Source organism: Methylobacterium frigidaeris (assembly GCF_022179185.1).
In the GTDB taxonomy this organism is placed as follows: Bacteria; Pseudomonadota; Alphaproteobacteria; order Rhizobiales; family Beijerinckiaceae; genus Methylobacterium; species Methylobacterium frigidaeris.
Genome location: NZ_BPQJ01000042.1, coordinates 1 through 57,547, shown reverse-complemented (window position 1 = coordinate 57,547; position 57,547 = coordinate 1). Strand labels below are relative to the sequence as shown.

Here is a 57,547-nt window from a genome sequence, read left to right as displayed (position 1 = left end):
AACGCCGACACTGCACTAACTTTGAACTTGGACCACCTCGTGGGGGCCGATCACAATCACTCCGCTGGCAGGAGGAGCACGGCGATTTCGTGATGGCCCTCGACTTCCCGACCGGGGGGATCGCCACGGGCAAAATGGCCGCGCACATTCATCGGCTCATCCATGTGGACGGCGAAAACCTCGAGGCCATGAGCCGAGCCAACGGATTGAGCGTGGCATTCAACGGATGCCTTCGGCAGACTTACATCAACACGGAGACCATGCTGATCCACCGGCAGCCCGAGCGAGGTTTTCTCGTGGTGCTGCAGGGCACGAGTGAGCCCGAGAGCCGCGAGTGGTATCGTGTCCACCGGCCGCTCATTGATGCCGCCGAGGGCATCGCGTTCGCTGGTACCAGCAATATCAGCTACCGACTGATGCTGCGCCGCCTCGTCGATATGCGCGACGACGGCACGCTCGCGCGCATCAAGCACATTCATGTTCTTGGAAGGGGTACGCTTGCAAGCGCATGTGTGCTGACGACGATCCAGCGATGCATTCGAGCAAGCATCAATCCAGATCTTCAAATCACTTTTGATACGGCTACGCCATTTCAAGAGGCGAACGAGCGCTACAGCCTGCTCGCCTATTATGTGGCTGATAACAAATCACTTTCGATTGAGTATAATCGCCCATCCGACGCTGAACTCAGCGAGTTCCGGCATCATAGCGAGCTGACGTTCGCCATCAACGATTGGTGTCACGCCCGCGCGCAGGCTGAAGCACACAGGATGATCAAAGACGCGCAGGGCTCATATCCCGCCATGCACGGCCGGGCTACGCCTAATGCCGGTATCAGCATCATTGGCCAGCACCTCGCGGTGAATGATGTTGCGGTGGTGCGGCGCGATCGCAAGGACCCAGATCCCCGCAACTTCATCGTCAAGCCAGATAGTAAGACTTCACTGCTCATGTGCGCGCACAATGTGGATGCCGCGACGCGGGCGCTTGAACAAGTGACTGCCAACTGGCTCAGCGACGACGGCGAGACACGGAATAATTTTCCCGTTGATCTCCTGGTGATCCGCAGCCTTATCGAAATCATTTTTGCACCCAACCGCGTGCTTGGCCTCATGGATGAGCTAGACGAACAGCCGCCGATGGAGGTGGACTATCCAACGGCGGAGTTCCCGTCGCCGATAGCAAGTGTCTCGCCCTACAAGGCACACGAGTTCATCGAACAAAATCGACAGCGCTTGGACGCGCTCGTTTTGTAGAGCACTCAAATCGGAACGACACGGCCCCAGCGGTGCCAGATCCGCTGCGAATGTAAGCCTGCCTTAAGCCGCCCGTGATCGGTCGAAAGCCTAATAGCCGCGGAATTATCGATATGATTAGACGAAGAGAGCTTGCTGGATTTTTTCGAGGCGATTACAAGCCTCGATGGAATGCTCATCTCGATCTTACGATCGCGCTCATCGTGATGTATATTGCATCCGGCGTAGCGGTAAATGCATTCGCGAAATATCTGCCTGTATACCCTTTAAAACTACCGTTCAGCGGCAATCCGCCGGTGTCGTTTCCGCTCATCCCCGGCACGCTGCTGGTGGGCCTGATATTTGTAATGCGTGACTATACGCAAAGGCTCATCGGCGATTGGGTCGCAGCATTCATGCTCATCGCGACGATCATCGTATATTTTTGCGTAGATCGAGACCTGGCCTACTATAGCGCATTGGCGTTCCTCGTGAGCGAGGGGATCGACCAGGTAGCCTTCCATGCCCTCAAAAAAGAGGATCTCAAAGATCGCATCCTTTGGTCTTCAGCCGTTGCAACGCTCTTCGACGGTGCCCTCATATTGCACGGCCTAAATGAACTTACCTGGCCCAATTATATCTCACATTACGCTGGAAAAATGCTGGCCACATTCGTGATCTGGCTGGTTCTCTGGCATCTGCACAACAAGCGTAGCTCTCTAGCCCCGGCTGAATGAACATGACCGCTGCTGCAACAATCGCATCCGCTACCCCGCTTCGAATGATCTGGGTGACGTTCCAGCGCGCCGGCTTCCATCGTTGGCCCGATGCATCTGGGGACCGCGCGTACCTTTCCGCCACCCACCGCCATCTATTCAAATTTCGCGTGTGGATACAGGTATGGCACGGTGATCGTGAAGTAGAATTCCATACGTTTCTCGAATGGCTGGAGGGGCTATATCAAAGCAGCATACTCCAGCTGGATGGAAAGAGCTGCGAGACAATTAGTGACGAGCTGTACGAAAACATTGCCACTAACTACCCCGGCCGTGATGTTTGGATCGAGGTAAGCGAGGACGGAGAGTGCGGTAGCTACTCGCAGTACTCGGCCAGCGAGCAACGCAAGTGACCATTTGGATTTTGCCCATCGAGGGCCATGAGCAGCGTTACACGGGGCAGTGGCTGCACCATCTCCCCGTGCAGCTGGCGCAGGCAGCCGCGGCACGCGGCGTGCCGGCGAGCGTGATCCAGATCGAGGGTGAAATGCCCCCGCCGGTGCCCCTGGCGGGGGCCTTCCTCGATTTCGCCGGCACCAACATCTTCAAGAGCACGCAGATCGCCGAAGTAGCTCGGCGTTTCCAGCGGGGGGAGGTGATGCCGGGCGACACGTTCCTGATCACCGACGCATGGCATCCCGGCGTGCATCAGATCCGGTACATGAGCGCGCTGCTCCACATACCTGTGCGCCTGATCGGACTGCTCCACGCCGGTCATTATGACCCCAACGACTTCCTCGGCCGGATCGCGCTCCAGGATGCGGGATGGGCGAAGGCCATGGAGCGAGCGCTGTTCGAGGCCTACGATTTCAGCGTGTTCGCGACGCAGGCCCACGCCGAGCTGTTTCGGGCGGGGGTGGGCGTAGCGGCGGATGATCAGCGAGTGGCCGTGTGTGGGTGGCCCATGGAGTACCTCACGGCGGAGCTACAGCCGCACCTCGGGCAGCCCAAAGAGAACATCGTGCTGTTCCCCCACCGGCTGGCACCGGAGAAGCAGCCAAAGATCTTCAAGGATCTGGCGGGGTCGTTCCCCGAGTGGCGGTTCGTGGCGTGCCAAGAGACGGCTCTCACCAAGCGGGAGTACCACGACCTACTCGCCCGGAGCCGGGTGGTGTTCTCGTGCAGCCTCCAGGAAACCCTGGGCATCGGCTGCTATGAGGGGGTGCTGGCGGGGGCAGTGCCTGTGGTGCCGGATCGTCTCAGCTATCGCGAGATGTACACCGAGGAGTTCCGGTACCCCGCGGAGTGGACTGCCAGCGGGGAGGCATACCTTCGGCATAAGCCGGCATTGGTGGCGCACCTCTCGGCGGTGCTGGATCGCGTGGTCAGCGGTGGGTACAGCCTGACGGCATGCGAGCAGCAGCTTTCGAGCTTCTTCTCCGGAGCGGACCTGTACGATCGAGTGCTCGCCTCGTGAACTCGTGACGGATGCCGGCATACGCCTTCGACGGCATGGTCGGCGACCATGCCGTCGATCCATTCGGAAGGCAGGCATGATAGGGTGGAGTGGCGAGAAGGCCGCGCTGGATCGAAGGAGCGAACTCCGGGCCTTATGAAATCCCATGGTGACAGCAGCCTCGTCTTCGGTGAGACGCCGAACGGTGCCATCGTCCACATCACTGAGGTCGCCTCTGGGCTGGCCTGCGGATGTCGGTGTCCCGGCTGTGGCGCCCCTCTGGTTGCTCGCCGGGGCGAACACCTCGATCACCATTTCGGCCATTACGGTTCGGCAGACGGCAGTGGCTGCGCGACCGGGCCCGAGACAGCCCTTCATAAATTCGCCAAGGAATGTCTCGCTCGACGTTTGGAGCTGGTCCTGCCCGGCTGGCAGGAGACGGAAGGCGCAGGTGGCAAGGGCTACCCCGGTCGAGCCCTCCGTCTCGATGAAGTGGTCTTGGAGCACCGGCTGAGCGGCATCGTTCCCGACGTGATCGCTCGCCGAGGTGGCCGCGACCTGCTGGTGGAGTTTCGCGTCACACACCCCTGCGATGCGACCAAAATCGCGAAGTTCGTCAAGCTGAACGTGGCGGCTGTTGAGATCGACCTGTCGTGGGCCCCGCGAGATGTGAGCCGTAGTGGGCTGGAGGAAGCAATCCTCACGGAGGCACCGCGGCGCTGGCTACACAACCCCAAGCTGCTGCTATCCAACGCGCTCCGGCCAGCGAGGGTGGATCTGCCCAGGCCGTCTGCCGCGGTAAATGCCGTGTCGATGGCTCGAACTTACCGCACGGCCCACACCGAGGCGCGAGCAAGCCGATCGATCACGATGACGGCCAGTCGCCTCGCCACCGATTTCCCGCAGGCGGTCGGCATGGCCGTTCCGGGCATTGGCTGCTTCACGGTCTCACCCTCCGATTGGCAGGCAGCGATCCTGGAACAAATGATCGACCGAGCGCTCGCGGGGGGACGACCTGTGATCACCCCGGCAGATGCTCTCCGGCAGCTGAAACAGCGAGGTTGGCTTCGGTCGCGCTTTGCACGGCTCACAACGGCTGACGCCCAGGCTTTGAAGCAGGTCGATCCCTCCTTCGCTCTACCCGCAGAGGCCATCAAGGCCTGGGTGAGGGCTGCGGCACATGCCGGCATCCTCATCCCCGCGGGAGGTGCCGAGCGATGGACCCTTTGGCCTAACGTCATGTCGAGGGTCCGCGAGGAACGCCGCAACCGCTCCGCTATGGGTACTTGATGGCGCGCGTAGCCCGCGCCGGAGAGCTGCTGCCGCTGGCAGCATCACCGCCGTTGATGTTCTACGACTGGGATGGATAACCACTCGCGCAGCTTCGTGTACCGGCGCTTTGCAGCGCCCCCGCGCACGGCCATGCCGATCGCCTTGCGCTGTCCGATCAGCACCACCAGGCGCTTGCCGCGCGTCACGCCCGTGTAGAGCAGGTTGCGCGCCAGCATGGTCCAGTGCTGCGTGGCGATCGGGATCACCACCGCCGGGTACTCCGACCCCTGGCTCTTGTGGATCGTCGTTGCGTAGGCGGGCACCAGCGTGTCGAGTTCCCCATAGGGATACACCACCTCCCGCCCGTCGAATTCCACCACGAGCGCCCCCTCATCATCGTCGATGCGCAGCACGGCGCCGAGGTCGCCGTTGAACACCTCGCGGTCGTAGTCGTTCTGCGTCTCCATCACCCGATCGCCAGGGGCGAATTTCCAACCGAACCGCTCCACCATGGCAGGCGGATTGGGGTTCAGGACTGCCTGGAGTTCGTGGTTGAGGTTGCGGGCGCCGAGCACGCCCCGGTTCATCGGCGTGAGCACCTGGACATCCCGAACGGGATCGAAGCCGAACCGCTTGGGTATGCGCCGTGTCACCACCTCGATGAGCTTGGCCACTCCCTCCTCAGGCTCGGCGATCTCGATGAGGTAGAAATCCGTCTGCTCGCCGGCCCCGGCCGGTTGGGGCATCTTCCCGGCGTTGATCCGATGGGCATTCACCACGATCCGGCTTTCGGCGGCCTGCCGAAACACCTCTGTGAGACGTGCCACCAGAATACGCCCGGACGCGATTACATCGGCCAGTACCTGCCCTGGCCCCACCGATGGCAGCTGATCAACATCGCCCACCAGCAGTAACCCTGACCGCTCTGGAACGGCCTTGAGCAGCGCGTTCATCAGCGGCACATCCACCATCGACGTTTCATCGATCACCAGGAGGTCGCAATCCAGAGGGTTCTCCTCGTTGCGCGAGAAGCCGCCGCGCTTGGGGTCGATCTCCAGCAGCCGGTGGATGGTCTTAGCCTCCAGCTGGGTCTGCTCCGTCATCCGCTTAGCTGCGCGGCCAGTGGGGGCGGCGAGGAGCACGCGAACTCCCTTGGCGATGAGAATGCGCAGCACGGTGTCCAGCGTGCTCGTCTTGCCCACACCTGGTCCGCCGGTGATCACCGAGAGCTTGGACGCCAGCATCACGCGCACTGCCTCGACCTGGGAGGGAGAGAGCACCTTGCCGGTCTTCTGCTCCACCCATGGCCGCGCCTTCTCCATGTCGATCTGGGGCCAGGGCGCCGAGCCCGCGGCCCTCGCGATCAAGCGCTCGGCGATGCCGCGCTCCGCCGCGTGCAGGCCCTTCAGGAACACGCAGGGTTCGTCGCCGATCGTGTCGGCGATCACCTCTTCCCCGCGTCGCAATTCTTCGGCGATGGCCGCGCGGATCAGCTGGGGTTCGACCTCCAACAGCTTCTGCGCCAGCACCGTGAGGCGTTCAGCCGGTAAAGCGCAGTGCCCCTCATCCATGGCTGTCTGAAGAGCGAACGAGACACCCGCTCGCAGCCGGGGAGGGGCATCCCGCTGCATGCCAAGCCTCATGGCGATCGCGTCGGCGGTGCGGAAGCCGATGCCGCGTATGTCACGGGCGAGCCGGTAAGGGTCCTCGGTCATCACCTGAATGGCTTGATGGCCATAGGTTTTGAAGATGCGCACGGCCCTGGCCGTACCGACACCGTGGGCGTGCAGGAAGATCATAATTTCCCGCACGGCCTTCTGCTCGGCCCAACCCGCGACGATCTTCGCGGCCCTCCAAGGGCCGATGCCGGTGACCTCCTTGAGCCGATCAGGCTCAGCCTCGATGATCTCGAAGGTGTTCTCGCCGAAGACGGCCACGATGCGCTTGGCCATGGCAGGGCCAATCCCTCGCATGTGGCCGGAAGCGAGGTACTTCTCGATGCCAGCGGCTCCCGTGGGAGGTGTGGCCTTCAGCGTTTCAGCCTTGAACTGCAAGCCGTGAGTGCGATCGGAGATCCAGACGCCGGTGGCGGTGATCCACTCCCCAGCGCCGATGGCAGGGGCGTGGCCAATCACCGGTACGAGGTCGCGCTTGCCCCGGGCCTGCACCTTCAGCACGCAGAAGCCGGTCTCGGGCGAGTGGAAGGTGACACGCTCGACCGTGCCCGCGAGAGCCTCGACAGGGTTGGCTCTGTCGACCTGCCTCGGTGGGCCCATTACGCTCACGCTTCCTCTCAGGGTCTCGACCCATTGCCGCTGCCATAGCTTGGCAGGGCGATTGCAGCCGATCCAGGGCAGCGCTGGTGCCATGAACGTGAATATAGTTCTTGGTTCGTTCTTTCGCCAGAACTGCGAGGCAATCCGGCCGATAGCGGGTCGTCCGATCAAATGCCGGTGCTCCGCTCACCGCTCAATTGGGCAGGAAGCCTACGCGGTGGCTGTTCGGATGCACCCATCACGCCACTACCACCGAATTGCGACCGCACGGATCTGTCAGAAGACAAAGGCAGGGGGTAACACTAAATACTTCGTTCAGGGTCGCTTTGCCGCCCGAGGCACATTCTTGGGAACCTGCCAATCGAAATTATCTGCGCCGTGGAATGCCATAACAAACATTTCCAGCGCGTGATTGATTTCTTTCACTCGCCGCTCTGTCTGGGCATCTCGCTCGAACATAACATAAGCGGCCAACAAAATGCCGACATCCCAAACCGCACACATGCAAATTCGAAGTGGCTCGGCGGTCACCCAGTCGATTACCTCCTGCGTTTTGTCGCCCTGCACCGCATAAACGTACCGGCCATGACTGCGCATGCCTAGCTTCTGCATGGCATCTGCCTCGCCCAATAGCTTGATTGTCGTGTGCATGTCGAAGCCTCCCATCTGAGCAGATAGCAACTAGGTTGGTAAGGAAACGATATCAGTGAGGCTTGCCACTCAGGTGACGACTGGGGGCTGCGGCTGACGGTGTGGCCCGGAGCAAAAATGCAAGCCGGGCCATTCAATTGTTTGTCCCTATTTATGGCTAAGGTCGTGCTTAGAAGCTAAATTATGAACATGAAGCCACAACATTTGGCAGACGAGAGTGGCTACCAAGCATTGCGGCCATTGCTGCCGCTTTATCTTCCCTCACCTTCGCCCAGCGCTTGCTGGCCGCCTCACTCATATTCTTTTTTGCCTCTGCGCTTTTGGGGGTGCCAGACAGGGATGCGCTGATGGCTTCCTTGGTATCTCGCGAATGCTTTTTGCCAATACGAGCATCTCTGATCTTATCCTTGCTTTCCTTACTATGGGTGTCGCCACTGCGCATGTGGCACACCCGCTTGCTCATCTTCCTCGTCTTAATTTCCATGGTGTGGATGGTGCAGATACCTCCCATAAACGCATCCTTATCAATCCACGACAAAACATATCCCAGATCGCTGCGAATGAAATTCACTGGATCTATGAATATTCTCGAGCGAAGATCGTAATAGAACCGAGGCTTTCGTTTCCACATGGTAAGATACTCTTCCCAAGTAATTTCGAACCGACGGCCTTTCTTCTCCTGATAGGCCTTGCTCTTCCCGTGTAGGCGCTGCAAAAATTTCTCCAGCTCCTGATCTCTTTTGGATTTGAATTGGGTCATTTGCTTCTCCTTATCATGTGATATAATGTTTTAAACGACCGGAACCCTAGATCACAATATTTTCATTTCCGCTGGGGATCTAATGCGTTGATCACGGTAGGCTGTATCGAGCGTTGCAATAATAGGTTGGTCGTATATATATTTAGAGGAGGTAACATTTGCACTAGATGGAAGTAATAGATTGGATCCATCTTCTACGAAGTAGAAGATAGACACAACCCACTACCACCCAAACTAGCACAAATATCACCGTCCTTACCTGCGAGTTCTCGCGTCGTGTTTGCTCGCGCTGCTCGCAACCCACTCGCGGGAACTTCGCCGGTTAGGCGCTGTCGCACCTCGTCTTGTCAGACGAGGGCTGCTCGTGGCGCCACTACGCTGCCGCTACGTGGAGAGCGCCACTCGCGGACTTCCAGTCTACCCATCTGGTTTTGGGTCGTAATGGCTTTGGGAGAGGGCGCCGCGGGCGAGCGGGCACCGCGATCACACCAAAGAGCCCGAATTAGCGAAAAATAAGAGCGATAAATCAACTACTTAAGAATTGGACCCTGACTGGACTGTGTCGTTGTGCGGCCTGGTGCATTTTGCGATCAATCACGGATGGAGCGGCGTCCTAGATCATCACGATCTAATCTCCGGTTGAACAGCGGGACAACGGCAGTAGTGTTCTGGACATGAGAACTGGTCGTGCTCTAGCGAAGGACACACACATGTCGGTGCTAAAGACCCTCAAGCTCAGCGCTGCTGCTCCCGCCGTGTCGGCCAACGATCCCCTCGCGCGGGCGCGGGAGAAGCTGCTGGGCCAGCTCGCCGAGCAGAAGGAGATGGTGACGGCGACCCTTGAAGGCCGGGCGTACCAGCCCCCCAAGACCCTCGGCATGCGCAAGGATGCCCAGGGCCAGCGCGTGCGCATGGAGGTCAACCGCCGTGTGCGGCGCGGCTGGTTCCAGGATGAGGCCGGCACCACGCACTTCATCCTCCGGGTCGGTGGCAAGCCCATGCCGCTGCAGCCGGGCAAGGCCGCCATCGGCATCGGCACCCTCGACAAGCTGCCGGCGATCATCGACGCCCTGATCAACGCGGTGAGGGCGGGGGAGCTGGACGCCCAGATCAAGGAAGCGGCGGTGGCTCGGGGTCTCATGATGGCGGAGCGCCGCAAGAAGGCCGTGTGAGCTACATTGATAGCGGCGTGACGAGCAGCATCGGCAGCCCCGATGCTGCTCGTCGTTTGACGGCGAGACTCGTTCGCATCCCAAGCAGCTGGCGCGGGGAGGGGGATTGTTCACTCCCAGTCCAGGGGCTCGACGGCTCACCTTAGCCAGGGCGTTCCACAGCGCGTCCAGGGCAGCGTTCAAGGCTGCTGCGCTGCCCGGGCACACCCCCGGCGCACTCGCCGGTCCTGAGACGTCCTATACGAAGGACGACACCACCTACAGTGAGGGGGCGCGTCATGCCGCGCGTGTGGATCACGAGCGTGGGCATCGGGATCATCACCGCGTAAGCTGCCGGTCTTAACCCGCTCTCGCCACACCTCCACGAGTGCATTGTCCTCGACGGCATTGCCTACGCCGACGTCGTGCCCATGCCGGTGTTGGACTCGGTCGTGAGCCAGGTTCCTGCTGATAGTTGCGGACGCAATCCTAAGTGCGAGAGCGCTCAGTGTGAAACGCCCGAAGGGTTGTTCATTTGGACCTCAAATCGCAGAGCGCGATCGAACAATGCAGTCTTGCGATACTGCCGAGCTCGACGCCAATCCGGCACATCGTCTTCGCCCTCTAGCCGCGTTTCCATGAGGCCGAACCACGTGAGCGGCCGCAGCACCCGGCTCTCGAAGGCGAAGCCCGCGAAATCAAGCGGACCTTCATCAAGCGTGTCGTCCCACACCGTGCACGTACGTATCAGGTCTTCAGCCTTGAACCACTCATGCCCCGCAACCGACAGGCACCACAGCACGATGCCAATGTGGTTCTGTGGCCAGGCCTCGAGCGGCACCCTGTCGAAATACGCCAAGTTGATCTCCCAGAACGTGGTAGCGAATAGCTGCCGGAACAACGCGGCAGCCTGATTCTCTCGGACCAACATCGTACCGGCCTTGCTCGCCAGCAGCCGCCTCTCGCGTTTGCGGAGTAGCTTGAGGTCTTGAGCTATCCGACGGGTGATCTCGACTGGCATCACATCAGCCTCGTTGAGCGCCTTATTCATTACCAACACGTTGGCCTTGTCGTAGCCCGGCCACGTCATCTCGTCGAAAAACGCGCGCACATCGATGCGGCTCAACGCACCTGTTGCGGTCAGCGTGAGGCCGTCGAGTGCCTGGGCACGTTGGATCATCAGGCGTGTGAGGGCCAACAGAGGGGCATCGGCTACGCTGACGTCGTGGAGGTCGGCTGCGATTTTGATCGCCTCGGGCATACTGCCGTCGCGGCTGAGCAGTGCCTCAAGGCTTGGCCGGGTCAGCAGGGTCCAGATGGGAAGCTCAGCCAGCGTCGTCATAGCCGGCATCATGCCACCTTTTGAGGGAGGGCGGCCAGCGAAGGGGCACGCGAGGAGCGTCGTACAGCGCGTTCACGTGCCTTCCTGTAGTGTGATGCTGCTGCGTCGGCCTGCCGGTCCTGAGGCATTCTGAGCCCAGCACGACAGCTTCAGCTCTCGTGGGACAGCTCTGCCAGCAGCGTGCCTCGTGGGCCCAGCCGGATGTGGTCCCAGTCGGACCCTCGATCCGCCACCATCAAAGGACCTGATGGAGCGGGAAGCAGTTAGCTGGTTGCGAGGGAACGTCCGGTATGGAGGTGGGAAGCAGAAGCCGACCGCCCTGGACAAGGTGTCACCGAACTCGGCCGTAGGTTAGCTTGCCGAGGTCAGCGGCAGGCTCATTCCATCCTGAGATGGGAAGGTCTGAATGGGAGCGACCACAATGTGGTTACGACCGGCGGTCTTGGCGCGATAGAGCGCCTGATCGGCCTCGACATACAGCGCATGAAACGACTGGTTCGGTCTGCGTGTCGCAACCCCGGCCGAGATCGTAATCCATACGATCGTCGAGCCAACATGGACCGGCGTCCGGGCTATCGTTTCCCGGAAGATGTCGAGCTGGCGAAGCAGGCCGTCCTCATCGCAGTCATTGGAGATCAACGCGAACTCTTCGCCTCCAAGACGACCGATCCGACCGATCGCACCGAGCTCGCGCTGCATGATGCCGGCAACGGCACGAATGACGTGATCGCCCACGAGATGACCGTGCCGGTCGTTGCCGATCTGAAGTGATCGATATCGACGATCAGCACCCCAAGGCGTCAGGCCGAGCACCAGAACGGCTGGGACGCGCCTGGCCGAATAGGTCTTCGTACCACTCACATCGGTTCAAAAGTCAAGACATCTGAGAGAACGACCGCTCTGGCTGGGGCCGGATCGTACTTCTCGAATGTCTCCACCGAAATCGCGGCCCGGTTCCTTCCCGACCCTGTTTCTGGGAAAATCCGCCCTAAATTTCTCATATGGCCCGCCGCGTAAGCTACCAAATCTTCGACATGCCGGACGGACGATTTGCCGTGACGGTGACCATTGGAGCGGACAAGACGATGGTCCGCACCGGCTTTGCGACCCAGGCCGAGGCCGGGGCCTGGGTGGAGGATCTGCGGGACATCATGGCGGCCCTCGGCGCACCCGTGAGCCTCGCCTTCCCTGAGTACCCTGGCTCCCTTCCACTGAACGATGTGCTGGCCTTCATTCGCTAGGCCCCCACCGAAGCCGCCTGATTGCCGCCGGCCCTCGCGCATGTTGTCCTGATGTGTGAGGATACCCGGCGTTTTGTTGACAACGACCCAGAAGCGAGTGCACACCGCCTTAACCACTAACCGGCCGCGTTCCTCCTGATTGCGCGCGATCTGGAACCCACAGACTTTCAGCACTGGCAATCTAAATGAAACGTGCTGATTGTAAGTCTGAATAATTCATGGCACAGAGTCGGTCAGCAGCAACGATCGCATGAGCTGGATGGTGGCCTGTGCAGACACCGCCTCATGCTCCTGATCGTTGAGCAGATCCGCTGCCGTGAACAGCTTCTCGATCGTGCGGTCAGGCGTAATGCTGACCATTGACCACTCGCCGAACACGCGGCTATCAGCGCGGACAAACTCCTGAAGATCGACCCGCCGATGGCGCAGGTCGCAGCAGATCCGCTCAAACGTCGCTTCGACTGCGGCGAGTGGCCCCTCCAGCGCCTGGATGAACATGCCCCGCGTCTGCAGCAGCGCGCCTGTCAGACCATCGGCCGCGTTCCGCGCGGCAGATCGGGCAACGATGTCCGCGACCTGCTGCCGGACCTCTGTCTCGCTCCCGACGAGAGCCATTTCGCTGGTGTAGAGAAGCCGGTGGAGCGGCATGGGTCGGAACCCCTATGCGGTCAGTGCAAGCGGAGACGACCCGGCAAACAGCGCCGTGATCGCCTCCAGCGGAACCGGACGGCTGATCAGATAGCCTTGGAGTTGGTCGCAGCCCTCATTGGTGATGAACTCTGATTGCGCCTGCGTCTCCACACCTTCGGCCGTGGTTTTCAGGCCAAGGCTCGTGCCCAGCATCGCGATCGCGCGCACGATCGCGGCGCTGTCCTTGTCCTCCGGCGTCTGGCGCACGAAGGATTGGTCGATCTTGATCTTGTCGAAGGGGAACCGGCGCAGGTAGCTCAGGGACGAGTAGCCGGTGCCGAAGTCGTCCATCGAAATACGAATGCCGAGCGTCCGCAACTCGCGCAGGATCGTCAGCGTGCGCTGCTCGTCCTGCAGCAGCGATCCCTCGGTGATCTCCACCTCCAACCGTGAGCCGGGCAGCCCGGTCTCGGCCAGGATGCCCCGGATGGTCGTGGCCAAGCGCGCATCACGGAACTGCACCGGCGACAGGTTGACCGCCACTGTTAGGTTCGCAGGCCAGGTGAGCGCGTCGGTGCAGGCGGTGCGTAGCACCCATTCCCCAAGCGGTCCGATCAGGCCGGTCTCCTCGGCCAGGGGGATGAAGTCGACCGGCGAGACAAGCCCGCGCTCGGGATGGTGCCAACGGATCAGCGCCTCGGCGCCGTCATAGGCGCCCGTGCGTGCATCGACCTGCGGCTGGTAGTAGAGCGTGAACTCCTGCCGGGCGATTGCACGCCGCAGATCAACTTCCAGCGAGCGCCGCGCCTGGATGCGCGCGTTCATGCCATCCTCGAACACGCGGTAACGACCCCGCCCGTCCTCCTTCGCGCCGTACAGCGCAAGGTCGGCGCTGCCCATCAACTGCTCCGGCGTCGTGCCGTCACCAGGGGCAAGGGCGATGCCGACGCTGGCTCCGATGTTGAGCACGTGCCCATCGATCAAGAACGGACGTCCGAGCAGGTCGATCACGCGCTCGGCCAAGGCCTGGATCTCTCCCAGTTCAGTGCCACCGCCCTTGAGGATGGCGAACTCGTCGCCGCCCAGCCGCACAACGAGATCGTCGTCGTGCGTGGCCCGCTCCAAGCGGTGCGCCACGCGGCAGAGCAGGGCGTCGCCCATGCCGTGCCCAAACGTGTCGTTGACAGCTTTGAAGCGGTCGAGGTCGAGTACCAGGAGCGCGAAAGCGTCCTGGTCGTGGCGCGAGGCGAAGCGCTCGGCCAGCACCTCGTTGAAGCGACGCCGATTGGCCAATCCGGTCAGAGTGTCATGGTGGGCGAGGCGATGCATCTCGGCTTCGGAGCGCAGTCGCTCGCGCTGATCGCGCACGGCCACGACGGTATGTGGCTTTGCCTTGATCACGATCGACTGTGCAATCACCCGTACTGGAACGCGCTCGCCGGCCGCGCCGAGCAGGATGGCATCCAGTTCACGGGAAATGGGGATGTCGGCGACGGTAAGGTCGGGCAGCAACCGCTGCAATGACGCGCCGATCAGCTCCTCCCGTGGCAGGCACAGGACGCGTTCCAGGCTGTGATTGATGCCTGTGATCGTGTCTCCCGCGCAGATCAGCAGGCCCTCGACGGCGATATCGGCCAAGTCGCGCAAGCGCTGGCTCTCGGCCTCGTGGCGCAACTTGTTCAGACGCCACAGACGCAGGGCAATGAGCGACACGCCGAGGATCAGCAGCGCGGCGTTGGCGGTCAGTAGCGAGAGGATCGTCGTGTTCATGCTGCCGCCGGGAATGGCGACGCTGGGATCGAAGCTGATGGTGAGCGCGTCCATGCCGATGAAGTGGGTGCCGCAGACCGCGGCCAGCAGCAGCACCGGAGCGAGGCGTCGGATCGTGCGCCGCCGATGGAAGCCAACGACCATCGAGAGGCTGCCCAGCACGGTGCCGACGGCAACCGAGGTAGCAACGGTCCAGGCATCCCAGTGCAGGGTCCCTTGCACAAGGTAGGCACTCATGCCGGTGTAGTGCATGGCCGAGATGGCAAGTCCGATGACGCCGCCCCCGAGGATGCGGCCAAGCAAGGTCGGCTGCGCTACGAGCAGCCCGGCACCAGAGCCGACGAGGAGGACGGCGATCAGCAAGGATGCGCCAGTGAGGCCGATGGAGAAGCCGATCTCCAGGATCGGCTCGAAGGCGAGCATGGCGATGAAGTGCGTGGCCCAGATCGCCACGCTCGTCGTCACCACGCCTGCGGTTCCCCAGGCGAGCCGTTCCTGCAACGCCTGATCGCGAAACACCTGTCGCCCGATAGCGAACGTTGAGTGGGTGCCGAGGGCACAGATGACAGCGGCAACCGCAACGAACCGCAGATCGTGCTGTTCTGTGATGCAGGCGTAGAGCTGATGCATAGCGGATCCGGGCAGCGATCGAATGATGGCGGTCGCGAACGTCTCGCCCACGCTCGGCACCCTGCGGAGGAGGTACACAGCGTCGTTTTACGCTCCTGGAGTATGCAAGCCTAAGATGTAGAAACCGTTAAATTGATGTGCATCTCATTTAATCGTCAGCATTCCGACCGATGTCGCTCCTGGCAACGACGAGAACTGCTTAAGCCCTTGATGCCCTACCTGAGGTCGCGCGCCCGCCCTGCGGCCCTACGGATCAAGGATCATGCAACCGCTCGGGCAGCTTCCCGCACTTGGCGCGTCGCCACATCCACGCGTCCGCTGGCCTGAGCAATGGCCTCGACGCTGCGGGCGATACCGGCCGCTCCCCGTGAAGCGGTCTGCATGCTCCCCGACATCTCGCGCGTGACAGCTGACTGTTCCTCGACCGCAGCCGCGATGGCGGCCGACGCCTCGTCGAGGGAGCGGATGGTGGTGCCGATCGTGCCGATCGCCTCGACCGCTTGCTGGGTTGCGTCCTGCGTCGCGGCGATTTGGGCGCGGATCTGGTCGGTCGCCTTGGCCGTCTGGGCAGCGAGCGCTTTCACCTCGGAGGCCACCACCGCGAAGCCGCGCCCGGACTCCCCAGCGCGCGCCGCTTCGATGGTCGCGTTCAGGGCAAGCAGGTTGGTCTGTCCGGCAATGCCCTGAATGAGGCCGACCACCTCGCCGATCTGCGCGGCCTGCCCGCTCAACCCTGCCACGATGCCGCCGGTGCTGCGAACCTGCTCGACAGCTGTACCGGCAAGACGCGCTGAATGGCTGACCTGCTGGCTGATCTCCGAGACCGAGACGGATAGCTCCTCGGCGCCGGCAGCCACGGCCTGGATGTCTGCGGCGATGCGCGCGACAGATCCGGTCGCCTGGGTCGTCTGGCGTGTCACGTCCGCCACCGCAGTGCCAATGGCGTCAAGGTCGGTGCTGATCGCCTGCTGCGCGTGGGCTCGGCGCTGCCGCTCCAGCACCTGAGCCGTGATGTCGGTAGCAAACTTGACCACCTTCACGACCCGGTTCTCCTGGTCGGTGATGGGGTTGTAGGTGGCCTGGATGAAGATGTCCCGGCCGCCCTTGGCAATGCGGCGGAACTCGGCCGATTGGAACTCGCCTCGCAGTAGCGCGGCCCAGAAGCCGCGGTAGTCCGGGCTCTCCCGCTCGGCCTGGTCCACGAACATGCGGTGATGCTGACCTCGGATCTCGTCGAGGGTGTATCCGACTACCGTGAGGAAGTTGGCATTGGCGTCGAGGATGATCCCGTCGGGGGTGAAGGCGATGACGGCCTGCGAGCGGTTGAGCGCCGCCAACTGCCCGTCGAGTTCGATTGATCGCTGAGTCTGGGCAGTTACGTCGGTCGCGAACTTGACGACTTTGACCACTTGGCCCGCGCGATTACGAAGCGGATTGTAGCTGGCCTCGATCCAGACTTCGCGGCCACCCTTGGCGAGACGTTTGAAAGAGTGCACCTGCGCCTCGCCGCGTCCAAGCGCCTCCCAGAAGTAGCGGTAGGCGGCGCTTTCGCGCACGGCCGGCTCGACGAACATGCGGTGATGTCGACCCCGGATCTCGTCGATCCGGTAGCCCATTGTCTTGAGGAAGTTGGCGTTGGCGTCGAGAATGGTGCCGTCGGGTTTGAACTCGATGATTGCCTGAACACTGTCGAGAGCAGCCAGCTTGGCGCGCAGGTCGCGATCGTAGATCTTGGTGAGCATAGACGATCCTCCGGCAGCACCTTGGCTGCTCTTCTGTCGCCGGACCGGCGCGAAATCAGATGGTGCCAGCGATAGGATATTATGTCGTAAGAAGTGTTCGATGGCTCTACAAATATACTTAATTTATCGTTAAAGCATCAGAAACATCTGTGCCTGGTACCTATTTAAACAGGCCGATCATGGTAAATTGACCTCAATACCTGTTAGAGTTTATTTAGACAATTTCAGGTTGTAGTTTTGCTTCATCAGCTTCCGATTTCCTCCCAGCTGCCGCTCACCACGGACTCTGATCTTGAATAATTCAAGTTCGAGAGCAGCAGTGTCGGCGCAACCTGGGCCATCTATGTTGATGCACGACCTGGTGCGATCCTGGGGCGACGCCGGCTACACCGTGACGGAGGCGGGCCGGTGACCGTCTCTCCGGCTCCGGAGCCCGTCCTGCGCGCTTTGGCCCATATCGCGCACTGCCGCCTGCTGGAGCTCCGGTTCCACTGGCACCACCGCCGGCACCTGCATCACGCCCGGGCCGCCGCTCGGCTCCTCGACGGGATAATGCGGACGCTCGAGCGCTGCGCGGACGTGCGCGCGCGGTACGGAGGCCGTCCTGGGCCACCCGCACCGCGCTCCAGCAGCCGCTTTTCCCTTGTGCCGCTGCCGTCACACCAGGTCGCCGGATCCTCGATCGACGCCGCGTCGGCTGTCCAGAGCCGTGATGGTGCCGCTCCCTGTCCCGGGGGAGCCGAGGGCCGACAGATCGCCGCGAGAGGAGGCCCGCACCCGCCCTGAGCATCCAATCTGGATTCCCACCCATCCCGGTCGCCCTCCGCCTCGCTCCTGTCTCTCAGGCCGCCGCCTCCAGGCCAGTCAGGAAGCCGAGGAACGCTGCGCTGGGCAACGGCCGGCTCACGTGGTAGCCCTGCACCTGCCCGCACTGCTCGGCCGCCACGAAGGCATACTGCTCCGCGGTCTCGATGCCCTCCACCGTGGTCGCCATGCCTAAGCCCGCCCCCATGGTGATGATGGCGCGGATGATCGCCGCGCTCTCCACATCGTCAGGGAGCAGGCGGACGAAGGAGCGGTCGATCTTGATCTTGGAGAAGGGAAAGCGGCGCAGGTAGCTGAGCGAGGAGTAGCCGGTCCCGAAGTCGTCCATAGACAGGCCGACGCCGATCGCCCGGAGCTTGGTCAGCATCGCGAGCGTGCGCTCCTCGTCGTCGAGCAGGACGCCCTCGGTAATCTCGAGCTCCAGGCGGTCGGCCTCCAGGCTGGTCGCCTTCAGGATGCCGGCGACGGTCTCTGGCAGCCGGTCGTCGCGGAACTGCACCGGCGACAGATTGACGGCGACCTTGATCGCTCGCGGCCACGCCATGGCCTGCGTGCAGGCGGTACGCAGCACCCAGGCGCCGAGCGGCACGATGAGGCCGGTCTCCTCGGCCAGGGGGATAAAATCCGCCGGGGCGATCAGTCCCTGCTCGGGATGACGCCAGCGGATCAGCGCTTCCGCCGCCGTCACCTCCCCGGTCTGAACGTCGACGAGGGGCTGGAAGTGCAGCTCGAACTCGCCAACGTCCAGGGCGCGGCGCAGGTCGGCCTCCATCCGGCTGCGGGCCAGCATCCGCTCGGCCAGAGCCGGCTCGAACATCCGGAATGTTCCCTTACCCTCGGCTTTGGCCTTGTAGAGGGCGAGGTCGGCGTTGCGCAGCAATTCTGCGGGCCGGCTGCCATCAGTGCTCCCGCCGGCCGGGGCGATCGCGACACCGACGCTGACGCCGACGTGGATGAGCTGTCCGTCGAGCAGGAAGGGCCGGTCGATCGCCTCTACGATGCGCGCGGCGATCTTTTGTGGGCCTGCGGCATCTGTCACCCCGAGCAGGAGAACCGCGAATTCGTCGCCGCCTAAGCGCGCAACGACGTCCTCCTCGCTGATGGCGGATCGCAGGCGGGCGGCGACCTTGCGCAGCAGCTCGTCCCCCATCGCGTGGCCGAGCGTGTCGTTGACGAACTTGAACCGGTCGAGGTCGAGCATCAGCACGGCGAGACCGACGTTCTGCTCCCGCAAGGCGGCTGCATGGTGCGCCAGCAGGTCCCCGAACCGCGCCCGGTTCGCCAAGCCGGTCACCACGTCGGTGAAGGCGAGGGCGCGCAGCCGGGCTTCCGAGCGCAGGCGCTCCCGCTGGTCGCGGAAAGCGACGACGGTCTGACGCTTGTGGCCGATCGCGATATCTTTGCGCAGGACCCGGACGGGCACGCTCTGCCCGCTCCTGTCGATCAGCTCGGCGTCGCGCTCCTCCTGCTCCGGCAAGTCGGCGAGCACGAGGCCCGGCAGCAGACGCGTGAGGCTGAGGCCGATCAGCTCGGCCTGGGCCATGCCCGACAGGAGCTCAAGGCTCCGGTTGGCCGTGGTGATCCCGGCCTCATCGCAGACCGCGAGCCCTTCGAGCGCCACGCTGGCCAACTCGCGCAGGCGCTCGCGGTCCCGGCGCAGTTGCGCCCGCGCGTTCAGTGTCATGCGCAGACCGACGAAAGCGAGTATCAGCAGACCGAACGAAACGGTCGCGATGATGGGGGCGATCGTCGATGGGGCGACCGCGTTTTCCGGCAGCGGGACCTGTGGGTCGTAGACCAGGACCATTGCCGTCATCCCGCAAAGGTGCAGGACAACGATCGAGCCGAGGAGCAGCGGGATAGAGCCGCGGCGAAGTGCATGGCTGCGCTCGCCGGCGGCAACCATCCCGAGGCCGGACAGGGCGAGGCTCGCCAGGATTGAGCCGACCACGAGGCCCATGTCCCACGAGACATGCCCGGTCACGCGGTAGGAGGCCTGCCCGACGTAGTGCAGGGCCGTGATGCCGAGCCCCAGGATCGCTCCGGCCGCGAAGCGGCGCGCCCGGCGGCGCTGGCCGATGGCGAGCCAGACGCCGGCGCCGATGCCGCCGATCACGAGGAGGAGGGAGAGGGCGGTCAGGACGGGCTCGAAGCCGGCCGCCATGCCGGGCTCGAAGGCGAGCAGCGCAATCATGTGAGTCGCCCAGGCCGTGCAGCCGGAAGCGACGATGCTGGCGAGGGCCCATTGGCGCCGCGTCAGACCTTCGGATCGGGCGGCGTGCGAGGCGATTGCTGATGAGGCACAGATGCCGATTGCGCACACGACGACGGCGAGAAACAAGATTTTCTCGTCATGGTTCTGGATAACGCAGGTTAATATTGACTGCATCGCGACCTCTCCAGACTGAATGAACGGCATAGAGGTTAAATTATAGATAATACAGTAACAGGTCCTGAATTTATGCTAAATAAATATTACATTTCACATAAATCGATCCACTAATCGTTCGGAACTCGCTTACCAATTGGCTATCGAAAGTATCGTCAAAAAATTAGTGCAGGTTGTAATTAATGCGCTAAATGCTCGCGGTGTTTCTACAGCTTGAGGACGCCAAGGTGGCCAGTAAAAGTCAGGCGTGTCCTTGCCCGGGCAAACTGAGAGGTAGCGGGCCGGGGCGTTCCCTCCGATTGGAAGCCCGACCCACCGGCCTCGCTGAAGAGCGGCCGCAACAGCAAGGCGATCGAGTTTATCAGCGAAGCCTGGCGACGGTACAGACATTCGCTGGGTTATGCTGTGCCCAGGGGCGCCTATCGGAATAGGGTGAGAAACACATCTTCAAGCGCGAAGAAGATCCCGACGAGTGCGGTGGCGATGCCCGCCAGGATCAGGCATAGAGCCTGAAGTGACAGAGTGCGCATAATCCTCTGTCGTCGCCACGGATTATTTGAGTCCATGTCATCCCGCCGTAGCAGCTACAGCCTTTTTGCCTTGCCCGAATGGTCCGTCGGGCGCTGGCTGACGCAGATCAGTCACCTCTCGCCCACTCGACAGAGTTCTGAGCGACTTTGCGGAGCTACCTAGGATCACAACACACTGCAACCTCTCGGCTCTTCAAGCTGCCCTGACACGGTCGAGGAAGCGCGCCACCTCGGCCGAGAGGCGTTCCGCATGACATGACAGCTCCGAGGCTGAGGCCAGCACCTGGCTAGCCGCCGCGCCCGTCTCCTCCGCAGAACCTGCCACCCCGGCGATGTTGCCGGTCACCTCGCCGGTGCCGGTCGCCGCCTGGGACACGTTGCGCACGATCTCCTGGGTCGCCGCACCCTGCTCCTCCACCGCCGCGGCGATTGAGGTCGTAACACCCGACATCTCCTCGATCCGCGCCGTGATCTGGCCGATCGCGCCCGCCGCTTGGCCGGTCGACGACTGAATCGCCGCGATCTGGCTGGTGATCTCCTCAGTCGCCTTCGCGGTCTGGCCGGCGAGTTCCTTGACCTCGGCGGCCACCACCGCGAAGCCACGCCCCGCCGCACCGGCGCGGGCCGCCTCGATCGTGGCATTGAGGGCCAAGAGATTGGTTTGAGCGGCAATCGAGGAGATCAGCCCGACCACGTCGCCGATGCGGGCGGTCGCCTCGGTCAGCGCCCGCACCTGGCAGGCGGTCTGACCGGCCTCGTTGACAGCGGCCTGGGCCAGCCGCGCCGAGCCGTCGACCTGACGGCCGATCTCCTGGACCGAGGCGCCGAGCTCCTCCGCCGCGGCCGCCACGGTGCCAACGTTCAAGGACGCCTCTTCGGCCGCGGCCGCCACGGCAGTCGACTGCGCGGCGGTCTGGGTCGCGGTGGCGGTCATGGTCTGGGCAGTGGCCTGGAGCTCGGTGGCCGAGGCCGAGACCTGGCCAACGATGCCGCCGACGGCCGCCTCGAAAGTGTCGGCCATCTGGCGCATGCCGGCGCGGCGCTGCTCCTCGGCCGAAGCGCGGGCCAGCACGGTCTCCTCCTCCAGCGCCTTCGCGCGAATCAGACCGTCCTTGAACACCTGGACGGCGGCGGCCATCGCGCCAAGTTCATGACCGCGCTGCTGACTGGGCACAACGCCTGTCAGATCGCCGGCAGCCAGCTGTTTCATGGCGGCCGTCATACGGGAGAGCGGCCGTGAGATACCGAGAAAGCTGAACAGCATTGCGCCGAGAGCGCCAAGAAGCGAGACCGCCCCCATGAGGTAGGCGAGATGTGTGGCGCTCCGTTCGCTTGCAACGCTCGCGTCAGCCTCGGCTTGCGCGCCCTGACGATTGGCAGACACCCCCTTGGCGAGCGTGTCGCGCACCTCGTTGAGGAGGCGCAGCATCTCGGGGCCGGTGAACAGGGCGTAGGCTTGCGCTCGCTGTTCCGCCCGCATGAGGGTGGCGACCTGCACGCTCTGCACCTCGTAGCGCGCCCACAGGGCAGCGAACTGCTGGTAGGTGGTGCGCGCCTCGGGCGTCCGGATCAGGGGCTCGTAGAGTGCGCGCGCTTGCGCGAGTTGTTCTGCTACCTGCCTGACGCGGGCTTCGTTCTCGGCGAGCGCGCGCGGATCGGGTGACGCAGTCATGAGGCGATACTGCTTGATGCGATACTCGCCGACCTGCGCGTTGATTTGATGGGCAGCATCGACCGAGGGCAGCCATTGCGCGGCCACGTCCGTGATGCTGTGTTCGACCGTTCTGAGTGCCAGGATTCCGGAGGCTCCCTGCGCGATTGCGAGCAGTCCCAGAAAGCCAAATAGTCCGATCAGCGAGGTACGCAGCGAAAGGCGCAGGGAAGACATACAAAACCTCAAGCAAGTCAGAGCGCGTTATTTCCAGTCGCATTCCTGGCCGACACAACGAGGCAATCAGGTTGCATGACGCTCCTGGTCGCACAGGCGCAAGTTGTGATCATGAGAAATGTGACGAACCTGCCCCATCGACACGCGCTGCGCTGGGTCCTCGGTACTCACAGGGTGTATATAATGCTCTATTATTTCGTTAACGCCAGATGATAAACTTTCTGAGGACCTTGGATGGCCTGTCTTCCTTTTCATTCCAAGCGACTAGCAGACAGCGCCAGCCCCTTATGTATGGCCATAAGGAATCTTTGAAGTTGATCAGGTTGTAAGCGCAAGCATGAGCCAATCGTGACGTACGTTCACCAGCCTACTCACCGATGAAGACGCGACTACCCTCGAGCACCTGGCCCGCTCCGACGTAGATGCCAACACGCTTCGAGCTTTCGCCAACGATAAGGACTACGCGGTCTCGCCCCCGCAGGAGCGCGCGTGCAGTCACCACCGTGGCAATCGAGAAGTTGCACATCACCTGCTTGCACGAGCACCGCTTGTCGATGTGCGCGACCGAGCGCTGCTGCGCATCACTTTTGCTTCCATTGGGCGGCGTCGGGCTAGACTTCAGAATGCACCCACACTGTCGGTGATGCCACGATGCTGATCGAGCTGTGCCGTTACGCGGTCGCGACCGTGCCGCTTGGCCTGGTAGAGCGCCGCATCCGCCGCCCGCGCCTCGACCGCAGCCGCGCGTCGGGTTTGGTTCCGACCGCTGGCCTTGGCCTCGTAAAGAGCAGTGTCCGCCCGCCGGAAGAGGTCCGGCGCCGCGCCGGCACCACGGCGCCACGTCCGAACCGGCTGTTGCAAGCGTCCATTGCCGCCATCAGCGCGCCGGACTTCTCTCGGTCATGGGCATCGAACAGCGGGAGGAGCGTGCCAAGCGCGCTGCAACACCTGACGACAAAAGGCACACCGGTCGTCCAGCGATGCATCACAACCAAATCGTCAGCTTCCTGGGCGAAGATCTGACCATCCGAGAGGGCCTGTGGTCCGCCGGCCTGTGGCCCGCCGGTCATGGTATCCTCTTCACCTCTGCAGGGGCTGCACGCCGTCACATGCTGAAATCTACCCTCCTTGCGACAGCTGCCGTTCTGTGCCTCGGGATCACACACCCCTCGCCGGCAATTGCCTTGCCGGATCAGCAGCTTGCCGCAAATGCCGCTACCTGGCCTGTTACGCCCAAACTGAAGGAAGACGGTACAAAATGGCGGATCGGGTACTATGAAGGCGGACAGTACGCCGATTATGTCGTCATCCTAAAATCGATCGTAAACGGATTGGCCGCCTTAGGCTGGCTCAAAGGCGTGGACATTCCTGCTGGGCTCGATCCGTTCCAGACCTGGCAGTGGCTCGCGACGCGCGTCGACAGCCGCTTCATCGAGTTCGTCGCCGATGCACGCTATGCGCCGGGCAACTTCGATGCCTCAAAGCGTACCAAGACACGCGCGGAACTCATCGGTCGCCTGAAAGAGCGACGCGATCTCGATCTCGTTCTCGCACTCGGAACCTGGGCCGGGCAGGATCTCGCCACGAGCGAAGTCACCGTTCCGGTCATCGTGGCCTCGACGAGCGATCCCGTCGGCTCGAAGATCGTGGCGAGCGCCGAAGACTCTGGGTTCGACCACCTGAACGCCAAGGTGGAGCCGACCCGCTACCACGATCAAGTCGAGCTGTTCTGGAACACCTTCGGCTTCAAGCGCCTCGGTGTCGTCTACGAAGACAGCACCGAAGGGCGGTCGTTCGCGGCGCTGCCAGCGGTCGAGGCCGCGGCACGAGAGCTCGGGTTCGAGGTCGTGGGCTGCAAGGCGCCCTTCAGCAATACGGCGCAGGCGGTCGTCGATCAGGCGGCCATCGCCTGCTACCGAGATCTCGCCGTCAAGGCCGACGCCGTCTACGTGACGGTGCATCGCGGCGTGAACGCAGCGACGCTGCCGGCCATCTCCCAGGCCTTGATAACTGGACGGATCCCGTCGTTCTCGATGCTCGGCGAGACTGAGGTCCGGGCCGGGGTCCTGATGAGCGTGGCTCAGTCGAACTACCTCTACGTCGGCCGCTTCCACGCCGAGACCATAGCCCGGATCTTCAACGGTGCCCGGCCGCGCAGCCTTCCCCAGATCTGGCAGGCTCCAGCCCAGATCGCCCTGAACTACACGACCGCGAAGGCGATCGGCTATGTTCCCCCATTCGATATCCTGGTCGCCAGCGACGAGATCGTTCGCTCACCGGCGACCACGCCCTGAGGGTCAGAACCCAACGGCGCGCGGCAGATCGAGAACGGGCTGCCGCAGATCCGGCACAGGGGGCAGCGTGGTGACGAGACGGTCCTGCATGATCTCGCGCACGCGCTGCCGCGGCGAGCCGGGCAGGGCGGCGTAGGATCGCAGCGCCCGGTCGGCCCCGGTGTCTCCGGTGCGAAGCACGTGGATCGGGTAGTGCAGCATCCATCGCTCGTCGTCGTGCAATCCCCGCTCGGCCTCCTCGAGGACGACCTCAGCGATCCGGGCGAGAGGCGTGTTCCGGGGGCCCACGTCGGTTGCCAGGCCGTGGCGCATGGCCGACAACCGGGCGGCCTGCACATCCGGAAAGGCGAGCACGCGGGCGATGCGGGCGAAGGCGTCTCGATTGGCGATCAGACCTTTCTGGATCGCCGAAGCCGCCATCGTGACCGAAGCCGAAACGAGCGGATCGCTCAGCCCGCAGAGTTCCGCATCGGGGAAATTGGCGCCGCAAGCCCGCCCCTCGATGTACAGCGCGCTGCAATGAGTTTCGAATAGCGACTCGACGGTGCGCTCCCGGAGCGCCTCGAGAAAGGCGCCGACCGGTGGCGGATGGCCGAAGTGGAACCGGATCCGTCCATCGAGGAAGTGGGAGAACTGGAGATCCTCGAGGTGCGAGAGGCTCGGCTGCACCTCGGCTCCGTTCGAGCCGTCGAGAGTGTGGGTCCGGGTCCGCCCGGCCCGCAGGAAGGCGAGCAGCGGCGGATCGCCGGCAACGCGCAGGAGCCGACCGGCGGCCTTGTAGCTCGCGCCCGGTTCGGGGATCGCCTGCATGGCGGTGCCGGCGCCGAACGTCCACTCGAAGTAGTCGGCCATGTCCTCGAACTGTCGGCTCGGCGTCACGTGCTGGCGACGATCGGCCAGAAAGGCAGCCGGGGCGAACATCCGCTCCCAAATGCTGAGACGGGTCTCCTTCCAGCCGGTCGGCGATCCGTTCTCGAACGGCGAGTTGGCGAACAGGGCGATCATCGCCGGCGCGGCCAGGAGGGTTACGTTGAGGGCCGCGACGGCGGCGTCGGCCGGCACGCCCGTCGTCGGGCCGTTCTGGGCCTTCGCGTCGATTCCCGCGGCGTGATCCCAACCCCGGATCCCGGTCCAGTAATCGTAGATCGCCTTAGGCGCCCTCATGCGGCGGTAGAAGTCCGGCGTGATCGCGACGTCGGGATGCTGCGACATCGCCAGGAAGCCGAGGCCGTCCTCACGGAGGGTGTCCCGGATTTCCTGCAATTCGCCGTGGACGTGGCGCGCGAGGCTGTTGAGCGCAGTCTCGCCGCACGCCCGGTCGCGGCACGGGCCGATCGCCGTCTCGACGTTGTTGAAGCCGTTGTCGAGCGAGGTGACGATCAGCGGATCACGCACGCCGATCGTGAGCCCGCCGCACTGGATGGGTACGGCCACGCCGCCCTGGGCGAGGCGCCGCTGATAGAGGCGGGGGAACAGCCCCCTTGCATCCGCGCTGACGCCCGTAGCGCGCGCGATGATGGGAAGCTCGAGCTCCAGGCCGACCGTCGGGATCCTGAGGTTCGCCATCACGCATGGGCTTTCGAGGTGAGAGGGGTCCGCTCGGACGCGAGCAGGCCAAACAGCAGGGTGCAGCCGACGTAGTAGAGCCCGGTGACGAGGAGACCACTGGAGACGCCGACGCTGGCGAAGAGAGCGCCGACGAGAAGTGGACCGGCCATCTGACCGAGCTTGTCGGCTGCCCGCTGCACGCCCATGGCGCGTCCCGTGCCGACCCGCTGCACGCTCGGAAGGTGGAGGGCGAAGCTCGACTGCGCCGGACCGCCGAGGCTGCTCGCCAGGCCGAGGAGGAACACCGAGACGATCAGGGTGGTGACGCCGGCATCGAAATAGCAGAAGGCGAGCCCGGCCCCGCCGATCAGCCCCCCGGCCACGATGAAGGGCTTCTTCTGCCGGAAGCGATCGACGAGGCGCCCGAGCCACGGCGCGACGTAGATGACCGACAAGCCGTAGATCATCATGATCCGGCCGATGTCGGCCTGCCCGACGCCGCGGTCGGCGAGGTAGACCGGCACCGTGTAGTAGAGCAGGCCGACCTGAGCGACGGAGAACGGCACGACGCTGAGCAGGAGCAGGGCCACGAAGCTGCGGTCCCTCGCTAGGACGCCGAAACCGCCAGGTCCGGCCTCGATCGCCGAGTTGGCTACTGGGGCAGCGACGGCCGCCGGCACATTGGCGGCCGGCACACCGAAGTACCGGCGCATGGCGAGGATTGCGAACGGGATCGGGACCAGTCCCGCCACGGCCGCAACCAGGAAGACCCCTGCTTGGCCGAGCTGCCCGGCTAGCATGGCACCGGTGGCGCTGCCGCAGATATGCCCGGCGAAGATGCCGGCGACGAGGTTGGCGACTGCCTGCGTGCGCATCCGCGCGGCGGACCATGCGAAAACGTAACCCTGGATGCCCATCCAGGCGAGCCCGTAACCGAGCCCGACCACCGCGCGGGCGGCCACGTAGGCCAGGGGATCCGACGCCAACCCCGACAGAGCGGAGCCCAGGGCGCAGACCACGACGCCGATCAAGAACGGGAATTGCCAACCCCGCCGGTCCGTGAGCCAGCCCGCCAGCAGCGCCGTCACCAGGGCAGCCAGCATCTCCGCCGAGATCGGCAGGGCGAGCAGGATCTGCCGCGGAATCGCGGTCATGTCCGAGGCGAGGCTAGCCATCCGCAGCGGCACGATGGAGAGCGGCAAGGCCCAGGCGAAGAGCAGGATGAAGGCCGCTGGACGGGCCAGGAGATGGTGCCCGTCGGCCGCGCTGTCGGGGCGGGCGCCGGCCTGGACCCGGCTACCCGAGCCCTTCTGCGCATGGGACTGAGCATGGGACTGGGCGTGGATCAACACCCCATACAGGACCAGTAGCTCGACGATGAACAGGAGCGAGGTCAGGATGATGGTAGCCGAGTCGAGCAGGCGTTGACGGACGCCCGCAGCGATGGCCGCATCCGACAATTCGGCGGTGATTCGGCCGATGACTGGCCCCTCCGGACCGGACCGCACGTCGTGCTCAATCAGCAGAGGCCCCCCGCCCCCTCCGACGGCTTGCGGCACGGCGGCGACGAGGGACCGGTCCGGCCTGGTGACCTGAACCGCCCCGAGTTCGGCGATGGCCACCTTCATCCGCCCGAGTGGCGCGTCGAAGCCGGCGATTTCCTCGGGCCTGATGCCGCGCCCGGCGAGACGCTGAAGGTCGAGGGACAGGCGGGTCAGCGACCGCTCAGCATTGGCCAGGGTCGTGGACAGGTAGACCTTACGGAAGGTGTCGATGGCGTACCAGGAGGACACGGCCTGGGTGCCGAGGATGACCACCAGCGGGACTGCCATGGCGTAGCGCCGCGACCTGCCGAGGGCTTCGACCCGGTTCGCCGCGACGGTCGCTGCCAGGAGAGCCAGGGCACCGCCGGCGGTGATGGCAGCCAGGACGCCGAGATAGCCGCGGGCCAGGCTCCAGCCCGCCTTGGCCACAACCAGTTGCGGCACGCTCAGGACCAGCCCGCCAGCGATGGCTCCCCGTCGTCCGAGCAAGGGGGTGACGAACAGGTGCCGGTCCCCGACCGTCATGGCCCGGAACGTCGCGGTGCCTGCGGCCTGCGTGTTCGACGGTGCAGCCGAAAGAAGCCGGCGGACGCTGTCGCGAACGGCTTCGTCCTGCTCCTCGCGCGTACCGGCCACGATCGACCCATCGGGTTTGGCTACGAATGCGCTTGAGACGTCCGGGAGATCGATCCGGATCGAGGCCAGCATCTCCTGGAGGCCGAACATCTGCTCGATCGGCTTGCCGAACCGGAGGGCATTCTGGATGCGGAAAGCCCAATCGTCGCTGACGATGCGCGCAGCCGTCGCGACGGAGTCGAACTGCGTCTTGCGGATCGCCGCCGTCGTGAGCGTGGCGTTGAACGCTTGGGCGAGAACGAGAACGAACAGGCAGCCCACGAAAAAGCGCAGGGCGAGAGTGCTTCGCGACGGCACCCGGGAGGGAACTGCATGCTCGTGAGAAAGTCCGCTCAAGCGATCAGCTCCGGGCTCGCATGGGAGACTCACAGAGACGTTTCAGATCCTAATTTTTTGACCTCCTATCATTGCAAAAATTCTACTAAGATGAAGATTGTGCGAGTATCAGGAAAAATGTTAACGAGTGCCGCTTCAGGTCGGTCTTGCAGCGTCTCAAAATGGTTGCAGCTTGCGCCCAATCGGCGTCGCCGATGTTCTGGCTTACTTAGAAGTCCAGATCGTCCTGCCGAATCTCTGATCGGGGATCGATGCCGCGGCTCCGCAGCGATTCAGCTGCTCGCTGGTCCGCGGCCGTCTTCGCAGGGGACTTCCGGCGCTGGCCGCCGATGCTCCGAGTCGTGGCATGCGGCATGGCTCGGCGCTCCTCATAGGCGGGCCGCACCTGCCGGTCGCCATCGGCGCTGCCGGTCGCCGCCTGGCGCTCCTCACGCGGCTGTGGCTCCTCGAGGAGCACGCCCCACCGCGCTACCTCGCGGCCGGTGAGCTCGGCGCGATCGTCGCGTAGCATCACCACCCGGGTCTTGCCGAGATACCCGGCGAAGTAGGTGGCGCCGGTGCGATCGGACCGGTACTCGCGCAGCTCGGTCAGGACTAGGCGGGGGCGGTTCATCGGCGGCTCACTCCTGACCCTTGTCCGCGGCGGGTGGCCCGCCGCCCGGCTTGCGCATCCTGAGGCCAGTCCCACCCCCATTCTCGGGGATGAACTCTATGCCTGCTGCCTCGACCACACATTGCGGTAAATGCCCCTGAACCCCCCCAGACTTTCGACCCTACCCCTCCCCCTCGATGTCAGGGGCAGTCCCGTCAGGCATCAGGCACAGGGATGGCCCAGGTTAGGGCGTGGGCGGGCTCGGAGGGGTTGGGTGCTATCCCTGGAGCTGAGAGGCTGGTGAGGTTCTCCGGCCTCCTGATCGATGGGTCATGCTGCCGAGCGAGGAAGGGCAGCACGATGAGCACGCTGCTGGTCGAGGTGTCCCCCTGGAAGGTCCATTTCCGCTGGAGTTGGATCGTGCGAGATCCGGTGCGTCTCCGCACCACGAAACAATTCGCCTCGGTGCACAACACACGCACGCAATCACCGACGGGTACGAGCACTCGCAACGCCGGCTGAAAGCAGCTGCCTTGGAGGCTCACATGGTCACGTCGAACCAATTCCGTCGCATGGCTGTCGCAGCTTTCGTTCTCGGCTTGGCGCTGGCGCCGGTGCTCAACCCGCTGCTGCCCTGATCCGGCAGCGGCCCGTGGCCGCCGCGCACTACCGGGTGGGGACCTCGGGCGGGTACACCCCGGCCATGCTCAGCGTCCTCAAGCACGTTCTGATCGAGTACGGCCCCGAGCGCGAAGCGCACATCAATGCGGCCGGTCGTGCCATTCCGGAGGCCTTCCCTGAAGCCTCGCTCGAGGTGGCGCAGGGCCTGCTCGATGATGACCTTCTCATCGAAGCCAGGATCCCGCTGCGCCGTGCGAACGAGTGGCCGGCCGTGAGCCGCCGTGCGCATGCCCTGCAGTTCGACACCCTTGCCGCTTGAGGGCGGGCTCCTGAGTGGACGGCGCATGTCCGAGAGCCACTCGCTGCTATAAAGCTAGGGCACCGAACGAAGCTCTGTCGTGCCCATCCTGCGGCGAAGTGACTGCAGACCTTCGATAGATGGATTGCGTTGGCGCCCGTGGCGACAGGCCAGGGTGCCCGATGGACGAAGCTCAGGACACGAACCGCCGAGGCACCGAACTGACCGGGCGCTCGCTGCTGATTGGCGGGGCCATCATCGTCGTGTTCATGGCCGCCAACGTCTACATGGGCCTCAAGACTGGAATGACGTTCTCGTCGTCCATTCCTGCCGCTGTGATTTCCATGGGGCTGCTGCGAGCCGTGGGCGGCGCGAGCCTTGTCGAGAACAACATCGTCCAGACGCAGGCCTCCGCCGCGGGCACGCTGTGCAATGTCATCCTGGTCCTGCCTGGACTCGTGTTGATCGGCTACTGGCATGGTTTTCCATTCTGGCAGACGAGCATGGTCTGCCTTGTGGGCGGTCTCCTCGGTGTCGCCTACTCAATTCCGCTGCGCCGCGCGCTCGTGGTTGGGGGCGATCTGCCCTACCCAGAGGGCCAAGCCGCCGCTGAGGTGCTGCACGCGGGCGAGAGCCGGGCGGGAGGCGAGGAAGGAGGGGGCTTGCGCACGCTCCTCGTCGCGGCCGCAGCCTCCGGCGCGATCGCCCTCGCGACAGGCGGCCTGAAGCTCCTCGCCGACGGTGTGCGGACGACGCTCGTCCTCGGACCGGCACCATTTCGGTTTGGTACCGGCTTCTCGCTCGCGCTCGTCGGGGTCGGTTACCTCGTGGGCATCGGCGCCTGCCTCGCCCTCTTCACGGGCGTGGTGCTCTCCTGGGGCATCGCCGTGCCGCTCCTCGCCACGTTTGGGCCAGACCGGGGCTCGTCGCCGGCGGAAGCAGCCGATGCGATCTGGGCCGGTCAGGTCCGCCTGATTGGGGCCGGCATTATTGCAGTCGGGGGCGTATGGACGGTCGGCACGCTCGCGAAGCCCATCCTCACCAGCATCCGCTCCGCCCTGAGGAGCGCCCGTGGGACGGGCGAGGGACGCGCCCTGCGGGAGATGCCGCGGCTCGAGCGAGACATCCCGATCACCTGGGTGGGCCTGGCGGCTGCTGCCCTCACACTGCCCCTGGCAGGGCTGGTGGCATGGTTTGCATCTGGTGCGAACCTCGGTGGGGTCTTCCCTGTGCTCATCGTGGCGGCGACGCTGTTCGTCGTGCTGTTCGGATTTCTGATGGCGGCGGCGTGTGGCTACCTCGCGGGTCTGCTCGGCTCGTCGTCGAGCCCGATATCCGGGATCGGCATCCTCACCACCATGGTAGTTGCTGTCCTGTTGCCCATCCTTGTCGGACACCCAGTGGACGAGGAGGGCCAGCGATTCGTCACCGGCATGGCCCTGCTGCTTGCCGCCGTGATCGTCACTATCGCGTCGATCGCCAACGACAACCTCCAAGACCTCAAGACCGGTCAACTCGTCGACGCGACGCCCTGGCGCCAGCAGGTCGCTCTGACGGTTGGCGTCGGCATCGGCGCCGTCGTCATCGCACCGCTTCTCGCCCTGCTCTACGGCGCTTACGGCTTCGTTGGCGCCCTGCCACGCGAGGGCATGGAAGCGCGTGCGGCGCTGCCGGCGCCTCAAGCGGCCCTGATGGCGCAGATCGCGGGCGGGATTGTGCATGGGGAACTGCCCTGGACGATGGTGCTGATCGGCATGGGGCTCGGCACCGGCTTCGTCGCACTCGAAGCGCTCTTGCGGCGGCGCGGGCTCACCTTCCCGGCGTTGACCGTCGGCATCGGCATGTACCTGCCGCTTGAGGTCGAGATGACGATCGCGGTGGGCGGCGTGCTCGGCTGGCTCGGAACCCGCGCCCTGCATCGCGCCGCCGCAGCGGAGAAGCGCCCACGCGAGACCGTGGTCGAGCCGGTGCGCCGGCGCGGCGTGCTGTTGGCGTCCGGCTTCCTTGTCGGCGAGAGCTTCGTTGGCGTGTTGCTCGCGGCGGCCGATACCCTGACCGGCCGCTCTGCCTCGCTGGCCCTTGTGGGTCCGGATCTCGCCCACCTCGCGCCGGCGTTCGGCGTCGTGGTGTTCGGGGTCGCCCTCGTTGCCTTCTACCGGCTCGTGTCCCGGCCGGCCGAAAGCCAGTTCGCACCGTTGCGACCAAGCAGGGACTGATGCGGCGCGAACGGCTCGGACTCTTATGAAAGGATCGAATTCTGCATGTGGTATCTCTACGGCTTCGCCCTCATCGCTGGCGTTGCGAACGCGATCCAACCCGGACCGAACTCGACGCTCGCCAAGACGTCGACGCAGCCGTTCTTCGCCGGCCTCGTGGTCGTTGTAGTGAGCGGCAGTGCCCTGCTGGCCGTCGGGCTCCTCTCCGGCCGGCTGAGCCTGCCCGATCAAGAGCAGGTTTCTCAGATCCCCTGGTGGGCGTGGCTCGGCGGTATCCTTGGGGCGTTCCTGACGCTGTCCCAACTCTTCGTGGCGCCGAAGGTCGGGGCCGGAGCTTTCCTCGGCACGCTGGTAACCGCCGGCGTGCTGACATCGCTGGTGCTCGACCATTTCGGCTGGGCAGGCTTCGACATTCATCCAGCTGGCCTGTGGCGCGTATTCGGGGGCATCCTGATGGTGGCGGGCGTGACCTTGGTGGCCCTCTTCTGAGTGTGGCTCATCAGTAGGTGCTGTCATGTCACAGCTCCGCCGGTAAGCCTGATGAAGGTGGCAGACAACTCGGTCGTCGCATTCCGATCAAGGTCGCGCGACTCAAGCATAGCTGAATTATATGTTGAAGGCGTGTGGGTCTTTGATATGGCTAACGGCTCGTCAGCGGTAGGGCTTCTATAGATATCGAAGCCCGGAGATGTTCACGGAATTCCTGCCGACTGACCTGAATGCCGTTCATCTTAAACCGTGCCGACGAGAACGGGCGTCGGCGGTCTTCCTGCTGTGACATGACCTGCATCTGCACCTCGAGTTGTCGAGGTCGTGGGGGCGCCACCGTCGGATCGCTCGACGACATGGTCGGCGCACACCTGAGGTGCTAGGAGCGTCATACAGTGCGTTCGAGGGGCGTCCTGCTGCCTCGGATGCCCCTCGCTGCCCCGCTGGTCCTGGGGACATCCTGAGCCCAGCACGACAGCTTCAGCTATCTGGGGCAGCCCTGCTGTTGCTGGGGCTCCCCGGCGCCTATCTCAACGTCCTCGATCGACAAGCTCAACAGCAGATTTCGTCGTCCTGGCTTTTTGGGAAACATTTCGGCGCTTCGAGCGTAACGTTGGCTTCAGACATCCCGCTAGTGGATCGAGCGCGATGGAACCGATGAAGCCCATGAAGCCGATGAAGGGCTCGGAGCCCTGGTGGCCTCAGGAGTTCGGCCAGCCCTCGACCAGCGGCGGTCAGGACGGTATGCGCTACGCGTTCTTCCCCGATAAGCAGCGGCTCCTCGTCGAGACCGACGGCAAGCTGGCCACTTACGATAGTGGCGACCACCGCATCAGCGGCGTCTCCCAGTCGAACGGCCGGGCACCGAGCTTCACCACCCAGGATGGCGATGTGAATGTGAACGACCTCAAGGTCGCGGATTAAGGGAGGCTCCGGCACGAGGCAATCCCGTGCCGGCGCTGGCCACGGCGCTGGAAGGCCCTGTTGGGACTGACGACGATGCCTTGACGGGCCGAAACTGGCACCTGTCACTCGGCTACGGTATTGTGATGATATGCAGTGAGGAAGCGACGGCGGACACAACTACCAAACGCTAACTGAGGCGTGTCCCTGTCGCGGTAAGGTGGCCATGACATTAGCCGAACCCGTTAGATCAAAGCTCCGAAATGCGCGTGAAGCCCTGGAAGAAGAGGGTGCGCTTCTTTCGCAGACGAAGCTAGCAGAATGCTACACCCTCTTCCGGGAAAGATTTGGACCACAAAAGCTACAAGAACTCGACGGTCCTAATCTTCTGGAGACTATGCACCTCCATGGAAGCCGCGATAGTCTTGTGTACTGGCTGGAGTTTAAAGACGACGAAGATTTGCCAGGAGTATTTGGTAGCATTGCTGGCGGTAGTGCATTAAAATTTGGGATCTACAGGCGCAAGGAAACGGGCGTCTGGATGACAGGTCACGCTGCTAAGCAAATCGAGCTGTCGACTGAGGATGCTATAGGCATCGCGAGACGGCATCGCGACCAACTAGTAGCGGCATCGGCCCTCCTGGATAGCTTTTCCGAGGGCGGCTCTGACGAAGACTATGCCGGCTTGCAGAAGAGAATGGAGGAGGTCGCGCCTGATGTTCAGGACAGCGCTTGGGGGCACAAGTACCTAAGTCTGCTGCATCATACGAAACTAGACGATTATCATTCAGACGAATTCCATGATTTTCACCTTGTAAAAACTCTTCAGATACCGCCAAGTGGCAGAGGCAAATATATACCCGCCGGACGCTTCGTCAGCATGGCTGCTGAGTTGGGAGTGCCTCTTAGCCATCTCGGGACCATCTTGAACCGAGCTAACGGAAAGCCTCGGCGCGTATGGCGTGTCGGCACGCGCGTGACGTCAAACGGTCAGGCTGATGTGAGCATCTGGGAGCTGATGAGGCATGCGGGCAACGTTGCCATAGGTTGGGAGGATCTCGGCGACTTGAGTTGGGTAGAAAAGAAACGCGAGAGCAAGGATGAGCTTAAGCGGCGTATGAGTGCTTTGACGTATTACGCAGCCTCTCCTCAGGTTGCTTCGCGCAAGGCTGGAGAGGTGTTCAGCTTTCTATTCGGCATGGACGAGGGCGACATCGTGCTGGCTGCGGACGGCTCACGTGTACTCGGTATTGGTAAGGTAAGCGGGCCCTACAGCTACGATCCTCACGGGTTGGGGGCCGCCCCTCACCGCAGAGCAGTTGAATGGCTGGACGCTGCTGAGTGGAGCCTGCCACGCTCTAACGAAGGATTACGGACCACTTTTTACCCCATCCGAGATCCTGAGAACCGCGTCGCGATTGAAGGACGCTTGCTCAATCCTGCGCCCGAGCCCCCGTCAGTTGTCGTTCCTGCGACCGCGCGGACCAGGGCGAAGGTGCGGCTGGACGGAGTGCCCGGGCGCCTTCAGGGTATTTTGGACCGGAAGGGGCAGGCGATACTCTACGGGCCGCCGGGAACGGGAAAGACGTACTGGGCACGCAAGGCAGCCAGAGACCTAGCTGCGCTCGCGGCCTTCGGTGCACACTACGATGCTATCAATGAGACTGAGCAGGCCGAAATAGAAGGAAATGGCGGCCCAGCCCTGGTAAGATCATGCACGTTTCATCCAAGCTATGGCTATGAGGATTTTCTAGAGGGGTTCCGGCCAACGTCCGGATCATCGGGACAGCTCTCGTTTGAGCGGCGAGATGGAATGTTCAAGCGCCTTTGTAGGGAGGCTGCCGAACATCCTGACCGCGAATTCTATCTACTGGTGGACGAAATCAACCGCGGAGACATACCGAGGATTTTCGGAGAGCTCATTACGTTGCTTGAGATGGATAAACGTGGCCACTCGCTTAATCTGCCCGTATCGGGGGAGGTGTTCTCAGTTCCTGCCAATGTAAGAATTATCGGCACGATGAACACAGCGGACCGGTCGATCGCCCTTCTCGATACAGCGCTTCGACGGCGCTTCGGCTTCGTTGAACTCCTTCCAGACACTCAGATCCTGGCCGATGCCGTGACCGGTGGGGTGCCGCTTGGCCCTTGGCTTAGAAACCTAAATGCGCGCATCCGAGAGCATGTCGGACGCGATGCGCGCAATCTTCAGGTCGGCCATGCCTACCTCATGGATCGGGGACAGCCGGTCTCCGATCCAGTACGGCTCGCTCGCATCATCGCAGAAGACATCATACCTCTGCTAGAGGAGTACTGCTACGAGGATTACGAAGCGCTTGAACGTATACTCGGTAAAGGCTTGATTGACAGCGCGAACCAGAAAGTTCGATCCGATCTTTTCTTGGCTGGTCGGGTCGAAGATCTGCTCGCTGCGCTAGTAGCGCAATTCCCGGACATCGTGACGACGCTCGGTGCTGTCGCTCATGCCGAGGATGCCCCCGAAATCGATCCCGACGACGAACAGGATGACGCCCCCTGACGGCCTTCGTGGAACTGCGCGTACCGGAGTGGTCCGAGCGGGGACCCGGCATTCCGGAACTCTCCGGACGGTGTATTTCAGATCGCCTGCGCGCGACCTGTGATGCGCTCGCGAGCAGTGGTAGGTTGGAGATCCTCGAGCTTTCGCGAGGGCTACTTGTTCGCACGAGTTCGTGGGTTGGCCGCCTCGAACTGGATGATCTCATCATAACGGTCGAACCGAAGCTACAACGGGCGCCTCTTGCTACCTTGTTGCAGTATGCCTATGGCCTGCGCGACCTCCAGCTCCACGAGAAGACGACACACGCTGCAGTTCTTGGTGGTATTCGTGAATTGCTTATTAGCCAGCTGGTTAACGAAGCAGAAGAACTGTTCGCGAGAGGCTTGTACCGGGACTACATCCGGAGCCCCGAGAACCTCGCCAGCCCAAAGGGCCGCCTCGATTTCGCGGCACTCGCAAACGTGATAGGTCGCGCACATGCGGTGTTGCCCTGCGTTCATCATCCCCGGTCAGAGGCGAACCCGATCAACGTGATACTGCTGGGCGCCATCGATTTAGGACGCAAGCTCTCCATCGATCCCACGCTCCGCCACCGCGCCGGACGCCTGGCGCGATCGTTGGAAGTAGTCACACCTCGGATCGCACTCACGTTATCCGCGTTAGATGCCACTGAGGCAATCATGGATCGGCGCCATCGCGCTTACCATCCATGCTTGCGGATTGCCCGTCTACTGCTGGAAGGCGCAGGGACCTCATTAGAGACGGGCGATGCACTCGTCCCATTGCCCGGCTTTCTTTTTGATATGAACCGCTTTTTCCAGACACTCCTCTCTCGGTTCCTATCCGAGAATTTGCCAGCTCTGCACATAGAAAACGAGCGCGTTTTGAAGGGGATGTTCGCCTGGGAAACAAACATGAACCCACTTCGGCGCAGAGCTCCTGCGCCGCGGCCCGATTTCTTAATCAAAGACGGAAATACTGTGGTTGCAGTCCTTGACGCCAAATATAGAGATCTTTGGGAAACGCGATTGCCGCGGGAGATGCTCTACCAGCTTGCTTTGTACGCATTGAGCTGCAAGGGAGTATCGCGAGAGGCAGTTATTTTATATCCCGCGCTTGACACGCTTGCGCGCGAGCAAGCTGTTGCGCTACTTGATCCGCATGGCGACAGCAAATTGGCACGAATTATTCTTCGGCCCGTGAACCTAAACCTTCTTGCGAATTTGGTTGGCACGAAACCAAATTCTGCTAACTTGCAGCATCGTGAAGACCTCGCTAAGAAACTTGCTCTTGGTACTCCGGGAGTAGCTATTTGATACGCGAACTTGGTCAAGGAAGGTGGATGAGAGGTCAAAGATGCCGACCAGCGCACGATCGCGCCCTGGAGGAGTGTTAGGTCTGCCCCGGCTGCGGCCCGCACCTGATGCCTGCCCGACAGCTCCATCGCGGTAAGGCCCGACCCGGCCGGTACGTTGGCTGCCGCCGGGGCCGGGCTTGACGCTGATCCGCCGGTTGATCAACCTCACGAACGCCGACATGAACGAAGAGGCGGCGAACTCGCAGGCCTTGGCGACCCAGCAGTCCCTGGCGATGTCCTCGTTGTGTCTGGCGAGCCAGGCCAACCAGTGTAACCTTCAGCTGTTGTGCTGATCGACGCGGGCGTCAGCAGCGGAGACTTTCGAGGCTTCGCTGCTGTCTCGACCCGGTGGTCCGGTGGGCACACTGGACTGGAACCCAGGTCAGGCCCCCGCGTGCCGACGTCGGTACTCGGCCGGCGTCGTGCCGACCCGGCGCATAAACGCGCGCCGCAGCGTGTCGGCGTCGCGGAAGCCGCAGGCGCCCGCGATCTGCTTCAAGGCGGCATCCCCGGTTTCGAGAAGGTGCCGCACGGCCTCGATCCGGACGGTCTCTACGTAAGCGGCGGGCGTAAGGCCGGTCTCGACCCGGAACAGGCGCGCGAAATGGCGGGGACTCATTCCGGCTCGCTCGGCCAGACGGTCGACGCCGTGATCCTGGGCGGGATGAGCCGCCACCCACCGCTGCACCTCCTGCAGGACCGAGCGGCCGGTCGGGGCACTCACGCCGCGACGGCTGAACTGCATCTGGCCGCCGCCGCGCTTGAAGAACATGACGAGTTGGGCCGCGACCCGGCGGGCGATCTCGGCGCCCAGATCCTCCTCCACGAGCGCCAGAGCGAGGTCTAGCCCGGCCGTGACACCGGCCGCGGTGCGCAACGGTCCGTCGAACAGGCAGATCGCGTCGGGCTCGACGATGGCGTCGGGGTACCGCTCGGCCAGCGCCTCCGCCACGGCCCAATGCGTCGTGACCCGGCGGCGGTCCAGCAGGCCGGCCTGCCCGAGGAGGAAGGCGCCGCTACAGACCGAGCCGTAGCGCCGGCACTGCGCCGCGGCCCGGCCGAGCCACTCCAGCAGGTCGGACCGAACCGCGAGGTCCTGGATCCGGGGTGCGCCCGCGACCAGGAGCGTGTCGAAGCGCGTCGGTTCGGCCTCGGGCGCGACCAGATCCGCGACCAAGCCGCGCCCGGACGAGGTGACGATAGGACCGGGCTCCGTCCCCACGATCGCCAGATCGTAGACGTCCCGGCCGCTCTGGGCGTTCGCCTCGGCGAAGACGTCGAGCGGACCGGCCACGTCGAGGAGCTGGGCACCCGGAAGGGCGAGGACGGCGACGGATCGGGGAAGCATTCGGGTTTCCGTGGCTGACGATGTATGCACGATGGCAGAAATCATCGCGACAAGGCGATTGATGCCATATGCGGTGCTGGGTAGCTCATCGGGAGGCTCAGCGCAAAGGAGACGCGCCATGACCATCCCGTCCGAGGCTGCCATTCCCGATACGGCCCTCGCCAAGGCGATCACCGAATTCGTCCGCGACACCGAAACGGACTTGCTCTTCAACCATTCGAGCCGGGTCTATCAGTTCGGGGCGCTCGCCGGCCTCCATCGCGGCCTGACCTTCGACCGCGAGCTTCTCTATGCCGGCGCCATGTTCCACGATGTCGGCCTGATGCCGGATCACAGCAGCGCGACGGAGCGCTTCGAGGTGGACGGTGCCAACGCCGCTCGCGCCTTCCTGAAGGCGCACGGCGTGCCGGAGGCGGACGTCTACACGGTGTGGACGGCCATCGCGCTCCACACCACGCCCGGCATCCCGGTCCACATGCACCCGGTGGTCGCCCTGGTCACGGCCGGCGTCGAGATGGACGTGCTCGGCCTGACCTACGGCGAGTATTCCGACGCGGAGCGCGAGGCGGTCGTAACAGCCCATCCCCGCACGCCGGGCTTCAAGGAGGACATCATCCAGGCCTTCTACGACGGCATCAAGCACAAGCCCGACACCACCTTCGGCAACGTGAAGGCCGACGTGATCGCCGACAAGGAGCCGAGCTTCCGCCGAGGGAACTTCTGCAGCGTGATCCGCGCGTCCCGCTGGCCCGGCGGCACGCATGCGCCGGGTTGCGGATGCGGGAATCACGCCTGATCCGCCGGCCGGACGACAGCATCCGGAGATCGGTGCTGTCGCGCCGCGGACCGGCCGCAGGCACGAGCGGGTCGGCCCGTGCGGCGACCCCGACCTCGCATCATCGCCGTACGGAAGACTTTGGCGATCCGTGCCGGTCATCCCCGACGATGTCGGCAACGCCTCGACTGGCGCGGAACAGGACCTCGCGAAGCCAGTTATGGGCCGGATCCTGGGTCCACCGTTCGTGCCAGACCATCTGCACGGTCATCGGACGCGGGTTCCAGGGTGGCGTGGATGCGCGCGCCACGCCGGCTGCCTCGAAGGCTCGCGCCAGCGAGGCCGGGACGATCGCCACGCGGCGCGAATGCGCGATGAGGCTCGGCACCGCCAGGAAATGCGGCTGGAGGACAGAGAGGCGAGGCACCAGGCCCGCCGACTTGAACGCCTGGTTGAGGGCATCGCGATCGAACATCTCGGTCTGCCGCGTCAGGCCGCGCTCCGAGAGGTGTCCGTCCGGCACGCCGTCCTCGCTCCCGCCGACGGTGACGACCACCAGCGGATCGCGGGCCAGCGTGCGGATGTCAATCGCGCCTCCCGCGTCCGGATGATCGGGCGCGGTGACGAGGACGTCGCGGTCCTCGAACAGGGTCCGGGCGTGGAGGCGGTGCGGGATCTGCGAGAACAGGCCGACGGCGATGTCGATCTGGCCGAGATCGACCTGCATGGTCAGGTCGATCCGCGTCGCGGGCCGGATCAGGATGGACGCCAGCGGCGCCTCCGTCTCGACGATCCCGACCAGGGAAGGGGCGACGACGGCCGTGACGTGATCGGTCGCGGCGAGCCGGAACTGCCGCGTCGAACTCGTCGGGTCGAAGCATTGCCGGCCGATCGCACCCTCGATCGCCGTGAGTGCGTCGCGTACCTGCACGGCGATGGCCAGTGCCCGCGGGGTCGGCTCCATGCCCCGCACCGTCCGCACGAAGAGGTCGTCGCCGATCAGCGTCCGCAGGCGACGCAGGCCGTGGCTCACCGCCGACTGGCTCAAGCCCAGGGACTGGCCGGCCCGCGCGACGTGACGCTCGCGCATCACCGCGTCGAAGAGCCGGATCAGGTTCAGGTCGAGCCGGTTCAGGATGCTCGCCCGCGTCCCGGCATTCCTCGCCATGCCCGCCCCCCTCGTTCCGCGCGATGAATGCCAGTCATAATGAGATTGGCGAACTTGCACTTCCGCAAGAGCCTCCCGGCCGGGCATCGTTCCTCATCCTCGAAGGGAACGTGCCATGCCGGTTGCACTCGCCCATGCCCGACGCCTTCTCAAGGGGGGATCGCTGGCCCTCACGGGCCTCTGGCTCGCCCTCTCCCCGGCCGCCGCGCAGGGCGAACCACCGGTGAAGATCGGGGTCCTCACCGATCTGTCCTCGCTCTACGCGGACAATGGCGGCAGCGGCTCGGTCGTCGCCGCGCGCATGGCGGTCGAGGATTTCGGTGGCCGCGTCCTCGGGCGTCCGATCGAGGTGGTCTCCGCCGACCACCAGAACAAGACGGATGTCGGCGCAGCCCTCGCGCGCCGCTGGCTCGATGCGGACGACGTCAAGGTCATCGTCGACGTGCCGAACTCCGCCATCGCGCTTGCGGTGCAGGACATCACCCGCGAGCGCGGACGGATCTTCCTGGCCTCGGGGGCGGCGACCTCGCGGCTCACCGGAGATGCCTGCTCGCCTACCGGCATCCACTGGACCTACGACACCTACGCGCTCGCACAGGGCACCGCGCGGGCGGTCACCCGGCGCGGCGGGAAATCCTGGTACTTCGTCACGGCCGACTACGCGCTCGGCACGCAGCTCGAGGAGGACAGTCGGCGGGTGATCCAGGCGGCGGGCGGTCGCGTGCTCGGCTCGGTGCGCCATCCGATCGGCAGCGCGGACTTCTCCTCCTATCTCCTGCAGGCGCAAGGGTCGGGGGCGCAGGTCGTCGGGCTGGCGGATGCGGGCGGCGACCTCATCCTGGCGCTCAAGCAGGCGGCTGAGTTCGGGGTCGTGCAGTCGGGCCAGACCCTGGCCGGCTTGCTCGTCTTCATCGCCGACATCCACGGCCTCGGCCTGGCGGCGGCGCAGGGGTTGATCCTGAGCACCGCCTTCTACTGGGACCTGAACGACGAGACCCGGGCCTGGTCGCAGCGCTTCGTCGCGCGCACCAACAAGGTGCCGACGATGATCCATGCCGGCACCTACGGCGCAGTCACGCACTACCTGAAGGCGATGGCCGCCGCGAACACGGATGACGGCCCGACCGTCGCGGCGCAGATGCGCCGGATGCCGGTCAACGACTTCATGACCCGCGACGGCCGGATCCGCGAGGACGGGCGTCTCGTGCGCGACATCCACCTGATGCAGGTCAAGGCGCCGTCCGAGAGCAAGGGCCGCTTCGACTACTACAAGCTCCTGGAGACGATCCCGGGTGAGGACGCGTTCCGGCCGCTCTCGGCCGGCAACTGCCCGCTGGTCAAGCGGGGGTGAGCAATGACGGATCCCGACCTCGTCCAGGCGTTCGACCGCGTGATGAAGGGCCGCTACGCCAACCGCTTCTTCATTGACAGGCCCGTCCCCCACGAGACCGTCCACGCCATCCTGGAGGCCGCAAGCTACGCGCCGAGCGGTGCCAACACCCAGCCCTGGCGGGTCCACGCCCTGGCCGGCGCCGCGAAGGCCCGGATCTGCGCCGACATTCAGGCGACGCACGCGCGGGAGGCTGCGCAGCACGCCTCCGAGTACACCTACTACGCGCCGGACCTTCCCGCCCTGTACCAGGGCCGCAAGCAGAAATTCGGCCGGGTGTTCTACGGCGCGCTCGGCATCGCTCAGGACGACGCAGCCGGACGGGCGGCGCAGACCGCCAGGAACTATGAGTTCTTCGGTGCGTCGGTCGGCCTGATCGTGACGATCGACCGTCGCTTGGAGACGGGCAGCTGGCTCGATCTCGGCATGTTCCTGCAGAACGTGATGCTGGCCGCCAAGGTGCGAGGGCTCGACACCTGCCCGCAGGAGACGCTGGCGAAGTACCACCGCGTGCTGCGCCGGCACCTCCCCATCGCGCCTCAAGACATCGTCGTGTGCGGCATGGCGCTCGGGTTCTGCGACACCGCGGCGGGTTCGCGCCGCGGGGTGATGGAGCGCGCGCCGGTCGAGGCCTTCGCGAGCTTCCACGGTTTCGAGGCGCCGCCGGCGCGTGACACGGGAGAGTGAGATGAACGGACGCGAGCAGCTGATCGAGCGGAGCATCCCCTTCCTCGACGAGGTCAAGAACATGACCGCGGGCCCTGAGGTGGAACGCTGGCTCAACGAGACCTACGGACCCGGCAGCGCCCTCTACGAGGACCTGTCTCGGCTGATCAAGCAGGGGATCGAGGAGGGCTGGGCGGCTAACATTGAGGTAGGGGGGCGGCGCTACCGCCGCAGCCGGCTGTGCGACCCGACCGAGCGGACGCTGAACTTCAGCATCACCGCCGTCTACATGGACAGCCAGGACGGCCGGATGGTCATCGACGACCACGACGAAGAGCCCGGCGATGCGCAGACGAGCTTCCGTGGCGACTACCACGGCCATCCCTACGGCGAGCTGAACATGGTGGTGCCGCTCGACGAGACGGCCGTGCTCGCCGGGCCGAGCGGCTGGTGCCACGCCGGCTGGACGGCGCCGGGGCCGGGCAGCCATCACTATCCGGAAGTCAAGGGCGGCGCGCTCATCGCCCTGTTCTTCCTGCCTGCCGGACGCATCTCCTACGACGTGAAGCCGCCGGTCGAAGCGGAGACACGGCCGGTTCGGCCATAAGGGATGACGGCGCTCGCGGCTCACATCCAGTGTGAGCCCGCGCCCTCGACATCGGTCGATCCGGCTGCTCCGCACGCGCCTGGAGAGCCGGATTGATACGCTTGCACCAAGATTATATTCGGATTTATCCGTGGATTGTGCATGTCGCACTTATCATGTATATAATTAATTGAATATATCTAATTCTTGATGGAATATTGCAACGATTTCATCCACAACGACGCGAATCGTCCGATCGTCTCTGTCGCGCCTGCGGGTCAGCAGAAAGATGTCCTTGCTCGCGGGTACCGGTCCCAGATCGCAGATCCTCAGGAGGGGGTCGCTGCGGCCAATGTAATGAGGCAGGAGCGCCAGTCCGGCGCCCGATCTCGCGGCCATCGACTGCGCGAATTGATTGGCCACGCGAAAGGCGAGACGCCCGCGCGGGAAGTGTCGCGCCATCCAGGTTGCCTCGGGCAGATAGGCATCCGCTTCGTCGAACCCGATGAAGACCGGATCCGCTCCCGCCTCCACCGACCGGCAGGCGTCCTCCGTTCCATAGAACCCGTACCCGACGGTCACGAGCGGTCGTGCGAGGACATCACCGTCCTCAGGTTTCCCGAAGCGGATGGCGATGTCGGCCTCATGCCGCTCCAAGCTGACTGAGCGGTGATCGGCCGCCAGCTCGACGTCGATCTTCGAGTGCCGCAAGACCACCGTCGCCAGGCGTGACGTGAGAAAGCCGGTCGACAAGGCGGGCGGCGCGTTGATGCGGACCAGGCCGCTGGACGCTCCATCCATCAGGCCGCGACCAAGGGTCTGGGCTGCTTGCTCCATGTCGCTCGCAGCTTGGAGAACTTGCGCTCCGGCTGGCGTCAGGACGTAGCCATCGGCCCGCCGCTCGACGAGCTTTTCGCCCACGCTCTCCTCGAGGGAGCGGAGCCTCCGCGCGATCGTTCCATGGTTCACGGACAGCGTCCGCGCTGCGGCGGACAAGCTGCCGTGCCGCGCGAGGGCCAGAAAGATCCGCACGTCCTGCCAGTCGATCTCTGTGCGTTTTTTATCAGCCATTGATCGAAAATAGCGAATTTTTTCGCTCGCGACAGCGCCGTACAGGCTGGCCACCGGACAGACAGCAAGAGGTTCAGCGATGTCGGTTATCAGGAAGGTCGCGATCGTCACCGGCGCCTCCCAGGGGCTCGGCGAGGGCATCGTGCAAGGCTTCCGCGCCCGCGGCTACGGCGTGGTCGCCACCTCGCGCAAGATCCAGCCCTCGGTCGATCCGGACGTCGTGACGGTCGCCGGCGACATCGGCGATCCCGCCACCGGGAAGCGCGTCGTCGCTGCAGCCCTCGAGAGGTTCGGCCGCATCGACACGCTCGTGAACAATGCCGGCATCTTCATCGGCAAGCCCTTCACCGACTACACCGAGGAGGACTACCGGCTGAAGCTGCGGACCAACCTCGACGGATTTTTCTTCACGACGCAGCAGGTCGTTCCGGTGATGCTCAAGCAGGGCAGCGGTCACCTCATCCAGATCACGGCCTCGACCGCCGAATTCGCCAGTTCGCGCGCCCCGGCCATCATCGCGATGCTGACGAAGGGCGGCCTGAACTCGGCCACTCGCGCTCTTGCGATCGAATACGCGAAGCAGGGCATCCGGGCGAACGCGGTCGCTCCTGGTGTGATCATGACGCCGATGCACGACCCGGCAAACTCCGAAGCCCTGGCGGCCTTCCACCCGATGAACCGCGTGGGCACGGTCGAAGACATCGTCCGGGCCGTGCTCTACCTCGAAGATGCCGCCTTCTCGACCGGCGAGATCATGCACGTCGACGGTGGCTTGATCGCCGGTCGCTGATACCTTCTGGCGAGAGCGTCCCGCGGTGCTCTCCCCACTGAGGTGCGCGCTGGCGAGTTCTCCCGCTCTCGTTCAGCAGGACATGGTAATTGCTGACTTCGAAGGGCTGTCAACGAGCGTCGAGCGAACTTTCAGGCAGCCTTTGTTGAAGGTCCGAAATTGGCGCATAGCAGACTTATAGAGGCTGGCGATTGCCATGGAGCTGATAGAGTCCACCATTAACGCTTCCGTTTAACGGAAAATGCCAAGTGCATCCACGTTGCGCTTGCTGCTCAGCGCGCAATGATGTCCGCAGCTAACCTCACAAGCCCAGACATGAAAGATGGGGCAACGAACTCGCAGGGCTTGTCGACCTGGCAGTCACTGGCGTTGTCGTCGCTATCCCTGGCTAGTACGCCAGACAGAGCATCCTCCAGCTGCTGCGCTGATCGATGTGTAAAGCAGCAGTGGAGCCTTCCGGGGCTTCGCTGCTGCTATAAGCTACGGGCGCAGGGAAATGTTGGCGGCGTACCAGCGACAGACCCGCGGCCGCGATTTTGTTCCTTTGCCCCAGCCGTCGAGGAGAAGGCGGGCAGTAAGCGCAACGCGCCAGGAGCATCGTACAGCGCGTTCGAGGGGCGTCCTGCTGCCTGGCTGCTGCTGCGTCGCCCCGTCGGTCCTGGCGCATTCTGAGCCCAGCGCGACAGCTTCCGCTCTCATGGAGCAGCACCGCTATCCCATGCGGACCTTCGAAATGCCTCCGATGTTGATGACATGGGGTAGAGGGGCCAGCACGGCCATTGCCGCCTCCATCTGATGCGCTTCGAGGCTCTTATGGCCTGTCTTCAGGCATCGCGTCAGGCTGATTGCCGGCGGAGGGAGCCACGGATCGCCCGCACGCGCGTGGTGTTGGTGGAGGCCGGAGGGCATGTCCTGGCGCTGTCGGTCGTGCCGGCGAACGTGCAGACATCCGGGCGCCTCCTCTTCGTAGGAATCCGATCAACATCAACCTTCTCGCGATGTTCCTAGGCGGTTTGCCGTGTCTAGCTCGCTATTCCCTGGCTCAAACCTCTAGTTCAGCTTGGGCGAAGCCTGAACACCACGCCCTCGTTCGGCCGTAGGATTAACTCTCCGTTGCAGCGATCGCCCTCGCGGTCCAGCTGCGTCGAGAGCAGCAGCTCGCACGGCTCGCCAAGCTTTGCGCTCGCGGCATCCCCGCCAATGTTAAGCGTCACGAGGAAGCGGGCGCCGTCGCCCTCCCGTTCATACGATAGCACCGTGCCATCGCCAGACTTGGGCCTAAACCGGCCCCGGACCAGAGCAGGGTGCGCGCGCCGCAGCGCGATCAGGCGGCGATAAAGGGTGAGACTCGAATGAGGGTCCGCATCCTGCGCGGCGACGTTTCGCGCCCCGTTCGCCTCCCCGAGCGGCAACCATGGCGTCCCCGTTGTAAAGCCGCTGTTCGGAGCGGCATCCCATGGCATTGGCGTGCGCTGTGGGTCTCTGTCGCCGCTCACGTCAGGGTGATGCGCCTCGTGCGGCGCTATCGCGACGTCCTCAAGCCCGAGTTCGTCGCCGTTATAGACGAAAGCCGTGCCCCCGGCCGTGAAGGCGAGCATCGCTGCGACCCGCGCCTGTTCCCGGCCGATCCGGCTCGCCAGGCGCTGCTCGTCATGATTGCCCAGCACCCAGTTCGGCCAGGCACCGGGAGGCAGCAGATTCCGGTACTGATCTAGGGCGGCTGCAAGGGCCCGTGCATCCCAGGCCGTGTTCAGCAGGACGAAGTTGAAGGGCAGGTGGAAGGCCGGGCTGCCGAGACCGTAGTAGCGCATGACCCGTTCGGCCGGCAGGTGGGCCTCGCCAATCAGCAGGCGGTCCTTGTAACCGTCGAGGAGGCGACGCCACGCGGCTGCGACGGCGTGGGTCTCGGGCCGGTCCGAGGTGAAGGCGTGTCGAACCCCGGCCTGCACCGGTAGTCCTTCGCCCGCCAGCTCGCCCGGCGGATCCTCTCGCAGGAGGTCATCTTCGACGAGGTGGGGCACGGCGTCGACCCGGAAGCCGTCCACGCCCCGGTCGAGCCAGAAGCGCAGCACACCGTCCATGGCGGACTTCACCTCGGGATTGCGCCAGTTCAAGTCCGGCTGCTCGGGCAGGAAGGCGTGATAGTAGTATTGGCCACTGGCGGGATCTCGGGTCCAGGCCGAACCTTCCATCATCGACCGCCAGCCGTTCGGCGGCCCGCCACCGGCGGCCGGATCTCGCCATACGTACCAGTTACGTCGCGGGTTCTCGCGCGTCGCGCGGCTCTCGAGGAACCAGGGGTGTCGATCGGAGGTGTGGTTCGGGACGAAGTCGAGGACGACCTTGAGCCCGCGCCGATGCGCCTGGGTGAGGAGCCGGTCGAAGGTGTCGAGGTCGCCGAAGAGGCGGTGGACACTGGTGAAGTCCTCGATGTCGTAGCCGCCGTCGTGCAGCGGCGAAGGATGAAAGGGCGAGAGCCAGAGGGCGTCGGCACCCAGCGCAACGATGTAATCGAGGCGGGCGATGACGCCGGCTAGGTCACCAACCCCGTCACCGTCGCTGTCCTGAAACGAGCGAAGGTAAACCTGATAAATGACGGCGTCCTGCCACCAGGGCGGGACGCAATCTTCGTGCGTGCCCTGCGTCATTGGTTGTCTCCTGCCAGCCCCGGGGACGGAACCCTGAGATCGGGGTCGCTTAGGAGCTTCTCCGCTACGGGCTCACCCAAGCGAACGATAGTCTCCATACCTTCGGGGGTATGCTCCAAGATGTCGTCGCAGGGACGCCACGCGCCCGGCTCCCCGAAGATCGCCACGGCCGACCCGCCGAACTTGAACACCGACTTCTGGGCACCGCGCCTGAACGGCCGGTCGAGGGGGTGGCGCTGGACGATGCGACCAACAGTGAGCGCCCCGAACTCGACGAAGCCGAGCCTGCCGAAATGCTCGGTCTGCAGGATATTCACCTGGCGCTCGTTGCGAATATAGATGTCTGGCTTGTTCTGTACGGCTGTCCACGACACCGTCCAGATGCTGTGACCCAGCCGCTCGTGATCGAGTGTGCGTCCATTGTCTGGGTAGTGGACGTGGTGGTAGTCAACCGGCGAGAGCCGCATCAGCAGGACTGGGCCGCCGAGGAAGGGCTTGGCACGCTCGGCGTTGCCAAGGATGTCTGCGGCCGCGAGCGACTGGCCCTTCACCGGGAAGCGCTGGTCGGGCCCGAACTGCTCCCAGCCGAAGTAGCGCGCCTCCGCCGGTGCGCCCATCCGGGACGGATCGTCGGGGAAGCGGCGTCTGCCGGGCTTGAACTCGCGCACGAACCAGTCTGCATAGGAGCGGTAGCGGCGCTCCTCGAACTCGCTCATGTTGATGTGGTACTCGCGCACGAACGGCGCGATGCTGCGCCTGGTCCAGGGCGCGTCCTGGTAGAGCGCATAGAGCTTGTCGAAGAGCGGAGTGGCACGCAGCCATTGGCCGGGCGCGCGCAGCGGCCGCGTCTCGTAGGTGGTCTGATGGTCGGGCATGAACTCCTCGACCGCCTTGCCCTTGTCGCGGTCCCACAGCTTCAGTGGCTTCGGATCGGCCGCCATCATCGCTCCTCGGACGCCCCGGCCAAGCGGCGTTGGGGCCACAACGACTCCTCGCCTACACCGTTCCTCAAAACTCCGCTGGCGTCAGGTACCGCGCCGCCAATGCCTCCGCCACAGCCCAGTGCATTGTGTCCCAAACGCGCCGCAGCATCGGTAGTGCGCTACACTTCGGCCCAGCCAAACCAATAGGTTAGCCTGGACTGTAAGGTTCTCGATCCACGGCGTGCCCGTGAATTGGAGACTATTGAAGTGCGTCGCCTCAGCCTCTGATGCGGCTGGATCTGCACCGTGACTAGCTCTGAATTTGTTTCGCTTCGGAGATCCCAGTTGAATAGCGCGCTAATCCCGCCCCATGGCTAGACCGAGTATGTGGGCTGGTCGCTCGCTCCGGTCTGCGTGTCATCAGCGAAAAACGTGCGCGTGGTATGTATATGAAATCCGTCCGTGAGTTTGCACTAGCGCGAGTAAAAGCAGTATAGGTGCGAATGTGCCAAGCAGCGATTCGGGGCATGAGTAGCATGAGACCTATCGTTGCGCCTCCAAGGACGTCTGGGAGATAATGTCCGCCCGCGCTCAAAGTCGCCACTATGACGGCCATATTGAGCGACAGGATTACCAGTCCGAGATATCGGACGGATGCTAGAGCCCACGCAGTAATCAAGGCGAGGCTGACGTGAAAGGAGGGGAATGTTGCCAAGCCACGCATCTCGCTGAGAGCGATCACCTGCATGGTGCTGCTGCGTAGATTTATCAGCGGCTCCAAGTGCCAGAGGGCGCCGATGGTCTCCAGTCCATTCGGTGTAGAGGGATCAACCGCGTAGAACACATACGGCCCTACCGCCGGTAAAACCGCGGAAAGAACCACCACACAAGCCAGGGCGACTGAAAACAGTCGCACGAACGCCCAGAGACGACTGATGCGGCGAGTTGAGGCCAGGACGATAACCACGAGCGCGATCTGCGGTCCGCTAGAATGGTAGGAAAGCGCTAGCATCCTAGACAAGTGGGGGTGCCCCTCAAGGTATGCTGTGTGCGCCCGCCAGTCGAAACCGAGCACGCTCTCCACATGGACAATCATGGGATCCACGAGTGGGAATGCGAGCGTCGCCGATAGGTAATGAAGCACTCCCACGCTGCCCGTCACGGATATCAAGCAGGCAGACGAGAGCGCCATCGCACGGAGAGTTGGATGTGAGGTGGCGCGACTCCAGAACACTGCCGCAAGCAGCAGAGCTAGCGTGAGGGCTGCGAGCAACGTGAAGCCCAGCGGAGCGAGAGCGATACCAGCGATGCGCAGCCACACAGCATCGATCACAGCCACCGCGCCGACGAAGGCCCATAGCGCGGGATGTGGTGCTGCAAGCGGCGAGAGGACCGCTCGGATGTGGGGCGCGGTGCTGGCAAGCGCCCGCAACTGATCGACGTGTTGCAGCCTCATCGGCTTATGATTCTCCAGAGAGCGTGAGCATACAATGCACACAGGAATTAGTTTGCAATGATGTTTACCCAGATCGGATTTATTATTGGCTGCTAAAGCCTCACATTTGCGATGCGATCTGCTATGACGAAGTCGAATAGTTAGGAATGCATCCCGAACTCGACCAAAAAGACCCCTACAGCGGACATGCCGCCCAGTGAGAGGAGAAGGGTTCACGCTGCCGCCAGTCGCAGGCGCGAAGAGGAACGAGGCAAGGAGGAGTTTCACGTCAGCCCGGATTGGCGAGGAGAGGGGAAACGGAGTTCCTCGCTCCCAACAGGCGCACGTATTGAGCGGCTCCAGAGCATGAGGCGCTGCCGCGTGCACGACGCGGCCATGGAAAGTCCATCTGACGCCTTAATGATAAGGATTGGGCCACGCCTGCATCTCGCGCCAGGTCGACTTCGTTGTCGAGATGGACAGGGGGTTATGTCCCGCAGAATGTTTGGAGGACGCGCTGCTGCTCGCTCGGCGGCGCGGCGTAGCCCTCGAACTGCGGCTGCTCATCGTAGGGTGAGCTCAGCACGCTCCGCAACTCGGCAAAAGGCGAGAGGTCGCCGCGCTCGACCGCCGCCTCGATCACCGCTTCGATCTGATGGTTGCGCGGGATGAACTTCGGATTGACCAAATCCATCGCCACCCGGCGTTCCCCGACCGTATGGGGATCTTCGGCCAGGCGCCCGCGCCAGCGTTGGGACCAGCGGTCGTAGGCTGTGGGGTCAACGAACAGGTTTCGGACGCCCTCGTCGCCCGTCGGGTCGCTGGCAGCCGTCCCGAGATGTCGGAGTGTCAGCGTATAATCCGCCTGGTTGTCCCGCATCAGATCCAGCAGGTCCTGGCCCAGCGCCACGTCGCCGTCCCGCTCTGACGATAAGCCGAGCTTCCGGCGCAAGCCAGCGTGAAACGCCGCCTCAAACCGGGGCGCGAACGCAGCGAGCACCTCCTGGGCGGCCGCAATGGCAACCTCGGTATCCTCGGCAAGCAGCGGCACCAAGGCTTCCGCCAGCCGGGTCAGATTCCACTGTGCGACGCGGGGCTGGTTGCCGTAGGCATAGCGGCCGAGCTGGTCGATGGCGCTGAAGACAGTCGCCGGGTCGTAGGCATCAAGGAAGGCGCAAGGCCCGTAGTCGATCGTCTCGCCGGAGATCGACATGTTGTCCGTGTTCATGACCCCATGGATGAAGCCGACCAGCAGCCACTTCGCGACGAGATCGGCCTGACGCGCGACCACCGCGTCGAGAAGCACCCGATAGGGGGTCTCGGCTTCTGCCGCGCTCGGATAATGCCGGGCGATGACGTAGTCAGCCAGGGTCCGCAAGCCGTCGACGTCACGTCGAAAGGCGAAATACTGAAATGTCCCGACTCGGATGTGGCTGGAGGCGACGCGGGTGAGCACGGCTCCGGGAAGCGATCGCTCGCGGACAACTCTGTCCCCGGTAGCGACGGCTGCAAGTGCTCGCGTTGTCGGTATGCCCAGCGCGGCCATGGCTTCGCTGACGAGGTACTCGCGGATGACCGGCCCCAGCGCCGCACGCCCGTCTCCGCCACGGGAAAAGGGCGTCCGACCCGAGCCCTTGAGCTGGATGTCGCGCCGAACACCGTTCCGGTCGACCGTCTCGCCGATCAGGACGGCTCGTCCATCGCCGAGTTGCGGCACGGGATGGCCGAACTGATGTCCGGCATAGGCGGCCGCGATCGGCTCGGCCCCATCCGGTACGCGGTTGCCCGCGAGCACGTCGACCCCCTCACGGCTAGAGAGCCATTGGAGATCAAGCTGAAGCAGCTCTGCAAGCTCGTGGTTCACCGCGATAAGCGACGGGTTGCTGACCGGGGTCGGATCAACGCGGGCAAAAAACCTGTCAGGCAACCGGGAATATGTGTTGTTGAAGGAGAACGTCACATCCATCACCTTCGGTGCGAGGCCAACGATGTTCTAGCGACATCGCACGGTCCGGGCTTCCGGCCCGAATGCCTATCCGGCCGGAGATTGAGGCGAGCGCGCCGGCCGCATCACCCGCATTGCCAACGTCCGAGCTTCTGCCAGGTTCGTCTCGATGAGGCTTCGGGACGCCGTAAAAGGGCTACGAGCGTCTCCATCCGATCTCGTTCGGTGACGTTCAGAGCGGGATCCGGCTCTGGCGCTCGAAAAGGCCGGGGCGCCTGCTCGAACCGGTCATGAAATGGTTAGGCCAACGCCGCACTACCTTTGAACCCAGACCATCTCGTGAGAAGCCGATCAATGTTGAGCCGCGCAGCGAAAGATTCTGCTTCGAAAGCACGAACGAGCTTTTCGAGGCTTGGTACCGAAGGCCTGAAATGGATCAATCGAAGCCTCCGGGACCCTGTGCTCTGCACCGGACGTCCTGAATGCGCTCCGGCGAGACCGGCGCGCATCCATTCTGTCATGTGAGAGTTGAAGCTGCCTGGGCGCCAGCGGCCTTGCCCGCGATGCATGAACACGGATCTAGAAATGCTGAGCTTCGCAAGCGGAGAGACGGACATTGAGGTCGAGTGGTTCGGCGCGCCAGACAACGGTCTAAGCATCGCTGGACCTGCCGTCCTGCTCCTACACGGCGCTGATGGACTGACCTTTGTGGATGGCTACCGCCTCGCTGCACGCACCATAGCCGCTTCGGGCTATCATGTCGCCTTCGTGCACTACCTCGATCGCACAGGCGACCGGCGCGTCAACTATAGCAGGCTCAGGCAAGACTTCCCACTCTGGGTCGGGATCGTGCGCGACGCGTTGAGCTGGCTAGCGCAACAACCCGGCGTTGATGCCGAACGCCTCGGCATCGTGGGCATCTCGCTCGGTGCCGCGTTGGCGCTCGAGACGGCTGCCTCCGATGGGCGTGTGAAGGCCATAGTGGACTATTTCGGTCCCCTGCCGGAGGATCTCGCTGCACGGCGACCACGCCTGCCGCCGACTTTGATTCTGCATGGCGCCCGGGATGCCATTGTGCCGGTGTCCCAGGCCTACAGCATTGAGCGCCTACTCAAGGAGCAGGGCACTCCTTACGAGATCCAGATCTACCCAGATCACGGGCATGGTTTTACCGGAGCGGCTCAGTTCGACGCGGCTGTGCGCACTGAGCATTTCCTGGATCGGTTCCTGCGCTGAGGGCTGAACACCGAGCGAAAGGCCCGACTCTTGATTTGTCACGCGCCTCGTGCGGATCGCGGGGGAGGGGGGCACCATTGTCGATCGTGCGCTTGAAGCTCTGGTCAATTGTCACAATGCGAGCTGGTATGGTCCGAAGGTAAGCGTGGCCGTCGTCGCCCGTCTCGAAACCATTGACGGCGAAGCGGGTTCCAACGGCGAGTACGTCTAATTAGGCGACGGTGGCCGGCTTGCGAAACGTGAACCTGCGAGCAGGAACCGCCAAGGCGTTTGAGCGCCGCGCGTGATGCCAATGCGAGGACCAGACACGACCATGACCGGCCCCTCTCTCCCGGAAAGATGAAAGGGCGCGCGGTCGATGGGCCAACCATCGTGCGCGCCGGTAATGGCCAGGGCTTGGCAAACGCGACCCGGGCCGGAGCAGAGGAGGCGTGGCGCCGTCGTGCGCCGACGTGCCGCCATCTGATCAAGCCCCACCGTCGGAGCGAGCGCCCTCACGAGCACCGCGCTGCCGACCTCGCAGACGATGTTCATGCACCAGTGCAGCCCATACGATCGGTACACGTAGGCGTGCCCCGCCGGGCCGAACATGCTGGCGTTGCGCCGTGTCGGCCCCGAGAAGCTGTGCGAGGCAGGGTCGGATTGATCGTAGGCTTCGGCTTCCACGATGATGCCACCCACTCCGTCGACGAGAAGGCGGCATCCGATCAGATTAGCGGCCGCAGTCGCGGCAGGACGTGCGAACCAAGAAGGGGGAATTTGGGTCATAGCAGCTCTAGAAATAGCCAGTCTGTCGTCTCAGCCACCTCGCACATCGAAGCAGCGCGAACCTGCCAGGCCGCAGGGGCATTTCATCCGAATGAACGTGAGTTGTCCCATGCCCGACACAACGATCCAGACTGAGGCGCTCTCCGAGGCGGCGTACGACCAACGCACCGGGCACCTCACGTCGAAGCTTAACGGTCGAATCGCGGCCAAACGGCACGAGGGTCCCGCGCAGGAGCTGCATGCGCCCGGCCTCGAAGAAGCCGAGGAGCAATCTCAGGTAGAAAGTTCATCTAGCGAGCCTCACAGCGCGCCGGCCATTAGGCCCCAGCCACACAGTGAGCCGATAGGATGATCTCGTTCAGCGCTGGCTGATGGCCAACAATCTGGTTTAGGAGCCCTATCGCGGTCTAACGCAAGTTCAGCTGAACTCAGGTGAATGCCGCAAGCTAACTCTCATTGGACCCGCCGCCGCGTGGCTCTGAAGGTCCGGCCACGCCAGGTTCGTCGAGGTACGGCTGGATCCAGTGCTGCCTGGCGGCCGTGGCGGGCCAAGCTGGTCCGTTTCGGCGGCTCTCATCTCACGTCGAGCTCGGCAGAACGAGGCCGGCCTGCGGGGAGGGCATTAGGTGCTTGAACATGCCCCCGCAATTTTCGCCGATGTGAGGTGATCTAGGCACCAGCTCGGTGCGTTACCGGCGAGCCCTCAGCCGGCGTCCGCTGGGTGCAGCCTCCCGGAGCAGCGTATGTCACGAGATCCCGGCCGTGCCTCACTTCATCCCACCCGCGTGCCTCCGCCCGCCACGCCCGGCACCTCCGGGCTTGCTACCCTCGCCGTCGCTGTGGTCGTGGTCGCCGCTCTCTATCTCGCTCGCGAAGTCTTCATTCCTCTCGTCCTCGCCGTTCTGCTGAGCTTCGTCCTCACCCCCGTCGTCAACCTCCTGCGCCGCTTCCACCTCGGCCGCGTGCCCTCCGTCATCGCCGCTGTGCTCCTCGCCCTCGGCATTATCCTGTCCATCGGCAGCGTCATCGGCCTGCAGGTCGCCGACCTCGCAAAGAACCTGCCCGAGTACCAGACCACCGTGCAGCGCAAGGTGGCAGGCCTGCAGGAGGGAATGCTCGGGCGCGCCAACGAACTCATCCACCGCTTCAACCGCCAAGTCAGTGAGGCTTCCAACCAAGCCGCGGCAACCGACACCCCCGTGGCTCAGTCAGGCGGGCAGACACCCAAGCCCGTGCTGGTGAAGGTGCAGGAGCCCGACCCGTCACCGATCGTTATAGCCGAGAAGGTCCTCGGCCCAATCGTCTCGCCGCTCACCACGGTCGGCATCGTGCTGGTGGTGGTGATCTTCATCCTCATGCAGCGTGAGGACCTGCGCGACCGGCTCATCCGTCTGTTCGGCTCGAACGACCTGCACCGCACCACCATGGCGATGGACGATGCTGCGGGGCGGCTCGGCACCTTCTTCCTCGCCCAGCTCGGCATGAACGCCGCCTTCGGCGTAATCGTGGGCATCGGCTTGTGGTTCATCGGGGTGCCAAGCCCGATCCTGTGGGGCGTGTTCTCGGCGCTGATGCGCTTCGTGCCCTACATCGGCGCGCTGATCTCGGGCGTATTCCCTGTGGCGCTCGCAGCCGCGGCTGACCCAGGCTGGTCGATGGCGATTTGGGCTGCAGCCTTGTTCCTGATCGCCGAGCCCCTGTTTGGGCAGGTGGTCGAGCCGCTGCTCTACGGCCACTCGACGGGCCTGTCACCGTTCGCGGTAATCGTCTCGACCCTGTTCTGGGGCTTCCTGTGGGGGCCGATCGGGCTGATCTTGGCCACGCCGTTCACCGTCTGCCTGGTGGTGCTCGGCCGCCACGTCGAGCGGTTGGAGTTCCTCGACGTACTGCTCGGCGACCGACCACCTCTGACGCCCGTTGAGAACTTCTATCAGCGCATGCTGGCGGGCGACCCCGACGAGGCGCAAGAACAAGCCGAGCTGTTGCTCAAAGAGCGCTCGCTGTCGTCCTACTACGATGAAGTGGCGCTTAAGGCGCTGCAGTTGGCAGCCAACGACTATCAGCGCGGTGTGCTCGAGACTGAGCAGCTCGACACGATCCGGCAACTGACGCAATCGCTGGTGAGGGAGTTTGCCAAGCGCCCAGATGAGGTGCCGGAGGTTGCGGGAACCGACAAAGCGGGCGCCGAGGCGTCGCTGGCCGAGAAGGAGCACCCGAAGAACGAGGATGTACCGGGCCAGGCACCCGAGCCCGCGATGCGGCCAGCCGTGTGGCAAGGAGAGGCACCCGTTATGTGCATCGCTGGGCGAGGGCCGTTGGATGAGGCGGCCTCGTCGATGCTGGCTCAGCTCCTCGGCAAGCACGGCCTCGGAGCGCGGGTCGTGCCGCACGAGGCGGTGAGCCGCGATAACGTGCGCACGCTCGACGTGACGGGCGTAGCGATGGTGTGCATCTCCTACCTCGACATCAGCGGGAACCCAGCACACCTGCGCTACCTGCTTCAGCGGTTACAGGAGAAGGTGCCTGGCAAGCCAATTCTGGTGGGCCTGTGGCCTGCGGAGGATGCGATCCTCACTGATCAAGCGCTGCGTCGACAAGTGGGGGCGGACTACTACGTAATCTCGCTGCGCCAGGCCGTTGAGACGTGTCTGGAGGCTTTGCACAAGGAGATGGCGCCGGCTATGCCGTCACGAATAGTCAGATAGGTGCAGTCGAAGGCTACCCCTAATTCTGTTTAATGTTGTCAGCAGTGGCGGGGCCTTCACCTATTTCCGGGCTCAAACTCGCGAAGTGTCAATGCCCAAGCAGATGTCGCCTTGCATCGGCGCCGCAGAGGGCAAGCGCAACACAATGCTATGAACATAGCGCGTAATTACTCAGGGGTGCGCTCGGTCGCGGCGTGAGGCCGGCGAGGAGCCGAT

At 63.9% G+C, this 57,547-nt stretch carries 44 protein-coding genes and 1 pseudogene; 24 read left to right on the top strand and 21 right to left on the bottom strand.

What is annotated here, in order from left to right:
- Window positions 1-92: 92 nt before the first annotated feature.
- The 5 genes from MFF64_RS28900 (at window position 93) to MFF64_RS28880 (ending at window position 4,697) form a co-directional block, all read left to right on the top strand.
- Window positions 93-1,256 (top strand): hypothetical protein, encoded by a 1,164-nt coding sequence (locus tag MFF64_RS28900; RefSeq protein ID WP_238192994.1) that lies wholly within the window; start codon window positions 93-95, stop codon window positions 1,254-1,256.
- A gap of 74 nt (window positions 1,257-1,330) precedes the next feature.
- Window positions 1,331-1,972 carry a hypothetical protein gene (locus MFF64_RS28895; RefSeq protein WP_238192993.1) on the top strand — a complete coding sequence of 214 codons (642 nt, stop codon included), beginning with the start codon at window positions 1,331-1,333 and terminating at the stop codon, window positions 1,970-1,972.
- A 2-nt stretch (window positions 1,973-1,974) separates the two neighbouring features.
- Window positions 1,975-2,364, top strand: coding sequence for a hypothetical protein (locus tag MFF64_RS28890; protein ID WP_238192992.1), 390 nt, complete (start codon window positions 1,975-1,977; stop codon window positions 2,362-2,364).
- Window positions 2,361-3,428 (top strand): glycosyltransferase family protein, encoded by a 1,068-nt coding sequence (locus MFF64_RS28885; RefSeq protein ID WP_238192991.1) that lies wholly within the window; start codon window positions 2,361-2,363, stop codon window positions 3,426-3,428. Before MFF64_RS28890 ends, MFF64_RS28885 begins: the two co-directional genes overlap by 4 nt.
- A gap of 135 nt (window positions 3,429-3,563) precedes the next feature.
- Entirely contained in the window at window positions 3,564-4,697 is a 1,134-nt protein-coding gene (locus MFF64_RS28880) for a competence protein CoiA family protein (protein ID WP_238192990.1), read from the top strand.
- A 44-nt stretch (window positions 4,698-4,741) separates the two neighbouring features.
- Here the strand turns inward: MFF64_RS28880 and recD2 are convergent, their stop codons facing one another.
- The 3 genes from recD2 to MFF64_RS28865 all read right to left on the bottom strand — a co-directional run bounded on the left by recD2 (window position 4,742) and on the right by MFF64_RS28865 (window position 8,366).
- Window positions 4,742-6,955: an SF1B family DNA helicase RecD2 gene (gene recD2 / locus MFF64_RS28875; RefSeq protein WP_238192997.1), complete on the bottom strand. Its 2,214-nt coding sequence runs from the start codon at window positions 6,953-6,955 to the stop codon at window positions 4,742-4,744.
- A 315-nt stretch (window positions 6,956-7,270) separates the two neighbouring features.
- Window positions 7,271-7,606, bottom strand: coding sequence for a hypothetical protein (locus tag MFF64_RS28870; protein WP_238192989.1), 336 nt, complete (start codon window positions 7,604-7,606; stop codon window positions 7,271-7,273).
- Window positions 7,607-7,787: 181 nt separating this feature from the next.
- A complete protein-coding gene (locus MFF64_RS28865) occupies window positions 7,788-8,366 on the bottom strand; it encodes a hypothetical protein (protein ID WP_238192988.1) in 579 nt (192 codons plus the stop codon).
- 710 nt (window positions 8,367-9,076) lie between these two features.
- On the opposite strand from MFF64_RS28865, the gene MFF64_RS28860 reads away from it, so the two are divergent.
- A complete protein-coding gene (locus MFF64_RS28860) occupies window positions 9,077-9,538 on the top strand; it encodes a hypothetical protein (RefSeq protein ID WP_238192987.1) in 462 nt (153 codons plus the stop codon).
- A gap of 484 nt (window positions 9,539-10,022) precedes the next feature.
- On the opposite strand, the gene MFF64_RS28855 is transcribed toward MFF64_RS28860, so the two are convergent.
- Window positions 10,023-10,859, bottom strand: coding sequence for a hypothetical protein (locus MFF64_RS28855; protein ID WP_238192986.1), 837 nt, complete (start codon window positions 10,857-10,859; stop codon window positions 10,023-10,025).
- Between the two features lie 351 nt (window positions 10,860-11,210).
- Window positions 11,211-11,672, bottom strand: coding sequence for a GGDEF domain-containing protein (locus tag MFF64_RS28850; RefSeq protein WP_165795729.1), 462 nt, complete (start codon window positions 11,670-11,672; stop codon window positions 11,211-11,213).
- A gap of 242 nt (window positions 11,673-11,914) precedes the next feature.
- On the opposite strand from MFF64_RS28850, the gene MFF64_RS28845 reads away from it, so the two are divergent.
- Window positions 11,915-12,100 carry a hypothetical protein gene (locus tag MFF64_RS28845; protein WP_238192985.1) on the top strand — a complete coding sequence of 62 codons (186 nt, stop codon included), beginning with the start codon at window positions 11,915-11,917 and terminating at the stop codon, window positions 12,098-12,100.
- A gap of 216 nt (window positions 12,101-12,316) precedes the next feature.
- Here MFF64_RS28845 and MFF64_RS28840 read toward each other — a convergent pair whose 3' ends face one another.
- From MFF64_RS28840 to MFF64_RS28820, 5 genes are all read right to left on the bottom strand, one after another.
- The gene (locus tag MFF64_RS28840; protein ID WP_099902955.1) at window positions 12,317-12,748 is read right to left on the bottom strand and encodes a BLUF domain-containing protein; all 432 of its coding nucleotides are present in this window, start codon (window positions 12,746-12,748) and stop codon (window positions 12,317-12,319) included.
- A gap of 12 nt (window positions 12,749-12,760) precedes the next feature.
- Window positions 12,761-15,181: a bifunctional diguanylate cyclase/phosphodiesterase gene (locus MFF64_RS28835; RefSeq protein ID WP_238192984.1), complete on the bottom strand. Its 2,421-nt coding sequence runs from the start codon at window positions 15,179-15,181 to the stop codon at window positions 12,761-12,763.
- A 209-nt stretch (window positions 15,182-15,390) separates the two neighbouring features.
- Window positions 15,391-16,872, bottom strand: a complete 1,482-nt coding sequence (locus tag MFF64_RS28830) for a methyl-accepting chemotaxis protein (RefSeq protein ID WP_238192983.1) — start codon at window positions 16,870-16,872, stop codon at window positions 15,391-15,393.
- 841 nt (window positions 16,873-17,713) lie between these two features.
- Window positions 17,714-20,116: a bifunctional diguanylate cyclase/phosphodiesterase gene (locus MFF64_RS28825; RefSeq protein ID WP_238192982.1), complete on the bottom strand. Its 2,403-nt coding sequence runs from the start codon at window positions 20,114-20,116 to the stop codon at window positions 17,714-17,716.
- Between the two features lie 693 nt (window positions 20,117-20,809).
- A complete protein-coding gene (locus tag MFF64_RS28820) occupies window positions 20,810-22,495 on the bottom strand; it encodes a methyl-accepting chemotaxis protein (RefSeq protein ID WP_238192996.1) in 1,686 nt (561 codons plus the stop codon).
- A gap of 660 nt (window positions 22,496-23,155) precedes the next feature.
- Here MFF64_RS28820 and MFF64_RS38650 point away from each other — a divergent pair.
- Together MFF64_RS38650 and MFF64_RS28810 are read left to right on the top strand one after the other, a co-directional pair.
- Entirely contained in the window at window positions 23,156-23,527 is a 372-nt protein-coding gene (locus MFF64_RS38650; RefSeq protein WP_165795587.1) for a hypothetical protein, read from the top strand.
- Window positions 23,485-24,798 carry an ABC transporter substrate-binding protein gene (locus tag MFF64_RS28810; protein ID WP_238192981.1) on the top strand — a complete coding sequence of 438 codons (1,314 nt, stop codon included), beginning with the start codon at window positions 23,485-23,487 and terminating at the stop codon, window positions 24,796-24,798. The genes MFF64_RS38650 and MFF64_RS28810 overlap by 43 nt, the downstream gene beginning before the upstream one ends.
- A gap of 3 nt (window positions 24,799-24,801) precedes the next feature.
- Here the strand turns inward: MFF64_RS28810 and MFF64_RS28805 are convergent, their stop codons facing one another.
- From MFF64_RS28805 to MFF64_RS28795, 3 genes are all read right to left on the bottom strand, one after another.
- Window positions 24,802-26,364: a glutamate-cysteine ligase family protein gene (locus tag MFF64_RS28805; protein ID WP_238192980.1), complete on the bottom strand. Its 1,563-nt coding sequence runs from the start codon at window positions 26,362-26,364 to the stop codon at window positions 24,802-24,804.
- Window positions 26,364-28,787, bottom strand: a complete 2,424-nt coding sequence (locus tag MFF64_RS28800; protein WP_238192979.1) for an MFS transporter — start codon at window positions 28,785-28,787, stop codon at window positions 26,364-26,366. The genes MFF64_RS28805 and MFF64_RS28800 overlap by 1 nt, the downstream gene beginning before the upstream one ends.
- 283 nt (window positions 28,788-29,070) lie before the next feature.
- Complete coding sequence (locus MFF64_RS28795) at window positions 29,071-29,475, bottom strand: hypothetical protein (RefSeq protein ID WP_238192978.1); 405 nt, start codon at window positions 29,473-29,475, stop codon at window positions 29,071-29,073.
- A 339-nt stretch (window positions 29,476-29,814) separates the two neighbouring features.
- Here MFF64_RS28795 and MFF64_RS28790 point away from each other — a divergent pair, with 339 nt between their 5' ends.
- The 8 genes and pseudogenes from MFF64_RS28790 to MFF64_RS28755 form a co-directional block, all read left to right on the top strand.
- Window positions 29,815-29,976 (top strand): hypothetical protein, encoded by a 162-nt coding sequence (locus tag MFF64_RS28790; protein ID WP_238192977.1) that lies wholly within the window; start codon window positions 29,815-29,817, stop codon window positions 29,974-29,976.
- 130 nt (window positions 29,977-30,106) lie between these two features.
- Complete coding sequence (locus MFF64_RS28785; protein WP_238192976.1) at window positions 30,107-30,394, top strand: hypothetical protein; 288 nt, start codon at window positions 30,107-30,109, stop codon at window positions 30,392-30,394.
- Window positions 30,395-30,555: 161 nt separating this feature from the next.
- Complete coding sequence (locus tag MFF64_RS28780) at window positions 30,556-32,589, top strand: OPT family oligopeptide transporter (protein WP_238192975.1); 2,034 nt, start codon at window positions 30,556-30,558, stop codon at window positions 32,587-32,589.
- 45 nt (window positions 32,590-32,634) lie between these two features.
- Complete coding sequence (locus MFF64_RS28775; RefSeq protein WP_238192974.1) at window positions 32,635-33,078, top strand: DMT family transporter; 444 nt, start codon at window positions 32,635-32,637, stop codon at window positions 33,076-33,078.
- 648 nt (window positions 33,079-33,726) lie between these two features.
- Window positions 33,727-34,002: a hypothetical protein gene (locus MFF64_RS28770; protein ID WP_238192973.1), complete on the top strand. Its 276-nt coding sequence runs from the start codon at window positions 33,727-33,729 to the stop codon at window positions 34,000-34,002.
- A gap of 205 nt (window positions 34,003-34,207) precedes the next feature.
- Window positions 34,208-36,520 (top strand): DUF8426 domain-containing protein, encoded by a 2,313-nt coding sequence (locus tag MFF64_RS28765; RefSeq protein WP_238192972.1) that lies wholly within the window; start codon window positions 34,208-34,210, stop codon window positions 36,518-36,520.
- Window positions 36,521-36,645: 125 nt separating this feature from the next.
- Window positions 36,646-37,836: an McrC family protein gene (locus MFF64_RS28760; protein WP_238192971.1), complete on the top strand. Its 1,191-nt coding sequence runs from the start codon at window positions 36,646-36,648 to the stop codon at window positions 37,834-37,836.
- A 202-nt stretch (window positions 37,837-38,038) separates the two neighbouring features.
- Window positions 38,039-38,170 (top strand): annotated as a pseudogene (locus MFF64_RS28755) (flagellin); the annotation flags it as partial.
- 89 nt (window positions 38,171-38,259) lie between these two features.
- Here MFF64_RS28755 and MFF64_RS28750 read toward each other — a convergent pair.
- Window positions 38,260-39,225: a GlxA family transcriptional regulator gene (locus MFF64_RS28750; protein ID WP_238192970.1), complete on the bottom strand. Its 966-nt coding sequence runs from the start codon at window positions 39,223-39,225 to the stop codon at window positions 38,260-38,262.
- 118 nt (window positions 39,226-39,343) lie between these two features.
- Between MFF64_RS28750 and MFF64_RS28745 the strand changes: the two genes are divergently transcribed.
- Entirely contained in the window at window positions 39,344-40,021 is a 678-nt protein-coding gene (locus tag MFF64_RS28745) for an HD domain-containing protein (protein WP_238192969.1), read from the top strand.
- A 100-nt stretch (window positions 40,022-40,121) separates the two neighbouring features.
- Here the strand turns inward: MFF64_RS28745 and MFF64_RS28740 are convergent, their stop codons facing one another.
- Window positions 40,122-41,168 (bottom strand): LysR family transcriptional regulator, encoded by a 1,047-nt coding sequence (locus tag MFF64_RS28740; RefSeq protein WP_238192968.1) that lies wholly within the window; start codon window positions 41,166-41,168, stop codon window positions 40,122-40,124.
- A gap of 115 nt (window positions 41,169-41,283) precedes the next feature.
- Between MFF64_RS28740 and MFF64_RS28735 the strand changes: the two genes are divergently transcribed.
- The 3 genes from MFF64_RS28735 to MFF64_RS28725 are packed head-to-tail and all read left to right on the top strand — an operon-like array spanning window position 41,284 to window position 43,831.
- Window positions 41,284-42,519: an ABC transporter substrate-binding protein gene (locus MFF64_RS28735; RefSeq protein WP_099901795.1), complete on the top strand. Its 1,236-nt coding sequence runs from the start codon at window positions 41,284-41,286 to the stop codon at window positions 42,517-42,519.
- Between the two features lie 3 nt (window positions 42,520-42,522).
- Window positions 42,523-43,245: a nitroreductase gene (locus MFF64_RS28730; protein WP_238192967.1), complete on the top strand. Its 723-nt coding sequence runs from the start codon at window positions 42,523-42,525 to the stop codon at window positions 43,243-43,245.
- A 1-nt stretch (window position 43,246) separates the two neighbouring features.
- Entirely contained in the window at window positions 43,247-43,831 is a 585-nt protein-coding gene (locus tag MFF64_RS28725; protein WP_238192966.1) for a DUF4863 family protein, read from the top strand.
- Between the two features lie 165 nt (window positions 43,832-43,996).
- Here the strand turns inward: MFF64_RS28725 and MFF64_RS28720 are convergent, their stop codons facing one another.
- Window positions 43,997-44,992, bottom strand: a complete 996-nt coding sequence (locus MFF64_RS28720) for a LysR family transcriptional regulator (protein WP_238192965.1) — start codon at window positions 44,990-44,992, stop codon at window positions 43,997-43,999.
- Between MFF64_RS28720 and MFF64_RS28715 the strand changes: the two genes are divergently transcribed.
- Entirely contained in the window at window positions 44,961-45,671 is a 711-nt protein-coding gene (locus MFF64_RS28715) for an SDR family NAD(P)-dependent oxidoreductase (RefSeq protein WP_238192964.1), read from the top strand. The two genes, MFF64_RS28720 and MFF64_RS28715, sit on opposite strands and share 32 nt — an antisense overlap.
- Before the next feature lie 1,055 nt (window positions 45,672-46,726).
- Here MFF64_RS28715 and MFF64_RS28710 read toward each other — a convergent pair.
- The 4 genes from MFF64_RS28710 to MFF64_RS28695 form a co-directional block, all read right to left on the bottom strand.
- Complete coding sequence (locus MFF64_RS28710; RefSeq protein ID WP_238192963.1) at window positions 46,727-48,319, bottom strand: alpha-amylase family glycosyl hydrolase; 1,593 nt, start codon at window positions 48,317-48,319, stop codon at window positions 46,727-46,729.
- Entirely contained in the window at window positions 48,316-49,263 is a 948-nt protein-coding gene (locus MFF64_RS28705) for a phosphatidylserine decarboxylase (protein WP_238192962.1), read from the bottom strand. The genes MFF64_RS28710 and MFF64_RS28705 overlap by 4 nt, the downstream gene beginning before the upstream one ends.
- 289 nt (window positions 49,264-49,552) lie before the next feature.
- The gene (locus tag MFF64_RS28700) at window positions 49,553-50,338 is read right to left on the bottom strand and encodes a phosphatase PAP2 family protein (protein WP_238192995.1); all 786 of its coding nucleotides are present in this window, start codon (window positions 50,336-50,338) and stop codon (window positions 49,553-49,555) included.
- An 826-nt stretch (window positions 50,339-51,164) separates the two neighbouring features.
- Entirely contained in the window at window positions 51,165-52,643 is a 1,479-nt protein-coding gene (locus MFF64_RS28695) for a protein adenylyltransferase SelO (RefSeq protein ID WP_238192961.1), read from the bottom strand.
- A gap of 564 nt (window positions 52,644-53,207) precedes the next feature.
- Between MFF64_RS28695 and MFF64_RS28690 the strand changes: the two genes are divergently transcribed.
- Window positions 53,208-53,858: a dienelactone hydrolase family protein gene (locus tag MFF64_RS28690; protein ID WP_099900703.1), complete on the top strand. Its 651-nt coding sequence runs from the start codon at window positions 53,208-53,210 to the stop codon at window positions 53,856-53,858.
- A gap of 207 nt (window positions 53,859-54,065) precedes the next feature.
- On the opposite strand, the gene MFF64_RS28685 is transcribed toward MFF64_RS28690, so the two are convergent.
- Window positions 54,066-54,626, bottom strand: coding sequence for a DNA-3-methyladenine glycosylase (locus MFF64_RS28685; RefSeq protein WP_238192960.1), 561 nt, complete (start codon window positions 54,624-54,626; stop codon window positions 54,066-54,068).
- 743 nt (window positions 54,627-55,369) lie between these two features.
- On the opposite strand from MFF64_RS28685, the gene MFF64_RS28680 reads away from it, so the two are divergent.
- Entirely contained in the window at window positions 55,370-57,331 is a 1,962-nt protein-coding gene (locus MFF64_RS28680) for an AI-2E family transporter (RefSeq protein WP_238192959.1), read from the top strand.
- The last annotated feature ends 216 nt before the right edge of the window (window positions 57,332-57,547 follow it).

Coding starts and splice junctions, on each gene's coding strand:
- MFF64_RS28900 (WP_238192994.1), top strand. CDS start 93: ATGGCCCTCGACTTCCCGACCGGGGGGATCGCCACGGGCAAAATGGCC.
- MFF64_RS28890 (WP_238192992.1), top strand. CDS start 1,975: ATGACCGCTGCTGCAACAATCGCATCCGCTACCCCGCTTCGAATGATC.
- MFF64_RS28880 (WP_238192990.1), top strand. CDS start 3,564: ATGAAATCCCATGGTGACAGCAGCCTCGTCTTCGGTGAGACGCCGAAC.
- recD2 (WP_238192997.1), bottom strand. CDS start 6,955: ATGGGCCCACCGAGGCAGGTCGACAGAGCCAACCCTGTCGAGGCTCTC.
- MFF64_RS28870 (WP_238192989.1), bottom strand. CDS start 7,606: ATGCACACGACAATCAAGCTATTGGGCGAGGCAGATGCCATGCAGAAG.
- MFF64_RS28865 (WP_238192988.1), bottom strand. CDS start 8,366: ATGACCCAATTCAAATCCAAAAGAGATCAGGAGCTGGAGAAATTTTTG.
- MFF64_RS28860 (WP_238192987.1), top strand. CDS start 9,077: ATGTCGGTGCTAAAGACCCTCAAGCTCAGCGCTGCTGCTCCCGCCGTG.
- MFF64_RS28855 (WP_238192986.1), bottom strand. CDS start 10,859: ATGACGACGCTGGCTGAGCTTCCCATCTGGACCCTGCTGACCCGGCCA.
- MFF64_RS28840 (WP_099902955.1), bottom strand. CDS start 12,748: ATGCCGCTCCACCGGCTTCTCTACACCAGCGAAATGGCTCTCGTCGGG.
- MFF64_RS28830 (WP_238192983.1), bottom strand. CDS start 16,872: ATGCTCACCAAGATCTACGATCGCGACCTGCGCGCCAAGCTGGCTGCT.
- MFF64_RS28825 (WP_238192982.1), bottom strand. CDS start 20,116: ATGCCGTTCATTCAGTCTGGAGAGGTCGCGATGCAGTCAATATTAACC.
- MFF64_RS38650 (WP_165795587.1), top strand. CDS start 23,156: ATGCTGATCGAGCTGTGCCGTTACGCGGTCGCGACCGTGCCGCTTGGC.
- MFF64_RS28810 (WP_238192981.1), top strand. CDS start 23,485: ATGCATCACAACCAAATCGTCAGCTTCCTGGGCGAAGATCTGACCATC.
- MFF64_RS28805 (WP_238192980.1), bottom strand. CDS start 26,364: ATGGCGAACCTCAGGATCCCGACGGTCGGCCTGGAGCTCGAGCTTCCC.
- MFF64_RS28795 (WP_238192978.1), bottom strand. CDS start 29,475: ATGAACCGCCCCCGCCTAGTCCTGACCGAGCTGCGCGAGTACCGGTCC.
- MFF64_RS28790 (WP_238192977.1), top strand. CDS start 29,815: ATGAGCACGCTGCTGGTCGAGGTGTCCCCCTGGAAGGTCCATTTCCGC.
- MFF64_RS28780 (WP_238192975.1), top strand. CDS start 30,556: ATGGACGAAGCTCAGGACACGAACCGCCGAGGCACCGAACTGACCGGG.
- MFF64_RS28775 (WP_238192974.1), top strand. CDS start 32,635: ATGTGGTATCTCTACGGCTTCGCCCTCATCGCTGGCGTTGCGAACGCG.
- MFF64_RS28770 (WP_238192973.1), top strand. CDS start 33,727: ATGGAACCGATGAAGCCCATGAAGCCGATGAAGGGCTCGGAGCCCTGG.
- MFF64_RS28765 (WP_238192972.1), top strand. CDS start 34,208: ATGACATTAGCCGAACCCGTTAGATCAAAGCTCCGAAATGCGCGTGAA.
- MFF64_RS28750 (WP_238192970.1), bottom strand. CDS start 39,225: ATGCTTCCCCGATCCGTCGCCGTCCTCGCCCTTCCGGGTGCCCAGCTC.
- MFF64_RS28745 (WP_238192969.1), top strand. CDS start 39,344: ATGACCATCCCGTCCGAGGCTGCCATTCCCGATACGGCCCTCGCCAAG.
- MFF64_RS28740 (WP_238192968.1), bottom strand. CDS start 41,168: ATGGCGAGGAATGCCGGGACGCGGGCGAGCATCCTGAACCGGCTCGAC.
- MFF64_RS28735 (WP_099901795.1), top strand. CDS start 41,284: ATGCCGGTTGCACTCGCCCATGCCCGACGCCTTCTCAAGGGGGGATCG.
- MFF64_RS28730 (WP_238192967.1), top strand. CDS start 42,523: ATGACGGATCCCGACCTCGTCCAGGCGTTCGACCGCGTGATGAAGGGC.
- MFF64_RS28725 (WP_238192966.1), top strand. CDS start 43,247: ATGAACGGACGCGAGCAGCTGATCGAGCGGAGCATCCCCTTCCTCGAC.
- MFF64_RS28715 (WP_238192964.1), top strand. CDS start 44,961: ATGTCGGTTATCAGGAAGGTCGCGATCGTCACCGGCGCCTCCCAGGGG.
- MFF64_RS28710 (WP_238192963.1), bottom strand. CDS start 48,319: ATGACGCAGGGCACGCACGAAGATTGCGTCCCGCCCTGGTGGCAGGAC.
- MFF64_RS28705 (WP_238192962.1), bottom strand. CDS start 49,263: ATGATGGCGGCCGATCCGAAGCCACTGAAGCTGTGGGACCGCGACAAG.
- MFF64_RS28700 (WP_238192995.1), bottom strand. CDS start 50,338: ATGATTGTCCATGTGGAGAGCGTGCTCGGTTTCGACTGGCGGGCGCAC.
- MFF64_RS28695 (WP_238192961.1), bottom strand. CDS start 52,643: ATGGATGTGACGTTCTCCTTCAACAACACATATTCCCGGTTGCCTGAC.
- MFF64_RS28690 (WP_099900703.1), top strand. CDS start 53,208: ATGCTGAGCTTCGCAAGCGGAGAGACGGACATTGAGGTCGAGTGGTTC.
- MFF64_RS28685 (WP_238192960.1), bottom strand. CDS start 54,626: ATGACCCAAATTCCCCCTTCTTGGTTCGCACGTCCTGCCGCGACTGCG.
- MFF64_RS28680 (WP_238192959.1), top strand. CDS start 55,370: ATGTCACGAGATCCCGGCCGTGCCTCACTTCATCCCACCCGCGTGCCT.